Genomic DNA, 56462 nt, shown 5'->3' on the forward strand with positions numbered 1-56462 from the left:
CGACCGTGACCAATTTCACGACGCTTCGGCGAGCCAACCATACCGGTTTCACCTACGGAGTACGGAGGGAAGTTGTAGTGGAACAGGAAGCTGTCAGTGCGCTCGCCCATCAGTTCGTCGATGTTCTGTGCGTCACGGGCAGTACCCAGGGTCGCGGTAACCAGCGCCTGCGTTTCACCACGGGTGAACAGCGCGGAACCGTGAGTACGTGGCAGCACGCCAGTACGCACATCCAGACCACGGATCATATCTTTTTCACGGCCATCGATACGCGGCTCGCCTGCCAGAACGCGGCTACGAACAACGTTTTTCTCGATAGCGTGCAGGATTTCGCCCAGCTCGTTAGCGTCCAGGGACTCATCTTCTGCCACCAGCGTAGCGATGGTTTCAGATTTGATCGCGTCAACCTGGGTATAACGCTCTTGCTTGTCGGTGATGCGGTAAGCATCGCTCAGACGCGCTTCGGCCAGGGCTGCAACGCGTGCATTCAGCGCGTCGTTTGCCGCTTCTGGCTGCCAGTCCCAACGTGGTTTACCGGCTTCTTTCACCAGGTCGTTAATGTTCTGGATAACGATCTGCTGTTGGTCGTGGCCAAAGACCACCGCGCCCAGCATCTGGTCTTCGCTCAGCAGTTCTGCTTCGGATTCAACCATCAGTACCGCCGCTTCTGTACCGGCAACAACCAGGTCCAGCTTGCTTGACTTCAGCTCGTCCTGAGTTGGGTTCAGAACGTACTGGTCATTGATGTAACCCACGCGCGCAGCACCGATAGGACCGTTGAATGGAATACCAGACAGGGAGAGGGCTGCGGATGCGCCGATCATCGCAACGATGTCCGGGTTAACCTGTGGGTTAACGGAAACAACGGTTGCGATAACCTGAACTTCGTTAACGAAGCCTTCCGGGAAGAGCGGACGAACCGGGCGGTCAATCAGACGCGCGATCAGGGTTTCGCCTTCGCTTGGACGGCCTTCACGACGGAAGAAACCACCCGGGATTTTACCGGCAGCGTAAGTACGCTCCTGGTAGTTTACGGTCAGTGGGAAGAAGTCCTGACCTGGTTTAGCTTTTTTCTGGCCAACCACGGTCACGAATACCGCGGTGTCATCCATGCTTACCATAACAGCAGCAGTAGCCTGACGTGCCATCATGCCGGTTTCCAGCGTAACGGTATGTTGACCGTACTGGAATTTACGAACGATCGGATTCAGCAAGATTCTGTCCTTTCTTAAATGAATGACAGCACACCAAAGGCGTGCTGACTTTTACCGGACCTTCTTCGCATCCTCGCGACTAATGACAACCGACACCCCCATGGGTGAAGCCTCTCATTAGCCGCGCGAACCTCTGCAATGAAGATCATTTATAGCAACAATACATTAGTTTCCAGTGAATTGCTGCGGTCTGGTTGAAAAAAGGGGCCATAAGGCCCCCTTTTCTGAAACTCGCAAGACTTAGCGACGCAGGCCCAGACGCTCGATCAGCGCGGTGTAGCGTGCAACATCTTTACGTTTCAGGTAGTCGAGCAGTTTACGACGCTGAGAAACCATGCGCAGCAGACCACGACGGCTGTGGTGATCTTTTTTGTGCTCTGCAAAGTGACCCTGCAGGTGGTTAATCTGTGCAGTCAGCAGTGCAACCTGAACTTCGGTAGAACCGCTGTCGTTAGCATCACGACCAAACTCAGAAACGATTTTAGCTTTAGCTTCAACGCTTAGAGACATTTTAAAACTCCAAAATTTAAAGAATGAAAGGAAGCCGATCTCTAATTCAGCTTTCCCATGTATAACGTTTGCCAATTGTTAAACAATTTACCAGACGTTAAGCCGCAATATTCTACCCGCCTCCCCTGCTTATCGCAAGGCAAGGCGTCAGCTTATGCCGGATATTCAACCACCAGACGGCGTGGGGCAACACGACCTTCGTCGTCGATTTCACCCATCCCGATAAAGGTGTTGTCATCCCCTTCCGTAACGCGCACCAGCCCTTGCGCCGGGACATTCGTCGTGCGCACCGGGTTGCCGTTTTTAAAGTAAACGGAGGAGGTCAGCGGCAGATTGACAACCGGATAGTCCGAAGCAGGACTGTCCATTGGCATCAGTAATGGGTCAAGCAGGTCCGCAGCCTCTGTGCCCTGCTCCTGCGCCTGGTCCACCAGCGCCTGCAGCTGCTCCAGCGTCACCATACGTTCAGCCGGGTACTTGCTGACTGCCAGACGACGCAGATAAATAACGTGCGCGCCACAGCCCAGCTTCTCACCCAGATCGTCGATGATGGTGCGGATATAGGTGCCTTTTGAGCAATGCACTTCCAGCTCCAGCTCATCGCCTTCGTGACGAATGAACAGCAGCTCATAGACCGTAATCGGACGGGCCTCACGTGGCACCTCAATCCCCTGACGCGCATACTCATAGAGCTTTTTGCCCTGATACTTCAGCGCCGAGTACATGGACGGCACCTGTTGGGTGTCGCCACGGAAGCTCTCGAGCGCGGCATCAAGCTGTTCGCTGCTGAACGTCACCGGACGCTCTTCGACGACCTGACCATCGGCATCGGAGGTGTCCGTGCGCTGGCCAAGCTTTGCAATCACGCGGTAGCGTTTGTCTGAATCCAGCAGATACTGGGAAAACTTGGTCGCTTCACCCAGACAAATCGGCAGCATACCGGTCGCCAGCGGATCCAGCGCCCCGGTGTGCCCCGCGCGGTTGGCGTTATATATACGCTTAACTTTTTGCAGCACGTCGTTGCTGGATGCACCCTGCGGTTTATCCAGCAGCAGCACGCCGTGCACGTCGCGACCGCGACGACGAGGACGACTCATCAGTCCTCCTTTTTATCGTCCGGGTTCACACGACGCTCATCATCCTGCTTCACCACGCTAGTGACCAGGTTGGACATGCGCATCCCTTCGACCAGCGAGTTGTCGTAGAAGAAGGTCAGCTCTGGCACGATACGCAGGCGCATCGCTTTGCCAAGCAGAGAGCGGATGAAACCAGAGGCTTCCTGCAGCGCTTTAATACCGTTCTTAACCGCGTCTTCATCCTGGTCATTCAGGAAGGTTACGAACACTTTGCCATACGCCAGGTCGCGGGACATCTCCACGCCAGACACGGTGGTCATCATCCCCAGGCGCGGGTCTTTGATTTCGCGCTGAAGGATGATTGCGATCTCTTTTTGCATCTCCTGAGCCACGCGCTGCGGGCGACCAAATTCTTTCGCCATAATAAATTCTCCAGACAAAAAAGGGGCCAAAGCCCCTTTTGAAATTTAATGCCGGGTGGCGCGAGGCGATCCCGGCCTACAATCGGCAATCTTAGCGAAGATTACGCGATAGTGCGTTGGATCTCGATGATCTCGAACACTTCGATCATATCGCCAACGCGAACGTCGTTGTAGTTCTTAACGCCGATACCACATTCCATGCCGTTACGGACTTCGTTAACGTCATCTTTGAAGCGGCGCAGGGATTCCAGCTCGCCTTCGTAGATAACCACGTTGTCACGCAGTACGCGGATTGGGTTGTGACGTTTGATGTTACCCTCGGTAACCATACAGCCCGCGATCGCACCGAATTTAGGTGATTTGAACACGTCACGCACTTCAGCCAGACCGATGATCTGCTGTTTCAGTTCCGGAGACAGCATACCGCTCATCGCCGCTTTCACTTCGTCGATCAGGTTATAGATGACGGAGTAGTAACGCAGATCCAGGCTTTCCGCTTCGATCACGCGACGCGCAGAGGCATCGGCACGCACGTTGAAGCCAACCAGAATCGCGTTGGACGCTGCAGCCAGGGTTGCGTCGGTTTCGGTGATACCACCTACGCCGGAACCGATGATCTTCACTTTCACTTCGTCGGTAGAGAGTTTCAGTAAAGAGTCGGAGATCGCTTCCACAGAACCCTGAACGTCGGCCTTCAGAACCACGTTTACTTCGTGAACTTCGCCTTCGGTCATGTTGGCGAACATGTTCTCGAGTTTAGATTTCTGCTGACGAGCCAGTTTAACTTCACGGAATTTGCCCTGACGGTACAGCGCAACTTCACGCGCTTTCTTCTCGTCACGAACAACGGTCACTTCATCACCGGCAGCCGGAACACCGGAGAGACCCAGGATTTCCACAGGAATGGATGGACCTGCTTCCAGCACTTCGCGACCCAGTTCGTCACGCATTGCACGAACACGGCCATATTCGAAGCCACACAGCACGATGTCGCCTTTGTTCAGGGTACCTTCACGTACCAGAACGGTCGCAACCGGGCCACGGCCTTTATCCAGGAAGGATTCGATTACCGCACCGCTCGCCATACCATTGCGAACCGCTTTCAGCTCCAGAACTTCAGCCTGCAGCAGGATAGCGTTCAGCAGGTCATCGATACCGGTACCCACTTTTGCAGAAACCGGGATGAACTGAGACTCACCGCCCCACTCTTCCGGCATAACACCGTACTGGGACAGTTCGTTTTTAACGCGATCCATGTCCGCTTCTGGCTTATCGATTTTGTTCACTGCAACAACCAGAGGCACCTGCGCCGCTTTCGCGTGCTGGATAGCTTCGATGGTCTGTGGCATGACGCCATCGTCTGCTGCGACAACCAGAACAACGATATCCGTTGCCTGAGCACCACGTGCACGCATGGAGGTAAACGCGGCGTGCCCCGGGGTATCCAGGAAGGTGATCATCCCATTATCGGTTTCTACATGGTATGCACCGATGTGCTGGGTAATGCCGCCTGCTTCGCCGGAGGCAACCTTCGTAGAACGAATGTAGTCCAGCAGAGAGGTTTTACCGTGGTCAACGTGACCCATGATGGTCACAACTGGTGCACGCGGCTCAGCTGCTGCGCCAGTGTCACGGTCGCTCATTACCGCTTCTTCCAGCTCGTTTTCACGACGCAGGATAACTTTGTGGCCCATCTCTTCGGCAACCAGCTGTGCGGTTTCCTGGTCGATAACCTGGTTGATGGTCGCCATTGCGCCCAGCTTCATCATCGCTTTGATGACCTGAGAGCCTTTAACCGCCATCTTGTTAGCCAGATCGCCAACGGTGATGGTTTCGCCGATCACAACGTCACGGTTAACAGCCTGCGCTGGCTTCTGGAAGCCCTGCTGCAGAGCGGAACCTTTACGCTTGCCGCCTTTACCACCGCGAACGGCAGCACGTGCTTCTTCACGGTCAGCTTTAGATTCGGCGTGCTTGTTGCCTTTTTTGGCTGGACGCGCGGCTTTTGCACTACGCGTGCGGCCACGACCACCTTCAACTTCACGGTCGTTGTCATCTTCTGCCTGACGCGCGTGCTGGGAGGTAGTGACGTGATAGTCGCTGGTGTCTTCGGACGGTTCAGCGGTATTCACACCGTTTTTCTCGTTCTCTTCTGCCATACGGCGCGCTTCTTCAGCAACGCGACGGGCTTCTTCTTCGAGCTTGCGGCGGGCTTCTTCTTCCGCTTTACGCTTCAGCTCAGCTGCTTCATTTTCACGGCGGGCTTTTTCTGCCTGGGCGGTTTTGGTCATATCGTCAGTCTGTTGATTGCTCACTTTGTCTTTTTCCGCAGCGTCGCGCTTCGCTTTTTCAGCGGCGTCACGTTTCGCTTTTTCTGCGGCCTCACGTTCAGCTTTTAATACTGCCTCACGTTTGGCGTTTTCTTCCGCCTCACGCTGGGCTTGCTCTTCCGCTTCACGCTGTGCCTGCTCTTCCGCAGCGAGGCGCTCTGCCTCTTGCGGATCACGTTTTACAAAGGTGCGCGTCTTGCGGACTTCGATTTGTACCGATTTGCTTTTTCCACCGGTACCTGGAATGTTTAACGTGCTACGCGTTTTGCGCTGCAGCGTTAACTTGTCAGGCGTTGAACCATGTTCACGGTTCAGATGCGTTAACAAGGTTTGTTTTTCTTGCGCGGTCACCGAGTCATCAGCGGACTTCGGGATCCCTGCATCAGCAAATTGCTGTACCAGGCGATCCACGGAGGTCTGAATCTCAGCAGCCAGCGTTTTTACAGTTACATCAGTCATGCTGTTCCTTCCTGCTACAGTTTATTACGCTTCGTCGCCGAACCAGCAGATATTACGTGCGGCCATGATGAGTTCGCCGGCTTTCTCGTCGGTTAAACCTTCGATATCGGCCAGGTCATCAACGCCTTGCTCAGCGAGATCTTCCAGCGTACAAACACCACGGGCAGCCAGCTTGAACGCGATCGCACGATCAAGACCTTCCAGATTCAGCAGGTCATCAGCCGGCTTGTTATCACCAAGGCTTTCTTCCTGAGCCAGTGCCAGGGTGGTCAGTGCGTTTTTAGCGCGTTCACGCAGGGCTTCAACGGTGGCTTCATCCAGACCGTCAATTTCCAGCAGTTCTTTCATTGGCACATAGGCCAGTTCTTCCAGCGTAGAGAAGCCTTCTTCAACCAGAACGGTGGCGAACTCTTCGTCAATGTCCAGATGCTTAGTGAAGGTATCAATCGCTGCATGGGCTTCAGCCTGGTGCTTCGCCTGCAGGTCGTCAACGGTCATCACGTTGAGTTCCCAGCCGCTCAGCTGCGACGCCAGACGGACGTTCTGACCGTTACGGCCAATCGCCTGTGCCAGGTTACCGGCTTCAACGGCGATATCCATGGTGTGCTTATCTTCGTCGACGACGATAGAGGCAACATCAGCCGGGGCCATCGCGTTAATCACGAACTGCGCCGGGTTGTCGTCCCACAGAACGATATCAATACGCTCGCCGCCGAGTTCAGTCGAAACGGCCTGAACGCGCGCGCCACGCATACCAACGCAAGCACCGACCGGATCGATACGTTTGTCGTTGGTTTTCACCGCGATTTTCGCACGGGAACCCGGATCGCGGGCAGCTGCTTTAATCTCGATAACTTCTTCGCCGATTTCCGGCACTTCGATGCGGAACAGTTCGATCAGCATCTCAGGCTTAGAACGGGTCACGAACAGCTGAGCACCGCGGGCTTCTGGACGCACGGAATAGAGTACGCCGCGAATACGGTCGCCCGGACGGAAGTTTTCGCGTGGCAGCATATCCTCACGCAGGATAACCGCTTCCGCGTTGTTACCCAGATCCAGGGAGATGTTGTCGCGGTTAACTTTCTTCACCACGCCGGTGATGATCTCACCTTCGTGCTCGCGGAACTGGTCAACAACCATCGCACGCTCAGCTTCACGTACTTTCTGTACGATAACCTGTTTCGCGGTCTGCGTGGTGATACGGTCGAAGGTCACAGATTCGATCTGATCTTCAACGTAATCATCAATGTTCAGGCTTTCATCTTCGAAACGTGCCGCTTCGAGGGTGATTTCCTTCGTGGGTTGGGTCACTTCTTCAACGATAAGCCAACGACGGAAAGTATCGAAGTCACCGCTTTTGCGATCGATTTCAACGCGGACATCGATCTCTTGTTCATATTTTTTCTTGGTTGCCGTAGCCAGTGCACTTTCCAGCGCTTCGAAAATTTTCTCACGCGGCAGGGCTTTCTCGTTGGAAACGGCTTCAACAACAGCCAAAATTTCTTTGTTCATCGCGGGCTTTTCACCTCAATCCAGACTGTTAAAAGTGGGGAACCAGGTTCGCCTTCTGGATATTACTCAGCGCGAACACTTCATCTTTGCCTTCGACTGTAACCGTGATCATCTCACCATCAACGGCTTTAATAACGCCTTGCCATTTACGGCGGTTCTGTACGGCCATGCGCAGAACGAGAGCCACTTCTTCACCAGTAAAGCGCGTGTAGTGTTCAGCCGTGAACATTGGTCTGTCGAGACCAGGCGAGGAAACTTCCAGGTTGTAGGCAACAGTAATGGGATCTTCAACGTCAAGAACCGCACTCACCTGGTGGCTGACATCAGCACAATCATCAACATTGATGCCATCTTCACTATCAATATAGATGCGCAGCGTGGATGTACGACCCCGAACGAATTCGATGCCGACCAGTTCGTAGCCCAGTGCTTCGACCGGTGCTGTAATCATCTCTGTTAATTTTTGCTCTAATGTGGACAAGCCCACCCCCAAGACGTAAAAAAAGGGCATAAAGCCCAGTTATTCTGTAGTCAGATAACAAAAAACCCCGATAAATCGGGGCTTTAGATAACTGAACCCTATAGCCACAACTGTGGCCTGGAGCACTTTCAAAAAGAATTTTTTCAAATCCAGCTACGAAGGCGCTAAGTCTTCACAGTATATTTGAAAAAGGACTTTATAGGAAAGTGGTTGCGGGGGCCGGATTTGAACCGACGACCTTCGGGTTATGAGCCCGACGAGCTACCAGGCTGCTCCACCCCGCGCCTGAAACGTGGCAAATTCTACTCGCTGTGGGTAAAAAATGCAAATAATGCTGGGATTTGGTACCGAGGACGGGACGTAAAATCGGCATACAGTATATTGATAGCGTACCCCCGCTGTCAACCCTGTGAACAGCAGCGATTCAGGCGGGAAATTTTTACAAAAAATACATGAATCTCTTTCGGTACTTGCCAAAAGATGATTAAATGAAAACTCACTTATTCTGCATAAACATGCATTTTAGAGTGAAGCGTTCACTCATCAGTCAATCAAGCAGGGTTTTATTTTATGACGACGATTCTCAAGCATCTTCCGCAAGGACAACGTATTGGCATCGCTTTTTCCGGCGGTCTGGACACCAGCGCTGCACTGCTGTGGATGCGCCAGAAGGGAGCGGTTCCGTATGCATATACTGCGAACCTGGGTCAGCCGGATGAGGACGATTACGAAGCCATCCCGCGTCGCGCCATGGAGTACGGTGCCGAGAACGCACGCCTGATTGACTGCCGTAAGCAGCTGGTTGCCGAAGGTATCGCTGCTATTCAGTGCGGCGCTTTCCATAACACCACCGGCGGCCTGACCTATTTCAACACCACGCCGCTGGGCCGTGCCGTTACCGGCACCATGCTGGTTGCTGCCATGAAAGAGGATGGCGTCAACATCTGGGGCGACGGCAGTACCTATAAAGGCAACGATATCGAGCGCTTCTACCGTTACGGTCTGCTGACTAACGCCGAGCTGCAGATTTACAAGCCGTGGCTCGATACCGATTTCATCGATGAGCTGGGCGGCCGTCATGAAATGTCTGAATTTATGATCGCCTGCGGTTTCGATTACAAGATGTCGGTCGAGAAAGCCTATTCAACCGACTCCAACATGCTGGGTGCTACCCACGAAGCAAAAGACCTGGAATACCTGAACTCCAGCGTGAAGATCGTCAACCCGATCATGGGCGTGAAGTTCTGGGACGAAAACGTCAACATCCAGGCAGAAGAAGTGACCGTGCGTTTTGAACGCGGCCACCCGGTTGCCCTGAACGGTCAGACCTTCTCTGACGACGTGGAACTGATGCTGGAAGCTAACCGCATTGGTGGCCGTCACGGTCTGGGTATGAGCGATCAGATTGAAAACCGTATCATCGAAGCGAAGAGCCGTGGCATCTATGAAGCCCCGGGGATGGCGCTGCTGCACATCGCTTACGAGCGTCTGCTGACCGGCATTCATAACGAAGATACCATCGAGCAGTATCACTCCCACGGTCGCCAGTTAGGTAAACTGCTGTACCAGGGCCGCTGGTTCGATCCGCAGGCGCTGATGCTGCGTGATGCCCTGCAGCGTTGGGTGGCGAGCGCCATCACCGGTGAAGTGACCTTAGAACTGCGTCGCGGCAATGACTACTCGATTCTGAATACGGTCTCTGACAACCTGACCTACCAGCCAGAGCGTCTGACCATGGAAAAAGGTGATTCTGTCTTCTCGCCAGACGATCGTATCGGTCAGCTGACGATGCGCAATCTGGATATCACCGATACCCGCGCCAAGCTGTTCACCTATACCGAAAATGGCCTGCTCTCCGTCTCCACCGGCAATGGCCTGCCGCAGGTTGAGAATCTGGAAAACAGCGATAAGCAGTAATCGCGAATTAAGATGCAAAAGGCGCCTGAGGGCGCCTTTTTTATTGCCGAATTTCGTGACGTGAAGGGCGGGCAAGCGCAGTGCCCCCGCTGTCTTTCCGCCGCGGTGCAACGCTTGCCGGGCCTACGAAAAGACAACGTACAGACGAAAAAAAAGACGTCTTTCGACGTCTTTCTCTCGGAATATTGGTACTGAGGATGGGACTCGAACCCACAAGCCCGTTAGGGCACTACCACCTCAAGGTAGCGTGTCTACCAATTCCACCACCTCAGCACAGATACTACTCTTACTGCGGGATATCGCTGGTCGGCTTAGCCGGTGCAGCTGGCTGAGTCTGCTCAGATTTCGCTGGCGCGCTCAGATTATCCCACTCGCTTCCTTTGTTGATCTTGTTGCTATTGATATTGCCAAGCGCCAGACTGATGATGAAAAACAGCGTTGCCAGAATCGCCGTTGCGCGGGTCATGAAGTTACCAGAACCACTTGAACCGAACAGCGTACCAGAAGCGCCTGCTCCAAAAGAGGCCCCCATATCAGCGCCTTTACCTTGCTGCAGCATGATCAGCGCTACCAGAGCGATGGCTACAATAAGGAAAACAACCAAAAGAGCTTCGTACATAATCAACCTGTTCCTTGCGGATTTGCCGCATACCAATGCTTCAACCAATAAGCAGGAATTTTGCTTTCCCACTGAAGCGGGTGTGAATACTAACCAAAGCGAATGACCTTCGCAAGGGCAATTTCAGCTCATTGTATCAAGTGCGGAAAAAAACAGCAAAACCGCCATAACTGTACAAAACAAAGGCGGCATAAGCCGCCTTTTTAGACACTTACCAGAGGTTACGCAGCTTTTACCGCATCAGCGATGCGATGGGCAAACTCGGTGACCTGCGCTTCGTCTTCCCCTTCCACCATCACACGGATCAGCGGTTCGGTACCCGACTTACGCAGCAGAACGCGGCCACGGGAGCCCAACGCCGCTTCCACTTCAGCCATCACCGCTTTCACATTCTCGTTTTCCAGTGGATCGCCCTTACCTGCCGTAAAGCGAACATTGACCAGGATCTGCGGGAACATTTTCATCCCACTGCACAGATCGTGCAGGGACATATGGTTACGCACCATCGCTGCCACAACCTGCAGGCTCGCCACGATCCCGTCACCGGTAGTGGTTTTATCGAGCAGGATCACGTGACCGGAGTTCTCCGCACCGATGCGCCAGCCTTTCTCCTGCAGTTTTTCCAGTACGTAACGGTCGCCAACCTTGGCGCGCACAAACGGGATACCCAACTGCTTGAGCGCCAGCTCCAGGCCCATGTTGCTCATCAGCGTTCCAACGGCGCCACCGCGCAGCTGTCCCTGACGCAGCCCTTCGCGGGCGATGATATAGAGGATCTGGTCGCCATCGACTTTATTGCCTTCATGGTCAACCATGATGACGCGGTCACCATCGCCATCGTAAGCAATCCCGAGATCGGCCTTCTCCGCCAGTACGCGCGCCTGCAGAGCGCGAACATCCGTTGCACCTACCTCGGCATTGATATTCAGACCGTTTGGCTCGCAACCGATGGCAACAACCTGCGCGCCCAGTTCGCGGAATACGTTAGGGGCGATGTGGTAGGTTGCACCGTTAGCGCAGTCCACCACGATTTTCAGATGACCCAGGCTGAGTTCGTTCGGGAAGGTGCCTTTGCAAAATTCAATGTAGCGACCCGCAGCATCGACGATACGGCTGGCTTTACCCAGCTCAGCGGAGTCAACGCAGGTCAGCTCTTTTTCCATTTCCGCTTCAATCGCTTCTTCAACGTCATCCGGCAGTTTGGTGCCGTCAATGGAGAAGAATTTGATGCCGTTATCGTAGAACGGGTTATGCGAGGCAGAGATCACGATGCCCGCTTCGGCACGGAACGCGCGGGTCAGATAGGCCACTGCGGGGGTCGGCATAGGGCCCGTGAAAGAGGCGGAGAGCCCAGCGGCAGACAGACCCGCTTCCAGTGCGGATTCGAGCATGTAACCGGAAATACGCGTATCTTTACCGATAATGATTTTGCGCGACCCGTGGCTTGCCAGCACCTTGCCAGCCGCCCAGCCTAACTTCAGTACAAACTCAGGAGTGATTGGCGCATCGCCCACGCGTCCACGAATGCCGTCGGTACCAAAAAATTTACGATTACTCATAGCGGGAGTTTTCCTTAGTTGCCAGTGTGGCTTCCACCACTCGCATGGCTTCTGCTGTTTCTTTTACGTCATGGACGCGAATTATATGTGCTCCCTGCATCGCTGCAATCACCGCACGGGCCAGGCTGCCACTCAGACGTTCTGATGGCCCAACGTTAAGCAGTTGGCCTATCATGGATTTTCTCGACATTCCGACCAGCAGTGGCAGGCCAAAATGGTGAAACTCCGATAAGCGCGCAAGAAGTTCGTAGTTGTGAGAGAGATTTTTACCGAAACCGAAGCCCGGGTCGAGCAGCAATTTCGCTTTTGCGATACCGGCACGTTCACAGCGCGCAATATGCTCTTCAAAGTAGCGGTTCACATCGGCAAACACGTCGCTGTATTTCGGCGCATCCTGCATGGTTTTCGGCTGGCCCTGCATATGCATCAGGCATACCGGTAAACCGGTCTCGGCAGCCGCTTCAAGCGCACCGGGCTCGGTGAGGGAGCGAACGTCATTGATAATGTGAGCGCCCACTCTTGCCGATTCGCGAATCACCTCAGGTTTGGAGGTATCGACAGAGATCCAGACTTCGAAACGCTGGGCTATCGCCTCAACGACCGGGATAACGCGCGATAACTCTTCATCAACACTGACATCCGCAGCCCCAGGTCGCGTTGACTCTCCACCTACGTCGATGATCGTCGCGCCAGCGTTGATCATCAGATTCGCATGCCTGACCGCATCAATAAGCGAGTTATGCGTGCCGCCATCGGAAAAAGAGTCTGGCGTGACGTTCAGGATCCCCATCACATGGGGATGAGAAAGATCGAGATAAGAATCCTGGGCGAAGAGTTTCATAGCAAGTCCCTGATTTTTGGTTAAGCAGACAAGAAAAACCCCGGGGCAAGCCCCAGGGTTTCAGGTTAAGAGAAGATCATTGACAGCGGTGGCTTATTTATCGCCCAACTGTTCTGACATGGTGTTACCCGGGTTTGGCGTACGCGGTTCATCGACCGGACGCGGCGCACGTGGCGTACCGTTGTTGTCAGAGTTGTTAGAGGCACCTGGATCTTCCCAGCCCGCAGGCGGACGAACATCACGGCGAGCCATCAGGTCATCAATCTGCGGCGCATCGATGGTCTCATATTTCATGAGCGCATCTTTCATGGCGTGCAGGATATCCATATTGTCATTCAGGATCTGACGGGCGCGACCGTAGTTACGTTCAATCAGCGCTTTCACTTCCTGGTCGATGATACGAGCTGTCTCATCGGACATATGTTTCGCTTTCGCCACGCTGCGGCCAAGGAACACTTCGCCTTCTTCTTCCGCATAGAGCAGCGGACCAAGTTTGTCGGAGAAGCCCCACTGGGTCACCATGTTACGCGCCAGGTTGGTCGCGACTTTAATGTCGTTAGACGCACCGGTCGAAACATGTTCCACACCGTAGATAATCTCTTCTGCCAGACGACCACCGTAGAGGGTTGAAATCTGGCTTTCCAGTTTCTGGCGGCTGGCACTGATAGCATCGCCTTCCGGCAGGAAGAACGTTACGCCAAGCGCACGGCCACGTGGAATAATCGTCACTTTATGCACCGGATCGTGTTCCGGCACCAGGCGACCGATAATCGCGTGACCCGCTTCGTGGTAAGCCGTGGACTCTTTCTGCGCTTCCGTCATCACCATGGAGCGACGTTCCGCACCCATCATGATTTTGTCTTTCGCTTTCTCGAACTCCACCATGGAGACCACACGCTTGTTGCCACGGGCAGCAAACAGTGCAGCTTCGTTCACCAGGTTAGCCAGATCGGCACCGGAGAAGCCCGGCGTACCACGTGCAATAATTGCCGCATCGATGTCCGGAGAGAGCGGTACGCGACGCATATGCACTTTCAGGATCTGCTCACGGCCACGAACGTCTGGCAGACCAACCACAACCTGACGGTCAAAACGACCTGGACGCAGCAGCGCAGGGTCAAGAACGTCCGGACGGTTAGTTGCGGCGATAACGATAATGCCTTCGTTACCTTCAAAGCCATCCATCTCAACCAGCATCTGGTTCAGCGTCTGTTCACGTTCATCGTGACCACCGCCCAGGCCCGCGCCACGCTGGCGGCCTACGGCGTCGATTTCATCGATGAAGATGATGCACGGTGCGGCTTTCTTGGCCTGTTCGAACATGTCACGCACACGAGATGCACCCACACCCACGAACATTTCAACGAAGTCAGAACCGGAAATGGTAAAGAACGGCACCTTCGCTTCACCTGCGATGGCTTTCGCCAGCAGGGTTTTACCGGTACCAGGAGGACCTACCATCAGAACGCCTTTCGGGATCTTACCGCCCAGTTTCTGGAAACGGCTCGGCTCACGCAGGTATTCAACCAGTTCACCCACCTCTTCTTTCGCTTCGTCGCAACCTGCAACGTCAGCAAAAGTGGTTTTGATCTGGTCTTCCGTCAGCATACGCGCCTTGCTCTTGCCGAACGACATGGCGCCTTTGCCACCGCCGCCCTGCATCTGACGCATAAAGAAGATCCAGACGCCGATAAGCAGCAGCATCGGGAACCAGGAGATGAAGATAGAAGCCAGCAGGCTTGGCTCTTCCGGCGGCTCGCCGACAACCTTAACGTTTTTAGTCAGCAGGTTATCAAGCAGCTTAGGATCGTTCACCGGAATGTAAGTCGTGTAACGGTTACTATCTTTCTTGGTAACGTTGATCTCACGTCCGTTGATACGCGCTTCGCGAACCTGATCCTGGTTGACCTCTTGCAGGAAGGTAGAGTAGTCCACCTTACGGCCATTAGACTCGCTGGGCCCAAAGCTCTGGAATACTGACATCAGCACAACGGCAATGACCAGCCAGAGTATTAGGTTTTTCGCCATGTCACTCAAGGGATTAACCTCTTATTACAACTGTGTTAAAAACAGCGTCAGGATACTCTGTATCCGATTTATTTCAAACTTTCGCCTGAAATTCACCGGTTATCATTTTCGCCCGGTCGCTACAATATACACTTCACGTGAACGCGCACGCGAAGAGTCCGGTTTACGAACTTTGACCTTCGTAAACAGGGAGCGAATTTCCTTCAGATACTCCTCGAAACCTTCGCCCTGGAACACCTTTACTAAAAAACTACCACCCGGCGCTAATACATCACGACACATTTCTAACGCCAGTTCTACCAGATACATGGAGCGGGGGATATCCACCGCCGGTGTTCCACACATATTTGGCGCCATATCGGACATGACAACCTGAACTTTACTGTCACCTACCCGTTCAAGTAACGCTTTCAGTACTAATTCATCACGAAAATCGCCCTGAAGGAAGTCCACACCAACGATAGGATCCATAGGTAAAAGATCGCAGGCGATAATTCGGCCCGTTCCGCCGATTTGCGTTACCGCATATTGCGACCATCCACCGGGCGCTGCACCGAGGTCAACAACTGTCATCCCCGGTTTAAAGAGTTTGTCACTTTGCTGTATTTCATCAAGTTTAAACCAGGCACGGGAACGTAACCCCTTTTTCTGTGCCTGTTGAACATATTTATCGCTAAAGTGTTCCTGGAGCCAGCGGCTCGAGCTAGCAGAACGCTTTTTACCTGTCATTTAACTTTCCGTCCTGGTTCATCGTAGCCTGTGGTGTAAATTTCCACTCAGCAATTTGGCGATATTAGGGAGATGGCGGTAGAATGAACCGTTTTCAATCCCAACGTAAGCAAAAATATACGATGAATCTGAGTACTAAACAAAAACAGCACCTTAAAGGTCTGGCACATCCGCTCAAGCCTGTAGTTATGCTTGGCAACAATGGTTTGACCGAAGGGGTACTGGCCGAGATTGAACAAGCGCTGGAGCACCACGAATTAATCAAGGTGAAAATCGCCTCTGAAGACAGAGACACCAAGACCTTGATCGTGGAAGCAATCGTGCGCGAGACCGGCGCCTGTAATGTACAGGTCATCGGTAAAACGCTGGTGCTCTACCGCCCATCTAAAGAGCGTAAAATCTCGCTGCCACGCTAAGATTATCCTGAATTGAACACATTTACTGTGTAAAACGAGGGGTTTTTCTTTAGCAGGTGAGCAAAATGCCATGCTCCTTGAGTTGATAAAAGGCCGCTATGCGGCCTTTTTCCTATCTTTACAATCTATCAACATCTGTCCGGGGATGCGAATTACAGGTAATCAACCTTGGTAATTTCGAATTCCACTTCGCCGCCTGGCGTACGGATGGTGACGACATCGTCCTGCTCTTTCCCCACCAGACCGCGTGCGATTGGCGAGTTTACTGAGATCAGATTCTGCTTAAAATCAGCCTCGTCATCACCCACGATGCGGTAGGAGACCTCTTCGTCTGTATCCAGGTTGATCACGGTGACGGTAGAGCCAAAAATCACGCGTCCGTTATTTGGCATTTTTGTGATATCAATCACCTGCGCATTTGACAGCTTGGCTTCGATATCTTTGATACGCCCTTCGCAGAACCCCTGCTGCTCACGCGCGGCGTGATACTCAGCATTCTCTTTCAGATCGCCATGCTCACGTGCTTCCGCAATGGCGGCGATGATTTCAGGGCGGCGAACAGATTTCAAAAAATCCAGCTCTTCACGCAGTTTTTCAGCACCACGTAAGGTCATCGGAATAGCTTGCATTTGTTATACCTCTTTGACATTCCTGTTAGGTACGGTTAACCGACCCGACTACTGGCCCCGCAGGCATCACAGCCTGGCACAGGTCAGAAGCAAAAGAAAACTGACCCGGAAACAATGTTCCAGGTCAGCAGCAATTTTTCAGTTTGATACGTATTTTAACGCGAAGTTCAGTATGGGTCATCGTTTACTTTACAGGGCGTTGGGCCGTAGTATGACGGTTTGTTTCCGGGTTGTTAGCGCGAGATTATGCGATTTTCCAGATTTATCATCGGATTGACCACCACTATTGCGTTCACTGTCCAGGCAGCGAACGTTGATGAGTATATTAATCAGCTGCCCGATGGCGCCAATCTTGCCCTGGTCGTGCAAAAGGTGGGGGCTCAGGCGCCTGAGATTGATTATCACAGCCAGCAGATGGCACTGCCTGCCAGTACCCAAAAGGTGATCACGGCGCTGGCTGCCCTGCTGCAGCTTGGGCCCGACTTTCGTTTTACGACCACGCTTGAAAGCAAAGGCAACATTGAGAACGGCGTGCTGAAAGGCGATCTTATTGCCCGTTTTGGCGGCGATCCGACATTTAAGCGTCAGGATATCCGCAACATGGTCGCCGTGCTAAAGAAGTCTGGCGTACAGCGCATTGAAGGCAATGTGCTTATCGATACGTCCATTTTTGCCAGCCACGATAAAGCCCCCGGCTGGCCGTGGAATGATATGACTCAGTGCTTTAGCGCCCCGCCCGCGGCCGCGATCGTCGATCGCAACTGCTTCTCCATTTCGTTATATAGCGCGCCCAAACCGAACGATTTAGCCTTCATTCGGGTGGCCTCTTACTATCCGGTCAACATGTTCAGCCAGGTGCGTACCCTGGCGAAAGGTTCCCCGGAAGCGCAATACTGCGAACTGGATGTCGTCCCGGGCGATTTGAACCGCTTTACCCTGACCGGCTGCCTGACGCAGCGGGCCGATCCACTGCCGCTGGCCTTCGCCATTCAGGATGGCGCAAGCTATGCCGGGGCGATCCTCAAGAATGAACTGAAGCAGGCCAACATCACTTACAGCGGTACCCTGCTGCGTCAGACGCAGAGCAACGAGCCCGGCACCGTGATTGCCAGTAAGCAGTCGGCGCCGCTGCACGATCTGCTGAAGATCATGCTGAAAAAATCGGACAACATGATCGCCGATACCGTATTTCGCATGATTGGGCATGCCCGCTTTGGCGTACCTGGCACCTGGCGTGCCGGTTCAGATGCGGTTCGTCAGATCCTCCGCCAGCAGGCTGGCATCGATCTTGGCAACACCATCGCGGTCGATGGTTCGGGTCTGTCGCGCCATAACCTGATCTCTCCTGCCACCATGATGCAGGTCCTTCAGTACATTGCTCAGCACGACACTGAACTAAACTTTATCTCAATGCTGCCGCTTGCCGGTTATGACGGCTCCCTGCAGTACCGTGCGGGCCTGCACGCCGCGGGCGTCGATGGCAAAGTCTCCGCCAAAACGGGCTCCCTGCAGGGGGTGTATAACCTTGCCGGGTTTATTACCACCGCCAGCGGACAGCGGATGGCATTTGTGCAGTATCTTTCTGGCTACGCGGTGGAACCTGCCGACCAGCGTAACCGCCGTATCCCGCTGGTGCGCTTTGAAAGCCGGCTTTACAAGGACATTTATCAGAACAACTAGCGATGAAATTACTCATTGTTGAAGACGATCTGCTGTTACAGGAAGGACTGGCGCTGGCGCTCTCGGCTGAAGGTTACACGCTTGATTGCGCGGGTACCGCCGCCGAAGCTGATTGCCTTATCCAGAGCGGCGAATACAGCCTGGTGATCCTCGATCTTGGCCTGCCCGATAAAGACGGCGCCACCCTGCTAAGCCAGTGGCGCCGACGGGGTATCGATAATCCTGTGCTGATCCTGACCGCCCGCGACGCGCTGGAAGACCGGATTAACGGCCTGGACTCCGGTGCCGATGACTATCTGGTGAAGCCCTTTGCGCTGGCAGAACTTCAGGCGCGCGCCAGAGCGTTGATCCGGCGCTACCAGGGGCACAGCGATAACCTGCTCAGCGATGGCGATCTGACGTTAAATCTGCAAACCCAGCAGGTTTTACAGCAATCCCAGCCGGTCGAAGTGACCCCTAAAGAGTTTGCTCTGCTAACCCGGCTGATTATGCGCACCGGTCAGACCGTCCACCGGGAAACCTTGCAGCAGGATATTTACTCCTGGCAGGACGATCCCGGCTCTAATACGCTGGAGGTGCATATTCATAATCTGCGACGCAAGTTGGGCAAAGACCGAATCAAAACGGTACGCGGCGTGGGATATCGCCTTGAGAGTCAAAAATGAACAGCATGCGCCGTCGTCTGATGGTGCTGTTGGCAGTCATTCTGCTTTTCTTTCAACTGATCAGCGTCATCTGGCTCTGGCATGAGAGCCGGGAGCAAATTAGCTTTCTGGTGAGCGAGACGCTGTCGGCAAAATCCCGCAACCAGCATGTCGAGAAAGAGATCCGGGAGGCGATCGCCTCGTTGCTGGTCCCTTCGCTGGTGATGGTCGGGTTTACCCTGCTCTTCTCTTTCTGGGCCGTCAGCTGGATCACCCGTCCGCTGAATCAGCTACGCACCAGCCTTGCGAACCGTTCTGCCGATAATCTTACGCCGCTGCCGATGTACTCCGATATGGAGGAAATAGGCGCCGTCACCACCTCGCTGAATCAACTGCTCGCCCGGCTGGATCAAACCATTCAGCAGGAGCGCCTGTTCACCGCTGATGCCGCACATGAGCTGCGTACGCCGCTGGCGGGTATTCGCCTGCATCTGGAGCTGATGGCGCAGTCAGGCTCGCCTCAGGCGACGACGCTGATTACCCGAATCGATCAACTGATGCATACCGTAGAGCAGCTGCTAATGCTGGCCCGGGCGGGTCAAGCTATGGCCAGCGGCCACTACGACACGGTTAACTGGAGCGAAGCCATTATTGCGCCGCTGGCGCTGGAGAATGAGGTAAAAAGCCATACCCTCATCTGGCCGCAGGCGAGCCCACAGAACGTACAGGGCGATGCAATCCTGTTACGGCTAATGTTGCGCAATTTGCTGGAAAACGCAGTGCGTTACAGCCCGGCGGGAACCACTATTGAAGTCGCCATGCAGGAGGTCGACGGCGGTACGCAGGTGAGCGTCAGCGATCAGGGGCCTGGCATAGATGAAGCCCATCGCCAGTCGATTACCGAGCCGTTTCGCCGCATCGATCAACGCTATGGCGGAAGCGGGCTGGGGCTGAGCATCGTTCAGCGTATTGTACAGCTGCATCGCGGCAAGCTGACGCTGGAGAATCGCCCCGAAGGCGGCTTGATAGTCACCTGCTGGCTGCCAGAAACACTGAATTAAAAAGCCCCCTTGATAAGGGGGCTCTTGACGGTCTTAACGCTTATAGATGAATTCGACGCCTTCTTCGTCATCTTCATCCCAGTCGTCATCCCACTCTTCGTCGTCTTCTTCCACCTGCTCTTCAAGCTGCTGACGGTGGTAGTCATCCCACATGAATTCGACTTTCTCAGGCTGTTTCGCTTCTTCTGCCTGCGTTACCGGGTTCTCGATGATGAAGGTCATCACATCCCAGCACAGCTCTTTCACGCCCATCTGGCTTGCGGCGGAGATGAGATAGTACTTGTCTTCCCAGCCCATCGCTTCGGCAATGGCTTTCGCCTTCGCTTCGGCTTCCGCTTTATCCATCAGGTCGATCTTGTTGAAGACCAGCCAGCGCGGCTTGGCAGCCAGTTTGTCGCTGTATTTTTCCAGCTCGCCGATAATAATACGGGCGTTTTCCACCGGATCGGAACCGTCGATAGGATCGATATCGATGAGGTGCAGCAGAACGCGGCAACGCTCAAGGTGCTTCAGGAAGCGAATACCCAAGCCAGCCCCTTCGGCAGCGCCTTCGATCAGGCCCGGGATATCGGCCACGACGAAGCTCTTCTCGTTGTCCATACGCACTACGCCGAGGCTGGGGACCAGGGTGGTAAACGGATAGTCGGCCACTTTTGGTTTGGCCGCAGAGACAGCACGGATAAAGGTGGATTTACCTGCGTTTGGCATCCCCAGCATACCCACGTCCGCCAGCAGCATCAGTTCCAGCTGCAGATCGCGCTTATCACCCGGCGTACCCATCGTCTTCTGACGCGGGGTACGGTTAACGGAGGATTTGAAACGGGTGTTACCCAGACCATGCCAACCGCCTTTAGCGACCATCAGGCGCTGACCATGCTTGGTCATATCACCCATGGTTTCGCCAGTACCCTGATCGATAACGCGCGTTCCGACAGGGACTTTAACCGTGACGTCTTTTCCGCGTTTACCGGTACAGTCACGGCTCTGGCCATTCTGACCGCGCTCAGCACGGAATGATTTTTCGAAACGGTAATCGATCAGGGTGTTGAGGTTTTCGTCCGCCTCTAACCACACGTCACCGCCGTCGCCGCCGTCGCCGCCGTCAGGGCCGCCACGGGGAATGTATTTTTCGCGGCGGAAGCTTACGCAACCATTACCGCCATCACCTGCCACGACCAGGATCGTTGCTTCATCAACAAACTTCATTTTACTCTCCGTAAATCATTCGCCTGAGCGGGGGCCGCTTCATTTTTGCGCCAACGTCCCCAAAGACGATGACCAATGGCGGAATACATCGCGCCCGCAACCACGACAAACGCACCGAGATAAGCCAACAGGTTTAACATCGGTTTGACGAAGAAATCGGGCCAGGCCATTGATAATAAATCTGAAAATAACAGTGTAAACAGTGGCGTCAGCGTAATCAGCGCACTTACCTGCGCTGCCTGCCAGCGCGCCATCGCTTCTGCCAGCGCGCCATAACCCACTAATGTGTTCAGACCACAAAAGATCAGACACGCCAGCTGCCAGTCGCTTAACTGGGAAATGACTCCCGGCTTCGCCAGTGGCAACAGGGCAATAGTACATAAAGTGTACAGCAAAAACAGAATCTGCTGTGACGCCAGACGGCGTAATAACACCTTTTGCGCGACGCCATAACTTACCCATACCGCCGCCGCGCCCACCCCAAAAATCACACCCCAGGTGTAATCCGTCAGGCGGGTAAAAATCTCTATCAGACTGGTATTGAAGAACAACACCAGACCGCAAAGCAGCATCAGTGCCCCGATAATCTGCGTGCCGCGCATCTTCTCTTTCAGGATAAAGACGCTGGCAACCATCATGCCTACCGGCGAGAGCTGGCCAATAACCTGCGAGGCCGTGGGACTGAGGTATTGCAGGGAAGAACTGAACAGAATGAAGTTCCCGAACAGGCCGCCTGTCGCAATCGCCAGCAGCACCAGCCAGCGCGGTTTGCGAAAGATGCGCAGCGGAGGAAGCTTACCCTTTAGCGCAAGGATAATGCCCAATCCAATACCGGCCATCAGGAAGCGGTAGAAGACCACCGTTGGCGGCTCCATCACTTCTAGGACCTGCTTCATTGCAATTGGCAGCGCACCCCAGCACATTGCGGTAGTGAGCGCCAAAAGAATACCAATGCCGGCCTGCTGCTTCATGCCCGTTTTCCCTACCGAAAAAATTACCGGGTTTCCAATGTAAAAAGCCCCGCAACACGTTGCGGGGCTTTAATCCGTTACCGGACCGAGAAAACCTTACTCAGCAACAATGCTGATGTATTTACGGTTGTTCGGGCCTTTAACTTCAAATTTCACTTTACCGTCTGCTTTAGCAAACAGAGTGTGGTCACGACCGCAACCTACGTTGTTACCCGCGTGGAACTTAGTGCCACGCTGACGAACGATGATGCTACCCGCCAGAACGGTTTCGCCACCGAAACGCTTAACGCCGAGGCGTTTAGCTTCTGAATCGCGACCGTTACGTGTGGAGCCGCCAGCCTTTTTATGTGCCATTTAAATCTCTCCTCAGGTCTTAGGCGCTGATGCCAGTAATTTTCACATCAGTGAACCACTGACGGTGGCCCTGCTGCTTACGGTAGTGTTTACGACGACGAAACTTAACGATTTTAACTTTCTCGCCACGACCATGAGCAACAACTTCAGCTTTGATAACGCCGCCATCAACGAAAGGAACGCCGATTTTGACTTCTTCACCGTTTGCGATCATCAGAACTTCAGCGAATTCAATAGATTCGCCAGTTGCGATGTCCAGCTTTTCCAGGCGAACGGTCTGACCTTCGCTTACTCGGTGTTGTTTACCACCACTTTGGAAAACCGCGTACATATAAACTCCGCTTCCGCGCACATCCTCGTGTGATTCAGAGTGCGCTATAAATATTCACAATAGGGCGCGAATATTACGCAAAACGCGAGCCTTTGACAAGTGCTACAGTCAATACATGAAGAAAAAAAACACAACACGTACGGTAACGTTTATCTGCCGCGTTTTTTCAGTACAATCAGCGCTACTATTGATAAACCGAACCCTTCGTTAGCCCATTTGATATGTGGTAAACAGGACTTAAAGCCCGGCTTTTGCGATGAATTTAGAAAAAATCAATGAGTTAACCGCGCAAGATATGGCGGGTGTGAATGCAGCGATCCTGGAACAGCTCGATTCTGACGTTCAACTAATCAATCAGTTGGGTTATTACATCGTCAGCGGCGGGGGTAAACGCATCCGTCCGATGATCGCTGTGCTGGCCGCCCGCGCGGTCGGCTATCAGGAGAACGCGCACGTAACGATCGCAGCGCTGATCGAATTTATCCATACCGCCACGCTGCTGCATGATGACGTTGTCGATGAGTCCGATATGCGTCGTGGCAAAGCCACTGCCAACGCCGCGTTCGGCAATGCAGCCAGCGTACTGGTAGGCGATTTTATCTATACGCGCGCTTTCCAGATGATGACCAGCCTGGGATCGTTGAAGATCCTGGAAGTGATGTCCAAAGCGGTGAACGTCATCGCGGAAGGTGAAGTTCTGCAGCTGATGAACGTCAACGACCCGGACATCACCGAAGAGAGCTACATGCGGGTGATCTACAGCAAAACCGCCCGTCTGTTTGAGGCCGCTGCCCAGTGCTCCGGTATTCTGGCCGGCTGTACTGACGAGCAGGAGCGTGGGCTGCAGGATTACGGGCGCTACCTTGGCACCGCCTTCCAGCTGATTGACGATCTGCTCGACTATAGCGCCGACGGCGAAACGCTCGGCAAGAACGTCGGTGATGACCTGAACGAAGGTAAACCGACGCTGCCGCTGCTGCATGCTATGCGTAACGGCACCCCTGAGCAGGCTAAGCTTATCCGCGAAGCCATTGAGCAAGGAAACGGCCGACACCTTCTGGAACCAGTACTGGAAGCAATGGCAACCTGTGGTTCCCTGGAATGGACGCGCCAGCGTGCAGAGGAAGAGGCCGATAAAGCGATCGCCGCACTTCAGGTCATCCCGGACAGCCCATGGCGAGATGCCCTGATCGGGCTCGCGCATATTGCCGTTCAGCGCGATCGATAATCCTCAATGAACTCTCTTTTGCGTGAAAAGAGAGTTCCAATAAGCTCCAGTTTTTATCCATCAAATTGTTAAATAATCCGCTTACAGGCCGCATGATTAAAGCCCTGGCAAAATCCGAATATTGCCTCCTGTAATGCGAACTTTTTAGAACCGATGTTCGAAGAAGGTATAGTAACACTGTCATTTAAGAGGAAATGACGTACATGTACCCGAACAGAGGGATAGCTGAATGGATAAGAAATTTACCGACTGGCACTCGGCCGATATCATCGCCGCGCTGCGTAAAAAGGGAACATCGCTTGCTGCAGAATCCCGCCGTAATGGCCTGAGTTCATCCACCCTGGCAAATGCGCTGACTCGCCCCTGGCCAAAGGGAGAACTGATCATTGCTACGGCACTCGGCACTGACCCCTGGATTATCTGGCCATCGCGCTACCACGACCCGATCACGCACGAATTTGTCGACAGAACGCGCATGATGCGCCAGAAAAAACAAGAAAAAGAGCGCCAGGAATGACGCTCATCTAAACGGGACTAGCAACCCCCCGGTCAATGTGGCAGGGGGCTGCCGGGACGATTACTCGCCTTTTACACGCTCAATATTTGCACCCAGGGCGCGCAGTTTATCTTCAATGCGTTCATAGCCGCGATCGATGTGATAAATACGATCCACGAGCGTCGTACCTTCCGCAATACAACCTGCCAGCACCAGGCTCGCAGAAGCACGCAGATCGGTTGCCATCACCTGAGCACCAGACAGTTTCTCTACGCCATGACAGATCACGGTATTACTTTCGATCTCAGCGTGTGCGCCCATACGGATCAGTTCCGGTACGTGCATAAAACGGTTTTCAAAGATCGTTTCAGTGATCACACCCGTCCCTTCCGCCACCAGGTTCAGCAGAGTGAACTGGGCCTGCATATCGGTCGGGAATGCCGGATGCGGAGAGGTACGCACGTTAACGGCTTTCGGACGCTTACCGTGCATATCCAGGCTGATCCAGTCTTCGCCAGTTTCAACATCGGCACCCGCTTCGCGCAGTTTTGCCAGTACCGCGTCCAGCGTATCAGGCTGGGCGTTGCGGCAGACGATCTTACCGCCGGAGATGGCTGCAGCGACCAGGAAGGTCCCGGTTTCGATACGGTCAGGCAGGACGCGATATACACCACCACCCAGACGTGCAACGCCTTCAATGGTAATACGATCGGTGCCCTGACCGGTGATCTTCGCGCCCAGCGTATTCAGGAAGTTCGCGGTATCCACGATCTCCGGCTCGCGCGCGGCGTTCTCGATGATGGTGGTCCCTTCGGCCAGCGTCGCTGCGGACATGATGGTGACGGTAGCGCCAACGCTTACCTTGTCCATCACGATGTGGGCGCCTTTCAGACGGCCATTCACGGAGGCCTTCACGTAGCCCTCTTCCAGCTTAATTTCTGCGCCCAGCTTCTCAAGGCCAAAAATGTGCAGATCCACCGGACGCGCACCAATGGCGCACCCGCCTGGCAGAGAGACCTGGCCCTGCCCAAAACGGGCTACCAGCGGACCCAGCGCCCAGATGGATGCGCGCATGGTCTTCACCAGATCGTAAGGGGCAGAGAAGTTATTTACGTTGCTGGCATCGATCCATACGGATCCGTTACGCTCAACCTTGGTACCCAACTGGCCGAGCAGTTTCATGGTGGTATCAATGTCTTTCAGCTTCGGTACGTTCTGGATCTCTACCGGCTCTTCCGCAAGCAGTGCGGCGAAGAGGATCGGCAGCGCGGCATTTTTAGCGCCGGAAATTGTGACTTCGCCCTGGAGACGCGTCGGCCCCTGAACACGAAATTTGTCCATGTAATTACTCTCTGTATGAATTCAACCGTGCTGCGGGCAAATCACCCTCAGCTCAAAAACCGTTTAGTTTGCGATCGCGTGCCCACTCTGTAGGGGTAAACGCCTTGATCGACAGGGCATGGATACGATTATCCGCGATATATTCCATCAGCGGCGCATAGACAGCCTGCTGCTTCTTCACGCGGCTCATGCCGTCAAAAATCTCACCCACAGCAATAACCTGAAAGTGGCTGCCGTCGCCGGAGACGTGGACTTCCTGAAGGGCAAGTGCGTTCATCAGCACTGTCTGGATTTCATGATTTTCCATGGGTTCTATATCATCTGGTAGTGAAAACAAGCCCAACATCTTAGAGCAAAGTGGCGCGGTCTTAAATAAGCAAAAAGCCCCGACGATGAAACTGTCAGGGCTTTTGATAGTAACGTACTGAAAAAATTAGCGGGGCAATACGTCTTCCGGCAGATTATAGAGCTGGGCCAGGGTGACGACATTGTCGCTGACGCCCGAAAGCGTCACCGGGATGCCCTGCTGCTTGCCCGTTGAGACCAGATGAACCAGCAACGCTACACCCGCCGTATCCACGCGAGAGATACCGCTCAGGTCGATACGGGAAACCCCCTTCATGGCATCGTCCCGCGCATCCCACAGAGGATTCAGATAATCCTGATCCAGCTCGCCTGAGAGTAATAACGTCTCACCCTCACGGGTCCAGCTCAACTGCGACATAATTACTTGTTTCCTTCCAGGGTAATTTTCTGACGTGCGATGCTGTTCAGCTGCGCGGTCAGACCATCAATGCCCTTGGTACGCAGCAGATCGCTCCATTCGTTCTGCTTGGTGGTGATCATGCTGACGCCTTCCGCAATCATGTCGTAAGCCTGCCAGTTACCGCTCTGGGTGTTCTTACGCCACTGGAAATCCAGACGCACTGGCGGACGACCGTTCGGATCGACGATGGTCACGCGAATAGGCACGATGGTCGCAGAACCCAGCGGCTGTTCCGGTGCGATCTGATACGTCTGACCGTGGTACATGGCGAGAGCCTGACCGTAGGCCTGCTTCAGATATTCACGGAACGCAGCGAAATAGGCTTCGCGCTGCGCAGGCGTTGCGTCTTTGTAGTAACGGCCCAGCACCAGCGCGCCGGCATATTTCACCTGGACATAGGGCAGCAGTTCCTGGTCAACCACATCACGCAGGTAATCAGGATTGGAGCGGATCTTCGGCTGCTCATTTTTAAGGCGATCGAAGGTTTTCTTTGCTGCCTCATTCATCTGTTGATAAGGATTGCTCTGATCGGCTGCGTTAGCTGCAGTCAGAGGGGCAATCATCAGCATGGCAACCATTAACAGTCGTTTAATCATGAATTACTTCTCCTGAGATGAATTCGTCGTGCCAACAGGCGGCGTAATGTCACTCTGCGCAGGGGTCTGCGCAGCTTGATTCTCGTCACCCCCTTTACTGTTGCTGTTGTAAAGGAACTGACCAATCATATCTTCCAGCACCATGGCTGATTTCGTATCCTGAATCACGCCACCGTCTTTCAGGATAGTCGTTCCCAGCTCGGGATCCTCAAAACCGACGTTCAGCGCCAGATATTGTTCCCCTAACAGACCGGATGTACGGATAGAGAGGGAGCTGGTGTCCGGGATATGGTTGTAGCGCTCTTCGATATCCAGCGCCACGCGTGGCAGATAGGTTTTCTCATCGAGGGTGATATCGGCAACACGCCCTACTACCACCCCGCCAATACGTACCGGAGAACGGCTCTTCAGGCCACCGATGTTATCGAAGGTGGCATAAATACGGTATGTCGGCTCGGTGCGGATGGTCGTTACGTCCGCCACTTTAAAGCTTAAAAAGAGTGCTGCCAGCAGCGCCAGCAGGACAAATACGCCAACCCAAATTTCTACTTTTTTCGTTTGCATGAACTCATTTCCCAAACATCAGTGCGGTGAGCACAAAATCCAGAGCCAGTATGGCCAGCGACGAATGAACAACGGTACGGGTGGTTGCCCGGCTGATACCGGCAGAGGTCGGGATCGCATCGTAGCCATTGAACAGCGCAATCCAGGTGATCGTCACGGCAAATACCGCGCTTTTAATCAGGCAGTTAACCAGATCCAGACGCCAGTCAACGGCGCTTTGCATCGCTGACCAGAAGAAGCCGGCATCGATCCCTTTCCACTGCACGCCAACCATCGAACCGCCCCAGATGCCGACCGCGACAAAGAGGATCGTTAACAGCGGCAGCGAAATCATACCGGCCCAGAAGCGCGGCGAGATGACCCGACGCAGCGGATCCACGGCCATCATTTCCATACTGGAGAGCTGCTCCGTGGCGCGCATCAGGCCGATTTCAGCGGTCAGCGCTGAACCGGCACGCCCTGCGAATAACAGCGCGGCGACCACCGGCCCCAGCTCACGCAGCAGGGAGAGCGCCACCAGCATTCCGAGGCTGGTTTCTGCGCTGTAAGTGGTGAGAACCAGATACCCCTGCAGCCCCAGCACCATCCCGATAAAGACCCCGGAAACGATGATAATGAGCATCGACAGCACGCCGACATTATACAGCTGGCGTACCAGCAGAGGGGCATGTTTGCGGAATTCCGGTTTCCCGACCAGCGCATTGAATAACATCAACCCGGCACGCCCGAACGTCCTGATGGTTTTTATGCCACGGTGTCCGAGAGCGGCCAACGCATTTAACAGCATGAGTGGCTTAACTCCCTATTCCCAATAGATCTTTATGATAATCACCCGCAGGATAACGGAACGGCACGGGGCCATCTGCAATGCCGTCGAGGAACTGACGGACTCGCGCATCGCTGTTGGTCTGCAATGATTGGGCACTGCCATGCGCCACAATTTTTTTATCCGCTACGATATAGGCGTAGTCGGCAATGCTCAGCACTTCCGGTACGTCGTGAGATACCACAATACAGGTTACACCCAGCGCGCTGTTCAGCTCAGAGATCAGTTTGACCAGCACGCCCATGGTGATAGGGTCCTGCCCGACAAAAGGCTCATCGAACATGATCAAATCGGGTTCCAGCGCAATCGCGCGCGCCAGCGCCGCCCGGCGGGCCATACCACCAGAGAGTTCAGAAGGCATCAGCTTCGCCGCCCCACGCAGTCCCACAGCCTCGAGCTTCATCATCACGGTGCTTTTCAGCAGCGCCGGCGGCAGGCGCGTATGCTCGCGCAGCGGGTAGGCGACATTATCGAAGACATTCATGTCAGTAAATAGCGCCCCGGACTGGAACAGCATGCTCATGCGTTTACGCACGGTATAGAGGCGCGAACGTGACATCGCCGGAATATTTTCGCCATCAAAAAGGATCTCGCCCTCGCCTGGCGGAATTTGCCCCCCAATCAGGCGTAACAGCGTTGTTTTACCAATGCCGGAGGGGCCCATGATGGCGGTAATTTTACCGCGGGGCACGGTGAGAGAGATGTTGTCAAAAATGACCCGGCTGCTGCGCGTGAAGCTGACGCCACGGACATCGACTATATTCGCCTCATTCAGGCTCATGTACATTTCCTTTCTGTTGCCGGTTCAGGATCAGCTTGATGCCTGATTTCGCCGCAAACCCAACATTTTTACAGAATATTACCTCTGCAGGTAAGCGAAAGCTGGCATTTGTTTTACTTTTACAGCGCATAAAGTCAAAATTAGGATTCGTTACATCTACAGACAGTATGCAGCGGCAGAGATTTTTTCTCAGTGGACCGGCGAGTATACCTGAAGAAAGGACTTTTGATGCTTCTTGCAACGGCACTGTTAATAATTGGTTTACTTTTGGTGGTCTACAGTGCCGACCGTCTGGTGTTCTCCGCTTCTATCCTCTGCCGTTTGTTGGGTGTTCCCCCCCTGATTATTGGGATGACGGTGGTCAGCGTAGGCACTTCCCTGCCGGAGATCATCGTCTCTGCGGCCGCCTCGATGCACGATCAGGTTGATCTTGCGGTGGGAACGGCTATTGGCTCCAATATCGTCAATATCTTGCTCATCCTGGGCCTGGCTGCGCTACTGCATCCTTTTCGCGTGCATTCTGATGTTCTGCGGCGTGAATTACCGCTAATGTTAATTGTCAGCCTGCTGGCGGGTTATGTGTTATATGACGGGCAGTTAACCCTCAGTGATGGCATTTTTCTGCTGGCGCTGGCGGTCATCTGGCTGTTTTATATCGTGAAGCTTGCCCGGGCGGCAGAAAAGCAAGGCAGTGACACGTTAACCCGCGAACAGGTGGCAGAGCTGCCGCGTGAGGGGAACTTACCCGTCGCGCTGCTCTGGCTGGGCGTGGCGTTAATCATCATGCCCATGGCGACGCAGATGATTGTAGATAACGCTACGGTTCTGGCCAACTATTTCGCCATGAGCGAGTTAACCATCGGCCTGACGGTGATTGCCATTGGTACCAGTTTGCCTGAGCTCGCAACGGCTATCGCCGGGGCGCGTAAGGGTGAAGACGACATGGCGATTGGCAATATCATCGGCTCGAATATTTTTAATATTGCTATCGTGCTTGGCCTGCCTGCCCTGATTGCCCCTGGCGCGTTTAATCCGCTCGCGTTCAGCCGCGATTACGGGGTGATGGTCTTAGTCAGCGTAATTTTCGCCCTGCTCTGCTGGCGGCGAAAAAGGCAGATTGGTCAGGGCGCTGGTGCGCTGCTGACGGTGGGATTTGTCGTATGGATGGCGATGCTGTACTGGCTCTCGCCGCTTCTCTCTGGGTAAACGGAAACGCATTATGTCGCAAATAGAATTGCAGCCGGGTTTTGACTTTCAGAAAGCAGGAAAAGAGGTTCTGGAGATTGAACGTGAAGGTCTGGCGCAGTTAGATCAATACATTAATCAGGACTTTAGCCTGGCGTGCGAAAAACTTTTCCACTGTCCTGGCAAAGTCGTGGTGATGGGGATGGGTAAATCTGGCCATATTGGCCGTAAAATGGCAGCGACCTTCGCCAGTACCGGCACGAAAGCGTTTTTCGTCCATCCCGGCGAAGCGGCGCATGGCGATCTGGGTATGGTTTCGTCACAGGATATCGTCATTGCGTTATCCAACTCGGGCGAATCGAATGAGATCCTGGCGCTGCTCCCGGTCCTGAAACGCCTGCACGTTCCCCTGATCTGTATTACCAGCCGTCCGGAGAGCAGCATGGCGCGCGCCGCAGATATCCACCTGTGCGTTAAAGTGCCAAAAGAGGCCTGTCCATTGGGGCTGGCTCCGACCTCCAGCACCACTGCCGCGCTGGTTATGGGTGATGCGCTGGCCGTCGCCCTGCTGGAAGCGCGCGGCTTTACCGCCGAAGATTTCGCCCTCTCCCATCCGGGCGGTGCGCTGGGACGTAAACTGCTGCTGCGCGTGAATGATATTATGCATACGGGGGATGAAATTCCGCACGTCAGTAAAGAGGCCTCCCTGCGCGATGCGCTGCTGGAAATTACCCGTAAAAACCTGGGGATGACCGTCATCTGCAACGATCAGATGAAGATTGAGGGTATCTTTACCGATGGGGATCTCCGTCGCGTGTTCGATATGGGTGTAGATGTCCGTAAGCTGGGTATCGCCGATGTGATGACCTCAGGCGGCATTCGGGTGCGTCCCGGCACGCTGGCCGTTGAGGTACTGAACCTGATGCAGTCCCGCCATATCACCTCCGTTATGGTTGCCGATGGCGACCAGTTACTGGGTGTGGTACATATGCATGATCTTTTGCGCGCAGGCGTAGTGTAATGAAGGATAAGACAATGATTAATACGGGTGCATCCCTTGCAACCTGTTATGGCCCGGTAAGCGCGCAGATGATGTCGCAGGCCGAGAAAATTCGCCTGCTGATCCTGGATGTGGATGGCGTGCTGTCAGACGGCCTGATTTACATGGGCAATAATGGTGAAGAGCTGAAAGCGTTCAACGTGCGTGATGGCTATGGGATTCGCTGTGCCCTGACGTCTGGCATAGAAGTTGCCATCATCACCGGACGTAAGGCTAAACTGGTAGAAGATCGGTGCGAAACGCTGGGCATTACCCATCTCTATCAGGGGCAATCCGATAAGATGGTCGCTTTCAGGGACTTACTTGGTAAACTTGCGATTGCCCCGGAAAACGTTGCCTATGTCGGAGACGATCTTATTGACTGGCCAGTGATGGCAGAAGTTGGGCTTAGCATCGCCGTGGCCGATGCCCATCCGCTTTTGATCCCACGCGCTGACTATGTCACCCGGATTAACGGTGGCCGTGGCGCAGTACGAGAAGTCTGCGACCTGTTACTGCTGGCGCAAGGTAAGCTTGATGAGGCCAAAGGGCAATCGATATGAGTAAAACCAGACGTTGGGTTATTATTCTGCTAACGCTTGTCGCACTGGTACTGATTGGTGTGAATCTCGCTGACCGGGACGACGAACAAGCGCCGACGGTCAACACCAACGATCCAACGTATAAAAGCGATCACAGCGATACCGTCGTTTACAGCCCGGAAGGGGCGCTGAATTATCGCCTTATCGCTCAGCACGTTGAGTATTTTTCCGAACAGGGCGTCTCATGGTTTACTCAACCCGTGATGACCACGTTTGATACCGATAAAATTCCGACATGGTCGATTAAAGCAGATCGGGCAAAACTGACGAATGACCGTATGCTTTATCTGTATGGCCATGTTGAAGTGAATGCGCTGACCGCAGATGCGCAGTTGCGCAAAATCACGACCGATAACGCACAGATAAACCTTGTGACGCAGGATGTAACATCGCAGGATCTGGTCACGTTATACGGCACAACATTTAATTCCAGCGGTCTGAGAATGCGCGGGAACTTACGCAGCAAGAACGCAGAGCTGATTGAAAAGGTTAGAACCTCTTATGAAATTCAAAACAAACAAACTCAGCCTTAATTGTGTTATAGCCAGCGCCCTGCTGGCCCTTAGCCTGCCTGCGCTTGCTGTGACGGGTGATACCGAGCAGCCGATTCATATCGAATCCGATACGCAATCACTCGATATGCAAGGCAACGTGGTGACCTTTACCGGCAACGTGGTTGTGACTCAGGGCACCATCAAAATTAATGCCGACAAAGTGGTAGTGACGCGTCCTGGCGGTGAGGACGGGAAAGAGATTATCGATGGCTACGGCAACCCGGCCACCTTCTATCAGATGCAGGATAACGGCAAGCCGGTGAAAGGCCACGCCTCCCAGATGCACTACGAGCTGGCGAAAGATTTCGTTGTTCTTACCGGTAATGCGTACCTGGAGCAGCTCGACAGCAACATCAAGGGCGACAAGATCACCTACCTGGTCAAAGAGCAGAAAATGCAGGCCTTCAGCGAGAAAGGCAAACGCGTGACCACCGTACTGGTTCCATCGCAGCTGCAGGACAAAAATAGCAATCAGGCCCCGGCACAGAAAAAGAGTAACTAATTCGTTATGGCAACATTAACTGCAAAGAATCTCGCCAAAGCCTATAAGGGCCGCCGCGTCGTGGAAGATGTCAGTTTGACCGTCAACTCCGGCGAGATTGTCGGCCTGTTGGGTCCTAACGGTGCAGGTAAAACCACCACCTTTTATATGGTGGTGGGCATTGTTCCGCGCGACGCGGGTAACATCATTATTGATGAAGAAGATATCAGCCTGCTGCCCCTGCACGCCCGTGCGCGCCGCGGGATCGGTTATCTGCCGCAGGAAGCCTCAATTTTCCGTCGTCTGAGCGTTTTCGATAACCTGATGGCGGTGCTGCAGATCCGCGATGATCTGACCGCCGAACAGCGTCAGGATCGCGCCAACGAGCTGATGGAAGAGTTCCATATCGAACACCTGCGCGACAGCATGGGCCAGGCGCTCTCCGGCGGTGAACGCCGCCGTGTGGAAATTGCCCGCGCGCTGGCGGCTAATCCGAAATTTATTCTGCTCGATGAACCGTTTGCGGGGGTTGACCCCATTTCGGTTATCGATATCAAACGTATTATTGAGCATCTGCGCGACAGTGGCCTCGGGGTTCTCATCACCGACCACAACGTACGTGAGACGCTGGCGGTGTGTGAGCGTGCCTATATCGTTAGCCAGGGCCACCTCATCGCCCACGGTACCCCGCAGCAGATCCTCGAAGACGATCATGTTAAGCGCGTGTATCTTGGGGAAGACTTCAGACTCTGATAGGGTAGAAGTTAAGACTCGCGTAAACGGAGAAAAATGCTCTGAACATGAAGCAAGGTTTGCAATTAAGGCTCAGCCAACAGCTGGCAATGACGCCGCAGTTACAACAGGCTATTCGTCTGTTGCAACTGTCGACGCTGGAACTGCAGCAGGAGCTCCAGCAAGCGCTGGAAAGTAACCCTCTGCTTGAGCAAACCGATCTTCACGATGAGGTAGAAACGCAACAAACCCAGGATAACGAGACCCTCGACACGGTGGATGCTCTTGAGCAAAAAGAGATGCCTGACGAGCTCCCTCTCGATGCCAGCTGGGATGAGATCTACACCGCCGGCACGCCATCCGGTACGCGCGCAGACTACCAGGATGACGAGCTGCCGGTCTATCAGGGCGAGACCACCCAGTCACTGCAGGATTACCTGATGTGGCAGGTGGAACTGACGCCGTTCTCCGATACCGATCGCGCCATCGCCACCTCCATTGTGGATGCCGTGGATGAGACCGGCTATCTGACCGTGTCGCTGGACGATATTCTGGAGAGCATAGGCGATGACGAGATTGAGCTTGAAGAGGTCGAAGCGGTCCTGAAACGCGTTCAGCGCTTTGACCCGATTGGCGTTGCCGCGAGAGATCTCCGTGACTGCCTGCTCATTCAGCTTTCGCAGTTTGTTAAAGAGACCCCGTGGCTGGAAGAGGCCCGGCTTATCATCAGCGAACATCTGGATCTGCTTGCCAACCACGATTTCCGCTCACTGATGCGCGTCACGCGGCTGAAAGAGGAGATCCTGAAAGAGGCGGTCAACCTGATCCAGTCGCTGGATCCACGCCCGGGGCAATCTATCCAGACCAGCGAGCCGGAGTATGTTATTCCCGATGTGCTGGTGCGCAAACATAACGGTCTGTGGACCGTAGAGCTGAATTCCGACAGCATTCCCCGCCTGCAAATCAATCAGCAATACGCCTCAATGTGCACCAGCTCGCGCAACGACTCGGATAACCAGTTTATCCGCAGTAATCTGCAGGAAGCCCGCTGGCTGATCAAAAGCCTTGAGAGCCGTAATGATACACTACTGCGCGTCAGCCGCTGCATCGTGGAGCAGCAACAGGCGTTTTTTGAGCAGGGTGAAGAGTTTATGAAACCGATGGTGCTGGCGGATATCGCCCAGGCCGTCGAGATGCATGAGTCGACCATTTCTCGCGTGACGACGCAGAAGTATCTGCACAGTCCGCGTGGTATTTTTGAGCTTAAGTATTTTTTCTCCAGCCATGTCAACACCGAAGGCGGCGGCGAAGCCTCGTCGACGGCCATTCGGGCGCTGGTGAAAAAATTGATCGCCGCGGAAAACCCCGCGAAACCGCTGAGTGACAGTAAGTTGACCACCATGCTGTCCGAACAAGGTATCATGGTGGCACGCCGCACTGTTGCGAAGTATCGAGAGTCTTTATCCATTCCGCCGTCAAACCAGCGTAAACAACTGGTCTGACACAACCGATAAGGAAGACACTATGCAGCTCAACATCACAGGACACAATGTCGAAATCACTGAATCCCTGCGTGAATTTGTGAATACCAAATTCGCTAAGCTCGAGCAGTATTTCGAGAGGATCAACCAGGTCTATGTTGTGTTAAAAGTGGAAAAAGTGACTCATATCTCGGATGCTACCTTGCACGTCAACGGGGGCGAAATCCATGCCAGTGCGGAAGGGCAGGACATGTACGCGGCTATCGACGGCTTGATTGACAAGCTGGCACGACAGCTAAACAAACATAAAGACAAACTGAAACAACACTAATTGTCCGGGCAGTTAACGGGTGCAGGACGGCCTGTTGTGAAACACAACGGGCCCTTTGTACAGTTAGCGCTTAGGTGAAATTATGATGAATAACGATTCCACTCTACAACTGAGCAGTGTCCTTAATCAGGAATGTACCCGCAGTGCCGTTCACTGCCAGAGCAAAAAACGTGCGCTGGAGATCATCAGTGAACTGGCCGCAAAACAGCTGAGTCTGGCGCCACAAGTGGTCTTTGAAGCGATCCTCACCCGCGAAAAAATGGGCAGTACCGGCATCGGTAACGGCATCGCCATTCCACATGGCAAACTGGAAGAGGATACTCTGCGCGCTGTAGGGGTGTTTGTTCAACTGGAAACACCTATCGCCTTCGATGCCATTGATAACCAGCCGGTCGATCTGCTGTTTGCCCTGCTGGTGCCAGCCGATCAGACCAAAACGCATCTGCACACGCTCTCGCTGGTGGCTAAACGTCTGGCGGATAAAACCATCTGTCGTCGTTTACGCGCGGCGCAGAGCGACGAAGAGCTTTATCAAATTATTACAGAAACGGAAGGCAATCAGGATGAGGCGTAATCGGGTGATGGCTTTAACATCTGTGGTCCTGAGGAGAAACGGTACATGGTGCTGATGATCGTCAGCGGGCGTTCGGGCTCCGGGAAATCGGTCGCCCTGCGCGCGCTGGAAGATATGGGCTTTTACTGCGTGGATAACCTGCCGGTGGTGCTTCTGCCCGAGCTGGCCCGTTCACTGGCGGATCGGCAGATCTCTGCGGCAGTCAGCATCGACGTGCGTAACATGCCTGAATCGCCGGAGATCTTTGAGCAGGCGATGAGCAACCTGCCGGAGGCCTTTTCACCTCAGCTGCTGTTCCTTGATGCCGATCGCAACACGCTGATTCGCCGCTACAGTGACACCCGCCGGCTGCATCCGCTCTCCAGTAAAAACCTGTCGCTGGAAAGTGCCATTGACCAGGAGAGCGATCTGCTGGAGCCGCTGCGCTCGCGCGCCGATCTGATCGTCGATACCTCAGAGATGTCGGTCCATGAGCTAGCGGAGATGCTGCGCACCCGTCTGCTGGGTAAACGCGAACGCGAGCTGACGATGGTCTTTGAATCGTTCGGCTTTAAGCACGGGATCCCTATTGATGCGGACTACGTGTTTGACGTGCGCTTCTTACCGAACCCGCACTGGGATCCGAAGCTGCGCCCGATGACCGGCCTGGACAAGCCGGTTGCTGCCTTCCTTGACAGACATACGGAAGTGCATAACTTTATCTATCAGACGCGCAGCTATCTTGAACTCTGGTTGCCGATGCTGGAGACAAACAATCGCAGCTACCTGACGGTGGCGATTGGCTGTACTGGGGGCAAACACCGTTCGGTCTATATTGCTGAGCAACTGGCTGACTATTTCCGCTCGCGCGGTAAAAACGTGCAGTCCCGTCATCGTACGCTGGAAAAACGTAAAACATGACCGTAAAGCAGACCGTTGAAATCACCAACAAGCTGGGCATGCATGCCCGCCCGGCGATGAAGTTATTTGAACTGATGCAGGGATTTGACGCGGAAGTTCTGCTGCGTAACGACGAAGGCACCGAAGCCGAAGCCAACAGCGTAATCGCTCTGCTGATGCTGGATTCGGCAAAGGGCCGTCAGATTGAAATTGAAGCCACCGGCCCGCAGGAAGTGGAGGCGCTGGCAGCGGTTATTGCGCTGTTCAACGCCGGGTTTGATGAGGATTAATGCAGCTTATTGGCCTGCATAAATCCTTCCCCACCGAGCTGGCGCATCTGGCGCAGGATCCATGCCTGACGGCTACGTACATAGCTTGATGGCGCACTGGCCTTAAAGCGAATCGGGTTCGGTAACACAGCCGCCAGCAGCGCGGCCTCCGACGCCGTCAGACGGCTGGCTGGTTTGTTGAAATAGCGCTGCGCCGCAGCTTCGACACCAAATATCCCTTCGCCAAATTCCGCGATATTGAGATATACGGTCAGGATCCGTTTCTTACTCCACACCGTTTCGATCCCCAGCGTCAGCCCGGCTTCAAAGCCCTTTCTCACCCAGCTGCGACCGTCCCATAAAAACAGGTTTTTCGCCGTCTGCTGAGAAAGCGTGGATGCTCCGCGGATACGGCTCTCGTTACGATCGTTATGCGCTAGCGCCTTCTCGATCGCCCCGACGTCAAACCCCCAGTGCTGAGGGAATTTTTGATCTTCGGCGGCAATCACGGCCAGCCCCATCCAGGGGGAGATCTCATCCATACTCACCCAGTCAGAGTGCGCAACGTAGCTGAAATTACCGCTCAGCCAGTTGCTCATCTGACGTTCAACCATTACCGCTGAAAACGGCACCGGAAGAAAGCTGAACAGGGCGATGCCCCCACCCCAGAAGACCGCCATAACCAACAGAATGCGAATGACGATCCGTCTTAACCAACCCGCTTTCGGACGTCTTAACTTCATGCAGCGAGCACCAGTACGCGCGTAACCAGCTTCTCAATGCCCGTCGCCGCTTCCGCAATAGTTTGTGCCAGCATGTAAGCGGGTGTGGTGACGATCCTGTTCTCTTCGTCGACCACGATATCATCCACCGGACAGGGGATATGCTCACCGCCCATATCCTCGATAGCCTCAGCAGTATCAATATCCGTTCCGATGGTCAGGCGCAGCGGCATATCAAAAATGGCCGGCAACATCGCAGGGGCGATACAGATAAAGCCCAACGGTTTGCCGGCTTCATGCATCTGCAGCGCCAGCGCTTTTAAATCACCGTCTACCCGGCAACCACTCCCCTGGGCGGCAAAATCACTCAGGTTTTTTGCCGCGCCAAAACCGCCTGGCACAATCAGCGCGTCCAGCTCGGTAGCCCGCGCCTCGCTGAGCGGACGAACCTGTCCACGGGCGATTCGCGCAGCCTCAATCAGGACATTACGGCTCTCGGCCATCGTTTCGCCGGTCAGGTGGTTGATCACGTCTACCTGGGTTTTATCCGGTGCGAAGCAGACCGCTTCGGCGCCGTTACGCGCCAGAGCCAGTAGCGTCAAAACAGCTTCATGAATTTCAGAACCATCGTAAACACCACACCCGCTGAGTACCACGCCAACCTTTTTCATCCTGCGATCCCTCTCGAAAAATGTTAAATGCACATTAAAGATTCTGATTAAAACGGTATGCTTCACACATTTAACTGATTCATGTAACAACGTATTTAAGATTTGCTATCTTAACTGCGTGCGGCCTAAAGTTTCCGGCTACGCCATTTACGAAAAAACTATTCCTATTCAGGCGCAGCCAAGATTTCCCTGGTGTTGGCGCAGTATTCGCGCACCCCGGTCTACCGGGGTCATTTTTTTCTGCTTTCCACCCAGGCTTTTAGCACGGCGACATCGTTCTGCCACTCCTGCTTCATCTCCTCAACCCATTCACCCACGTTATCTTCCCAAGCGGGTAAATCCGGAGACTGAATCTGCTGTCCAAGCTGCTGCAGATGGCGCAAACCCACCGATCCGGCCGCGCCTTTGATCTTGTGGCCCTCTTCAACGATGCCTTTCTTGTCCCGCGCCGTCAGGTTTGACTCGAGCAAGTTTAAATAGCCCGGCATCATCTTCTCGAAGATGGCCAGGCCATCGGTGATCAACTTCGGACCAACCAGATCGATGTACTGCTCGAGCATGTCGATATCCAGCAAAGACTGTGCTTTCTCTATATCTACCTTCGTCATGGTGCTCTCCTCTTCGTCACAGGTGTCCCAGAACTTCTTGATCATGGCGGTTAAGGCGGGTACCGCCAGCGGTTTGCTCAGTACATCGTCCATACCGGCATCCAGGTACTCTTTTTTGTCTTTCAGCACGTTGGCGGTCAGCGCCACCAGCGGCGGCAGTTCGTCGCTGGCGTAACGGCTCGTCAGCTCGCGCGAGATATCCAGCCCGGTCATGTCCGGCAACTGAATATCCAGCAGCACCAGGTCAGATTCGCCCGGCGTGAACATCTCCAGCGCGGCTTTACCGGTCATAGCAACATCCACGCTGCTGCCCAGTTTCTCCAGCACCGATCGCGCGACAATCACGTTCAGCTCGATATCTTCCACCAGCAGCACATGCAGGGCAGGCAGCGGCATATCGTCATGGGCAAAGGTGTCCTCGACCTCTTCCGCCACTGCCGGGGCCCGAACGCTAAGTTTAAATACAGAGCCGTGCCCAGGGTTGCTGGTCACCGTGATATCACCGCCCATGCTCTTCGCCAGACGGCGCGATACCGCCAGACCGATGCCGGTCCCGGTAGCGGGTTTGCCCCCGTGGCTGTCTTTAACCTGGTAATACATGGCAAAGATTTTGTCCTGCTCCTCCTGTGGAATACCAATCCCGGAATCTTCCACCTCGAAGTGCAGCATCTCCCCCTCGCCGTAGCGCACGCGAACTGCCACCTGGCCACTCTGGGTAAATTTGACCGCGTTGCTGATCAGGTTCCACAGGATCTGGCGCAGGCGCGTGCCGTCGGTCACCACCTTATGCGGCAGCGGCAAGGTCGGCTCCAGCACAAAGCGTAGCCCTTTCTGCTGCGCCTGCAGACCGGAGAGGTTTTCCAGATCGGCCAGGAAGCTGGTGAAATCCACCGGCTGGTTATCCAGCTGGACTTTGCGCCGCTCCATCTTATCCATATCTATAATATCGTTGAAGATATTGCCGAGCGTAACCGCCGAGACATGGATGGTTTTAAGATATTTCTCCTGCTCGGCCGTCAGTTCGGTGTCGAGCAGAATGCGGCTTAACCCGACGATACCGTTAAGCGGAGTACGCAGTTCATGGCTGATAGTGGAGATAAAGGTCGTTTTATCCCGGCTGGCGCGCTCCAGCGCATCCTGGTAGCGCTTACGCTCGGTAATATCACGCCCGAAGCCCATCAGCCCGTGGCGTTTCCCGACGCGGTCGTAATAGGGCACTTTACGGATTTCGAAGCAGGCTTTGCGCCCGTCCGGGTAGTCGAGCCACTGCTCGTAGGTCAGGGAGACGTTGTGACGGAACACCTTCTCATCGGTTTCGATAACTTTGGCTGCCGCCTCCGGAGAGTAGACATCCTGCGGGCGCAGATTGATAAGCTGTTTTTCGCTCTTTCCGGTCAGTAACTCCATCGCCCGGTTACAGCCGGAAAACTCTTTATCTTCATTACGGTAGAAAACCAGGTCCGGGGAGGCATCAAGGAAAGAGCGCAGGAACGAAGACTGCTGCTCAAGCTGGATCTGCGTCTGCTCACGCTCTTTCATCTCGATTTTCAGCTGTTCCAGCGTAGTCTGGCGCTCAGCCTCCGCTTTTTCTCGATCTGAGATCTCCTGGTTCAGCTGAGCGATGTTGTCTTTTAGCTGCACGTTGAGCTTCAGATCGCGCTCGCGCATCTCTTCCAGCTTTTCCACCAGCCGGGTCAGCCGCTGGCGGGACTCCTCCAGCTGCTCAACCACTACCGAGAGGAAATAGACCGCCCAGGGCGTAATCAACAGGCCAAAGAAAATGGAACGTATAAGATCGATACTCTCAACCTGGCCGTGGAGCACCATGGTAATGGCCATCTGCACCACAATCGCCAGCACTACCAGCGCCAGCGCCAGCAACAGGGAGAAGCGCACCAGGCCAAGCTTCATCATCAGATCGACATAGTATTGCGCCAGTAACCGAATTTGCTTCATAAGGGATCTCTTCACGACGTCATCGCACAATAATACTCAAATTCCAGGCAAGACGTTGAAGGTTGTGCAAAAAAGTGAGGGGTAAAACAGGGGATGCGCCTCACTTCCCGGGCAGGGAAGCGAGGCGGGAGGGGGTCAGGAGCGCTTCAGCAGCAGCCAGAGGCTGATCACGAAGAAGGAGGCACTCGGCAACAGCGCGCCAATCACTGGCGGTATACCGTACACCAGCGTCAGCGGGCCGAAGATTTGGGCCAGAACGTAGAAGACAAAGCCGAAGCTGATACCTGTCACGACACGCACCCCCATCGGGACGCTACGCAGCGGGCCAAAGATAAACGACAGCGCCATCAGCATCATCACCGCCACCGAGAGCGGCTGGAAGACCTTGCTCCACATGTTGAGCTGATAACGTCCGGAATCCTGGCCACTCGATTTCAGGTACTTTACGTAGTTGTACAGGCCGCTGATGGAGAGTGCATCCGGATCCAGCGCAACCACACCGAGCTTATCCGGCGTCAGGTTGGTTTTCCAGGTGCCAGAGACCGTTTGCGACCCGGTGATCTGTTTTGGATCCTGCAGGTTTGATTCATCTACCTGCGACAGACGCCAGACCTTGTTATCAGTATCAAACGTGGCCGACGCGGCGTAACGCACCGCCTGCAGACGACGCTGGTCGTTAAAGCTGTAAATGCTCACACCGCCGAGGGAGTTATCGCCCGTGACGCGTTCGATGTAGACAAAGTTATTGCCATCTTTCGCCCACAGTCCCTGCTGGGTAGAGAGCAACGAGCCGCCATACATCATTTGCGCGCGGTAGTTACGCGCCATCTGTTCGCCCTGTGGCGCAACCCACTCGCCCATCGCCATGGTCAGCAATACCAGCGGGATGGCCGTTTTCATGACGGAGAGCGCCACCTGCATACGGGTAAAGCCGGAGGCCTGCATGACCACCAGCTCACTGCGCTGCGCCAGCATCCCCAGCCCCAGCAGCGCCCCTAACAGCGCCGCCATCGGGAAGAAGATTTGCACATCTTTTGGAATGCTGAGCAGGGTATACATGCCCGCCCCCATGGCATCGTAGCTCCCCTGCCCGGCCTTTTTCAGCTGGTCCACAAACTTGATGATGCCGGAGAGCGACACCAGCATGAATAAGGTCATCATGATGGTGGTGAAAATGGTTTTACCGATATAGCGGTCAAGAACGCCAAACGCCTGCATTACACCGCTCCTTTACGCATAAACCGGGCCCGCACGCGGCGCATCGGCACGGTGTCCCACAGGTTGAGGGCAACGGCCAACAGCAGATAGAGTCCGTTAATCACCCATGTCCAGATAACCGGGTCAATTTTTCCTTTGCCACCGTTCGATTTGATCGACGTCTGCAGCAGGAAGAAGACCAGATAAAGCAGCATGGCGGGCAACATGGAGAGCACCCGCCCCTGACGTGGGTTTACCACGCTAAGCGGCACCACCATCAACGCCATCATAAAGACGGTAAACACCAGCGTGATTCGCCAGTGCAGCTCCGCGCGGGCGCGATTGGTATCGGTGTTGATCAGCGTGCGCATATCCATCTGCTCGGTATCGCTGGGATCCAGCGCAACCGCCTGATGACCAATAATTGCCTGATAGTTCTGGAAGTCAGTGATACGGAAATCACGCAGCAGCGCCGTACCTTCAAAGCGGGTGCCTTTGTTCAGCGTCACAATCTGCGAACCGTCTTTCCCCTGCGCCAGCTGGCCGGAATCGGCCACCACGACAGAGGGACGGGCATTGCCCTTGGGACGGATTTGCGCAAGGAATACATCGTTAAAGCGGTTGCCATCCACGCTTTCGATAAACAGCACGGAGTTACCATCCGTTGCCTGCTGGAACTGCCCCTGGGCCAGTGCGGCCATACCAGGGTTGGCTTTCGCCTCGGCCAGCACTTCATCCTGATGACGAGAAGAGACAGGACCGGCCCACATAACGTTCACGGCGGCCACGATGCCGGTGAATAACGCCAGGAGCATAGCGGCTTTAACCAGAACCGCTTTGCTCAGACCGCACGCATGCATGACGGTGATTTCACTTTCGGTATAGAGTTTACCGAGCGTCATCAGCAGTCCGAGGAAAAGGCTAAGTGGCAGGATAAGCTGCGCCATTTCCGGCACGCCCAGCCCAAGCAGAGAAAGCACCAGATTTGTGGGAATTTCGCCATCAACAGCCGCGCCGAGGATCCTTACCAGTTTCTGACAGAAAAAGATCAGAAGCAGGATGAAGAGTATCGCCAGCTGGCTTTTGAGCGTCTCCCGCACCAGATATCTTATGATTATCACATTAAATACGCCCGTAAAAACCCGTCTCTTTGCAGGAAAATCGCTTGTTTCATGGCTTAAACGTCATTTATTCTCTTGAGTCGTCGAAATCATCGCTAAGATTAGAACACCCGACGGATTCGCGCTTCAGGAGTTATTATGACGTGCCGAAACCGTAATAACGTAAGATTAACACGAAGTCACCGCAACAGCGGGTACGAGTTACGAAAGGTTTCAATTCTATCCGTAGCTGTCGCTGTTGTCTTTAAGATTCAGGAGCGTAGTTCATGGAGTTCAGTGTAAAAAGCGGTAGCCCGGAGAAACAGCGGAGTGCCTGCATCGTTGTCGGCGTGTTTGAACCCCGCAGACTCTCTCCAATCGCCGAACAACTCGATAAAATCAGTGACGGCTACATCAGCGCCCTGCTGCGCCGCGGCGAGCTGGAAGGCAAACCGGGCCAGACATTGCTGCTGCATCATGTGCCAAACGTCCTCTCCGAGCGTATCCTGCTGATTGGCTGCGGCAAGGAGCGTGAGCTGGACGAGCGCCAGTACAAACAGGTCATTCAGAAAACGATCAATACGTTGAATGATACTGGCTCAATGGAGGCCGTCTGCTTCCTGACCGAACTGCACGTTAAAGGCCGCAACACCTACTGGAAAGTACGCCAGGCGGTTGAAACGGCCAAAGAGACCCTTTATAGCTTCGATCAGCTGAAAACCACCAAAAGCGAACCGCGTCGTCCGCTGCGTAAGATGGTCTTTAACGTCCCGACCCGTCGCGAGCTGACCAGCGGTGAACGCGCCATTCAGCATGGCCTGGCTATCGCAGCCGGTATCAAGGCCGCGAAAGATCTGGGCAATATGCCGCCAAACATCTGTAACGCGGGCTACCTTGCGTCGCAGGCGCGTCAGCTGGCTGACTCCTACAGCAAAAATGTCGTCACCCGCGTGATTGGCGAACAGCAGATGAAAGAGCTGGGGATGCACTCCTACCTCGCTGTCGGCAACGGTTCACAAAATGAATCCCTGATGTCGGTCATTGAGTACAAAGGCAACCCGGCGGAAGATGCACGCCCGATTGTGCTGGTGGGTAAAGGCCTGACCTTCGACTCCGGCGGTATCTCCATCAAGCCTGCCGAAGGCATGGACGAGATGAAGTACGACATGTGCGGCGCGGCGGCGGTTTACGGCGTAATGCGCATGGTGGCCGAGCTGCAGCTGCCAATTAACGTCACTGGCGTGCTGGCGGGCTGCGAAAACATGCCGGGCGGGCGCGCCTATCGTCCAGGCGACGTCCTCACCACCATGTCCGGGCAGACCGTTGAAGTCCTGAACACTGACGCCGAAGGCCGTCTGGTGCTGTGCGACGTGCTGACCTACGTTGAGCGCTTCGATCCGGAAGCGGTTATCGATGTTGCCACCCTGACTGGCGCCTGCGTGATTGCCCTGGGTCACCACATTACCGGCCTGATGTCGAACCACAACCCGCTGGCGCATGAGCTGATTGGTGCCTCTGAGCAGGCGGGCGATCGCGCATGGCGTCTGCCGCTGGGTGACGAGTATCAGGAGCAGCTTGAGTCTAACTTTGCGGATATGGCAAATATCGGCGGTCGTCCTGGCGGTGCAATTACCGCGGGCTGCTTCCTGTCGCGCTTTACCCGCAAGTATAACTGGGCACACCTGGATATCGCGGGCACCGCATGGCGCTCCGGTAAAGCCAAAGGCGCAACCGGCCGTCCAGTGGCTCTGCTGTCGCAGTTCCTGCTCAATCGCGCCGGTTTTAACGGCGACGAGTAAGGGTAAATGCCGGGTGGCGACTTCGCCTTACCCGGCCTACAAACGGCAGTAAACCGTAGGCCCGGTAAGCGTAGCGCCACCGGGCTTAAGCATTTAAAGTCACCACAAGAAACCCCATATATGAAAAACGCAACGTTCTATCTTCTGGACAATGACACCCAACAGGATGGCTTAAGCGCCGTTGAACAACTGGTGTGTGACATTGCCGCAGAACGTTGGCGCGCGGGTCTTCGCGTGCTGATTGCCTGCGAAGATGAGCAGCAGGCCATCCGTCTGGATGAAGCGCTATGGGCACGACCGCCGGAAAGTTTTGTTCCGCATAATCTGGCGGGAGAAGGACCGCGCGGCGGCGCGCCGGTGGAGATCGCCTGGCCGCAAAAGCGTAACAGCAGCCCGCGCGATATTCTGATTAGCCTGCGCAGCGGCTTTGCAGATTTTGCCACCGCTTTCACAGAAGTGATAGACTTTGTCCCTCACGAAGATTCCCTGAAACAACTGGCGCGCGAACGCTATAAAGCGTACCGCCTGGCTGGTTTTAACCTGAATACGGCAACCTGGAAATAATGGAAAAGACATATAACCCACGCGATATCGAACAGCCGCTTTACGAGCACTGGGAACAGCAGGGCTATTTCAAGCCTAACGGCGATGAAAGCAAAGAGTCCTTCTGCATCATGATCCCGCCGCCGAACGTCACCGGCAGTTTGCATATGGGGCATGCCTTCCAGCAGACCATCATGGATACCATGATCCGTTACCAGCGCATGCAGGGCAAAAACACCCTGTGGCAGGCCGGTACTGACCACGCGGGTATCGCTACCCAGATGGTGGTTGAGCGTAAGATTGCCGCTGAAGAAGGTAAAACCCGTCACGACTATGGCCGCGACGCCTTTATCGACAAAATCTGGCAGTGGAAAGCGGAATCTGGCGGCACCATTACCCGTCAGATGCGCCGTCTCGGCAACTCCGTGGACTGGGAGCGCGAGCGCTTCACCATGGACGAAGGTCTTTCCAATGCCGTTAAAGAAGTGTTCGTCCGTCTGTATAAAGAAGACCTGATTTACCGTGGCAAGCGCCTGGTAAACTGGGACCCGAAACTGCGCACCGCCATCTCTGACCTGGAAGTGGAAAACCGCGAGTCGAAAGGCTCCATGTGGCATATCCGCTATCCGCTGGCCGACGGCGCAAAAACTGCAGACGGTAAAGATTACCTGATTGTCGCGACCACCCGACCGGAAACCCTGCTGGGCGATACCGGCGTGGCCGTTAACCCCGAAGATCCGCGTTACAAAGATCTGATTGGTAAATTTGTGGTGCTGCCGCTGGTAAACCGCCGTATTCCGATTGTGGGCGACGAACACGCCGACATGGAAAAAGGTACCGGCTGCGTGAAGATCACCCCGGCACACGACTTTAACGACTACGAAGTGGGTCGTCGTCACGCCCTGCCAATGATCAACATCCTGACCTTTGACGGCGATATCCGTGAAAGCGCAGAGGTGTATGACACCAAAGGTAACGAATCCGACGTCTACTCAAGCGACATTCCGGCTGAGTTCCAGAAGCTGGAGCGCTTCGCCGCGCGTAAAGCGATCGTTGCCGCTGTCGACGCCCTGGGCCTGCTGGACGAAATCAAGCCACACGACCTGACCGTCCCTTATGGCGACCGTGGCGGCGTGGTGATCGAGCCGATGCTGACCGACCAGTGGTACGTCCGTGCTGACGTACTGGCGAAACCCGCGGTTGAAGCGGTCGAAAACGGCGACATCCAGTTCGTGCCAAAACAGTACGAAAACATGTACTTCTCCTGGATGCGCGATATTCAGGACTGGTGTATCTCCCGTCAGCTGTGGTGGGGTCACCGTATCCCGGCATGGTATGACAACGAAGGCAATGTCTACGTTGGCCGTACTGAAGACGAAGTGCGTCAGGAAAACAACCTGAGCGCTGACGTGGCCCTGCGTCAGGACGAAGACGTACTGGACACCTGGTTCTCCTCCGCGCTGTGGACCTTCTCCACCCTCGGCTGGCCAGAGAACACCGATGCGCTGCGTCAGTTCCACCCAACCAGCGTGATGGTCTCCGGCTTCGATATCATCTTCTTCTGGATCGCCCGCATGATCATGATGACCATGCACTTCATCAAAGATGAAAACGGCAAGCCGCAGGTTCCGTTCCATACCGTCTATATGACCGGTCTGATTCGTGACGACGAAGGCCAGAAGATGTCCAAGTCGAAGGGTAACGTTATTGACCCTCTGGATATGGTTGACGGTATCTCTCTGGAAGAGCTGCTGGAGAAACGTACCGGCAACATGATGCAGCCGCAGCTGGCTGAGAAGATCCGCAAGCGCACCGAGAAGCAGTTCCCGAACGGCATTGAGCCGCACGGTACTGATGCCCTGCGTTTCACCCTGGCGGCGCTGGCCTCTACCGGCCGTGATATCAACTGGGACATGAAGCGCCTGGAAGGTTACCGTAACTTCTGTAACAAGCTGTGGAACGCCAGCCGCTTTGTGCTGATGAACACCGAGGATCAGGATTGCGGCTTTAACGGCGGCGAAATGACCCTGTCCCTGGCAGACCGCTGGATCCTGGCTGAATTCAACCAGACCATTAAAGCGTTCCGCGAAGCGCTGGATAACTATCGCTTCGATATCGCGGCAGGCATTCTGTACGAATTCACCTGGAACCAGTTCTGCGACTGGTACCTGGAGCTGACCAAGCCGGTCATGAACGGCGGCACTGAAGCGGAACTGCGCGGCACGCGCCATACGCTGATTACCGTTCTGGAAGGTCTGCTGCGCCTGGCGCACCCGATCATCCCGTTCATCACCGAAACCATCTGGCAGCGTGTGAAGGTCATTGCGGGCATCAATGCTGATACCATCATGCTGCAGCCGTTCCCGTCCTTCGATGCCACGCAGATTGATGAAGCCGCCGCATCCGATACCGAATGGCTGAAGCAGGCAATCATTGCGGTGCGTAATATCCGTGCCGAAATGAACATCGCCCCGGGCAAACCACTGGCGCTGTTGCTGCGCGGTTGCAGCGAAGCGGCACAGCGTCGCGTGACCGAGAACAGCACCTTCCTGCAGACCATGGCACGTCTGGAGAGCATCACCGTGCTGCCAGCCGATGATAAAGGTCCGGTCTCCGTGACCAAAATCATCGACGGCGCCGAGCTGCTGATCCCGATGGCAGGCCTGATTGACAAAGATGCTGAGCTGGCACGTCTGGCGAAAGAAGTGGCTAAAGTCGACGATGAAATTGGCCGTATCGAAAGCAAACTGTCCAATGAAGGCTTCGTTGCCCGTGCCCCGGAAGCGGTGATCGCCAAAGAGCGTGAAAAGCTGAACGGTTATGCACAAGCAAAAGCGAAGCTGATTGAACAGCAGGCGATCATTAGTGCGTTGTAATGAGTGAAGCAATGCGTGTAAATGCTCCAGTAACGGCGCACCTGCGCCGTATCACCGCCACGGATAACCCGGCCATTGCCGGCGTTATCCGCCGGGTATCTGCCGAATACGGCCTGACGGCCGATAAAGGTTATACCGTTGCGGATCCCAATCTCGACGAACTGTACGCCCTGTACAGCCAGCCGGGACATGCCTATTGGGTTGTCGAGCAGAACGGGCAGGTTGTGGGCGGCGGTGGTATTGCACCGCTCGCCTGCAGCGAACCCGATATCTGCGAGCTGCAAAAAATGTATTTCCTGCCCGTCGTCCGTGGACAAGGCCTGGCGAAAAAACTGGCGTTACAGGCGCTCGATCATGCCCGCGCGCAAGGGTTTAAGCGCTGCTACCTTGAAACCACCGCCTTTCTGACCGAAGCCATCAGGCTGTACGAGCATCTCGGCTTTGAGCATATTGACCAGCCGCTGGGCTGTACCGGCCATGTTGATTGCGAAGTGCGGATGCTGAAAACGCTGTAACCTCTCTCCTGCCCCCTTCTGTTAAGCGGTTGTAAACTGAATGCTCTACACTCTCAGTTCAACACCACGAAGGGGAAAACTGATGTCAAAGATAAAAAGCTACGCCGCACCGCAGGCGGGTGCAGAGCTTGAGCTGTACGAATACGATGCAGGCGAGCTGAAAGCAGAAGACGTCGAAGTGCAGGTGGATTACTGCGGCATTTGCCATTCCGACCTGTCGATGATCGATAACGAGTGGGGCTTCTCACAATACCCGCTGATTGCCGGTCATGAAGTGATCGGTCGCGTTGTTGCCCTGGGCGATGCCGCACAGGATAAGGGGCTGAAAATTGGTCAGCGCGTGGGCATTGGCTGGACCGCCCGTAGCTGTGGTCATTGTGATGCCTGTATCAGCGGCAACCAGATCAACTGTCTGCAAGGGGCCACACCCACCATCCTGAACAACGGCGGCTTCGCCGACAAACTGCGTGCCGACTGGCAGTGGGTCATTCCTCTCCCTGAGCAGATGGATATTGAATCTGCCGGTCCGCTGCTGTGCGGCGGGATCACGGTCTTTAAACCGCTGCTGATGCACCACATCACCGCCACCAGCCGCGTGGGGGTGATTGGCATCGGTGGTCTGGGCCATATTGCCATTAAGCTGCTGCATGCCATGGGCTGTGAAGTGACCGCCTTCAGCTCAAACCCGGCCAAAGAGCAGGAAGTGCTGGCGATGGGGGCTGACAAAGTGGTCAACAGCCGCGATCCCGAGGCGCTGACCGCTCTGGCGGGGCAGTTCGATCTGATCATCAACACCGTAAATGTCGATCTCGACTGGCAGCCCTACTTTGAAGCGCTGGCCTATGGCGGAAACTTCCATACCGTCGGTGCCGTGCTGAAGCCGCTCCCGGTTCCCGCCTTTACGCTGATCGGTGGCGACCGCAGCATCTCCGGTTCCGCAACGGGCACGCCGTACGAGCTGCGCAAACTGATGAAGTTTGCCGGCCGCACCGGTGTCGCGCCGACTATCGAGATGTATCCGATGTCGAAAATCAACGAAGCGATCCAGCATGTTCGTGACGGAAAAGCCCGTTACCGTGTGGTATTGAAAGCGGATTTTTGACGTCAATGTGCCGGGTGGCGGCCACGCCTTACCCGGCCTACATGTGCTTTGTAGGCCCGGTAAACGTAGCGCCACCGGGCGTTTCTCTACAACCGCACCAGCGCCGCAAACACCTCCGCCACCGCAACCGCGCCAGGATCGGCAACGCCCTGCAGATTCTCCTTATTCACATAGGATGAGCGCCCCGCTCCGGCTTTGCCCATGCTCGTCGTGGCATCTGCCCCCTCTTTTGCCGCCCTGACGGCAGCCTGAAGCCCCTCTTTCTGCCACGCTTCCAGCGCGGGCTGCAGCGCATCGATCAAGGTGCGATCGCCCAGATCGGCGCCGCCATAGTGCTTCATTTGCGCAAGCCCGGTCAGCAAAGCATCCGGCAGAGGCTTGCCGCTACGCAGCGCCTGCCCGGCGGCGGTAAAGAAGATCGACATCAACACCCCGCTCGACCCGCCCATCACCGTTGCCAGCCGCTCCCCCACCACCAGCAGCAGCTGCGGCAGATCGTTCAGCGGCAGGCGATCCTCCTCCAGCCATTGCGCAATGTCCCGCGCACCTTGCGCAAAGGTCGAACCGGTATCGCCATCGCCCACTTTCGCGTCCAGGGCGTTAAGGCGGTTTTCCAGGGCAATTAACCGCTCCGCCACCGCAGCGACGTGCTGCGCCACCTGCGCATTTGCCGACGGGGTAAATTCTACGCTGTCGTGCAGCGGGGTATGGGTCAGCGTACGCAGCGGCGCAAAGGCGACGGGCTTTTGCCAGCCCAGCGTCTCCACCGGGGCGTTCAGCGCCTGCTCAAATGCCGCGTTCAGCTTCAGCAGCGATAACGAAAAGCCTTTCATGTCCAGCGAGCTCACCAGCGGCGCCGGGCCAATCAAATACGCAATCTGATCCTTCAGGGCGGAATGGGCCAGCTCTTTGGTCAGCAGCGCCATCTCCAGGGCCGACACGCCGCCGAGGTTATTGATCAGGATCGCCAGTCGCCCCTGCCCCGCCTGCGCCAGCAGGGGTTGCACCAGCGTATCGATAATGGCTTGGCTGTTTTGTGTCTCTACCACCGAGGCCCCGGGCTCGCCGTGGATCCCCAGCCCCAGCTCGACATGGCCTTTTTTGATGCGCCCCTCTTCGTCATCGCTGCCCGGCAGATTGCAGGTCTGCATAGCCACACCCAGGCTCCAGAGATTATCGCAGGCCTGGCGGGCCATATCGCGCACCTCGTTTAGCGACTTGCCCTGTTCGGCAGCATACCCGGCTACCTTATGCACCAGCGCGGTTCCGGCGATGCCGCGCGGCTGCTTGTTATCCGGCAGGGCAATGTCATCGGCCACGATCACCATCTCCACTTTGAGCCCGTAGCGTTTGGCCTTTTCTGCCGCGAGGCCAAAGTTGAGACGATCCCCGGTGTAGTTTTTAACGATCAGCAGACAGCCCCGATCGCCCGTGACGGCCACAATGGCGCTGAGCACCGCCTCGACGCTGGGGGACGCAAACAGATCGCCGCAGACGGCCGCGGTCAGCATCCCTTTACCAACAAAGCCCGCGTGCGCCGGTTCATGGCCGGAGCCCCCGCCGGATATCACCGCCACGCGACTTTTATCCCAGTCGGCACGCACCACCACGCGGATAGCCGGATCGATATCCAGCCTGGCGAGATTGCCGTGCGGGGCGGAGATCAGCATCCCTTCAATGGCATCATTCACCAGCTGTTTGCGGTCGTTAAAGAAGAATCTGGACATAGCTTTCCAATATGTTGTTAACCGTATGCAAAAGCATAGTCCGCGCTGCGTAATGCGCTGCAAACTAAGAAATTGACACATTCATTTTGCCGTCAGGTTGCCTATACTCCACCCAGGATTCCACGAGGATGCGCATCATGAGTACACCCCTGCTGATTGCCCGGACGCCGGACACAGAACTGTTTTTGCTGCCCGCGATGGCAAACCGTCATGGTCTGATCACCGGCGCAACGGGCACGGGGAAAACGGTAACGTTGCAAAAGCTGGCCGAGTCATTTTCCACTATTGGCGTGCCGGTGTTTATGGCTGACGTGAAAGGCGATCTCAGCGGCGTTTCCCGGGAGGGGGCCGCATCGGATAAGTTACTCGAACGGCTGAAGAATATTGGCGTGACCGACTGGCAGCCGCAGGGCAACCCGGTGGTGGCGTGGGATATTTTTGGCGAGCATGGACACCCAGTACGGGCGACCGTTTCCGATCTCGGCCCGCTGCTGCTGGCACGTCTGCTCGATCTGAACGAGGTGCAGACCGGCGTGCTGAACATTATCTTCCGCATTGCCGATGACCAGGGGCTGTTGCTGCTCGATTTCAAAGATCTGCGGGCCATTACGCACTATATCGGCGATAACGCCAAAGCCTTCCAGACGCAGTACGGCAATATCAGTCCCGCCTCCATCGGCGCCATCCAGCGTGGCTTACTCTCTCTTGAGCAGCAGGGAGCTGAACACTTCTTTGGCGAGCCGATGCTCGACATCCGGGACTGGATGCGAACCGACAGCAACGGCAAAGGTATTATCAACATCCTGAGCGCGGAAAAGCTCTACCAGATGCCGAAGCTCTACGCGGCCAGCCTGCTCTGGATGCTCTCAGAGCTCTATGAACAGCTACCGGAAGCGGGCGATCTGGACAAACCGAAGCTGGTCTTCTTCTTCGACGAAGCCCATCTGCTGTTCAGCGATGCGCCGCAGGTGCTGCTGGATAAGATCGAACAGGTGATCCGCCTGATCCGCTCTAAAGGCGTGGGCGTCTGGTTCGTTTCGCAAAACCCGGCCGATATTCCTGATAACGTCCTGGGCCAGCTGGGTAACCGCGTCCAGCATGCCCTGCGCGCCTTTACGCCGAAAGATCAGAAAGCGGTCAAAGCCGCGGCGCAGACCATGCGCGCCAATCCCGCCTTTGATACCGAGTCCGCTATTCAGGCGCTCGGCACCGGCGAAGCGCTGATCTCTTTCCTGGATGCCAAAGGCAGCCCATCTATGGTGGAGCGCGCGATGGTCATTGCGCCCTACTCCAGAATGGGGCCGATTAGCGACGACGAGCGTAACGGGCTGATCAACCATTCCCCGCTCTACGGAAAATATGAAGATCAGGTGGACCGGGAGTCCGCGTTTGAGATGCTGCAAAAAGGGGTGCAGGCCACCACAGAGCAGCAGCAGGCGCCAGCCGCTAAAGGCCAGTCCGTGGCGGTCGATGAGGGCATTCTCGGCGGGTTAAAAGAGATTCTGTTTGGCAGCACCGGGCCGCGCGGCGGTAAACGCGACGGGGTGGTGCAAACCATGGCGAAAAGCGCGGCACGTCAGGTGACGAATCAGATTGTCCGCGGTGTGCTGGGCAGTTTACTGGGCGGACGCCGGAGATAGCGTGGGTACCCAGGGTGTGCCCAGCGCCGAGCCCTGCACGCCCTGCTCGTTCAGATAGCGGTCCAGCTCTACCATCCCCGTCCAGCGATTCTCACACCACAGCGGTGCCAGTAGCGTTGGGCGACGGGCGCTGGCGGAGATGCGGTGATAGACCACTTCCGGTGGTGTGTGGCGAATCATCTCCCCGGCGGTGAGAACATACTCGTCCAGCTCAATCCCGTTCAGCCGCCCGGCTTCCCACGCTTTCGCCATAATGCTGCCACTGACGATATGCAGCGGGTGCAGCTTGATGCCATCCACACCGGTCTCTACCACACTGTGCAGGGTTTCCAGTGCGTGATGTCGCCCTTCTCCCGGCAGGCCAACAATAAGGTGGGTACAGACCTTCAGCCCGCGCTCGCGCGCCAGCCGGGTGGTGCGCTGATAGCAGGCAAAATCGTGACCACGGTTGATGCGGTGCAAAGTTTTATCGTGGGCGGTCTGCAATCCCAGCTCCAGCCAGATCTCGTACCCCTGCGCTTTATATTCGCTGAGCAGATCCAGTACCGCTTCCGGTACACAGTCGGGGCGGGTGCCGACGCAGAGCCCGACGATATTCGCCTGGCTCACCGCCTGTTGATACATCGACCGCAGCACCTGTACTTCAGCCCAGGTACTGGTATAAGCCTGGAAATAGGCCAGATACTGCTTCGCCCGGTTAACCCGCGTGGACTGATGGGCGAGCTGGGCAGCGATAGACTGGTACTGCTGCGCTTCGTCAGCAAAAGAGGCCACATTACAGAAGGTACAGCCGCCGCGTCCGATAGTGCCGTCGCGGTTCGGGCAGCTAAATCCCCCGTGGAGCGACAGCTTATGAACCTTTTGCCCGTACCGGCGCGAAAGATCCCCACCAAACATATTGACTAATTTCTGTAACTGCATAATCTGTTAGACCGCCCCGTTGAAAGGGGACAAGCCTGCCATTTTTAACCGCCGTCGGCGATGACCTGGATCAATCGCCCCGGCGCGCTTTTATCTTTTGAATAATTAACCAGGATAATTGCAATTTCATTCACCGCCTGCTTAATTACTTTTCCTTATGTTCTGATGGTTTTTTTCATTTATATCGTCTTTGCTGAAAAACAGTGACATCATGCGGGCTTTAGTAGCATGACAGCATTTAATCCTGCTTAAATCGCACTATTTAGCATGCTACAGCGATAATACCGCTTTCATATAGTGAGTCAGATCACACTCCCCAAAAGCCCACAGCAAGGTTACAGTGATGTGAAAGCAGCTAAATATATATTTAAATCAACAAGATAACCTATTAGTAGCACATATCTGGATAAATAAGATTGCCATTTGACCTGTGTACAGATTCCCGATAAGTTGGAAATCCGCTGGAAGCTTTCTGGATGAGCAGCCTGCTCATCATATTTATGCAGTAATTGAGATTCCCTCTGAAGCAAGTCCTCAAACTTGTTTACCTGCGCGAAAAGGATATTAAGAGGGCGAATGCGAGGTACGCGTATGAAGCGCAAACCCCGTCGCCATGCTCTTTCTGTGCCTGTGCGCCACGGTTCAGTGGGAAGCCCGACGAGCCTGGGGAGGTTCACTGATATGTTGTACGATAAATCCCTTGAGAAGGATAACTGTGGTTTCGGCCTGATCGCCCACATAGAAGGCGAACCTAGCCACAAGGTAGTGCGTACCGCTATACACGCACTGGCCCGTATGCAGCACCGTGGCGCTATCCTTGCGGATGGTAAAACCGGCGACGGTTGCGGTCTGCTGCTGCAAAAACCGGATCGTTTCTTCCGTATCGTGGCGGAAGAGCGCGGCTGGCGTTTAGCCAAAAACTACGCTGTCGGCATGCTGTTCCTGAATCAGGACGCTGAAAAAGCGGCCGTATCACGCCGCATCGTCGAAGAAGAACTTCAACGTGAAACCCTCTCTATTGTCGGCTGGCGCGATGTGCCAACCAACGAAGGGGTGCTCGGTGAAATCGCCCTCTCCTCGCTGCCTCGTATCGAGCAAATCTTTGTCAACGCGCCTGCGGGCTGGCGTCCGCGTGATATGGAACGCCGCCTGTTTATCGCCCGCCGCCGCATTGAAAAACGTCTCCAGGACGATAAAGAGTTCTACGTTTGTAGCCTCTCGAACCTGGTGAACATCTATAAAGGTCTCTGTATGCCGGCTGACCTGCCGCGCTTCTACCTGGACCTGGCGGACCTGCGTCTGGAATCGGCCATTTGCCTGTTCCACCAGCGCTTCTCCACCAACACCGTACCTCGCTGGCCGCTGGCTCAG

The 56462-nt window shown here is 55.0% G+C and carries 56 protein-coding genes, 2 tRNA genes and 1 pseudogene (1 of these 59 running past the window's edge); 26 read left to right on the forward strand and 33 right to left on the reverse strand.

The features are described from left to right. The 8 genes from pnp to WFM46_RS03625 all read right to left on the reverse strand — a co-directional run. A partial coding sequence (pnp, locus tag WFM46_RS03590) for a polyribonucleotide nucleotidyltransferase (RefSeq protein WP_336997075.1) occupies nt 1-1214 on the reverse strand: 1214 nt, incomplete at its 3' end. A 240-nt stretch (nt 1215-1454) separates the two neighbouring features. Next, nucleotides 1455-1724 (reverse strand): 30S ribosomal protein S15, encoded by a 270-nt coding sequence (gene rpsO / locus WFM46_RS03595; RefSeq protein WP_032614416.1) that lies wholly within the window; start codon nt 1722-1724, stop codon nt 1455-1457. A 152-nt stretch (nt 1725-1876) separates the two neighbouring features. After that, a complete protein-coding gene (gene truB, locus WFM46_RS03600; RefSeq protein WP_103177164.1) occupies nt 1877-2821 on the reverse strand; it encodes a tRNA pseudouridine(55) synthase TruB in 945 nt (314 codons plus the stop codon). Next, nucleotides 2821-3222 carry a 30S ribosome-binding factor RbfA gene (rbfA, locus tag WFM46_RS03605; protein WP_336997076.1) on the reverse strand — a complete coding sequence of 134 codons (402 nt, stop codon included), beginning with the start codon at nt 3220-3222 and terminating at the stop codon, nt 2821-2823. The genes truB and rbfA overlap by 1 nt, the downstream gene beginning before the upstream one ends. Before the next feature lie 101 nt (nt 3223-3323). Further along, nucleotides 3324-6011: a translation initiation factor IF-2 gene (gene infB, locus WFM46_RS03610; RefSeq protein ID WP_103177166.1), complete on the reverse strand. Its 2688-nt coding sequence runs from the start codon at nt 6009-6011 to the stop codon at nt 3324-3326. 24 nt (nt 6012-6035) lie between these two features. After that, nucleotides 6036-7523 (reverse strand): transcription termination factor NusA, encoded by a 1488-nt coding sequence (gene nusA / locus WFM46_RS03615; RefSeq protein ID WP_103177167.1) that lies wholly within the window; start codon nt 7521-7523, stop codon nt 6036-6038. A gap of 28 nt (nt 7524-7551) precedes the next feature. After that, nucleotides 7552-8004: a ribosome maturation factor RimP gene (gene rimP / locus WFM46_RS03620; RefSeq protein ID WP_139156304.1), complete on the reverse strand. Its 453-nt coding sequence runs from the start codon at nt 8002-8004 to the stop codon at nt 7552-7554. 207 nt (nt 8005-8211) lie between these two features. After that, nucleotides 8212-8288: transfer RNA gene (locus WFM46_RS03625), tRNA-Met, on the reverse strand. A 286-nt stretch (nt 8289-8574) separates the two neighbouring features. On the opposite strand from WFM46_RS03625, the gene argG reads away from it, so the two are divergent. Beyond that, nucleotides 8575-9921: an argininosuccinate synthase gene (argG, locus tag WFM46_RS03630; RefSeq protein WP_336997077.1), complete on the forward strand. Its 1347-nt coding sequence runs from the start codon at nt 8575-8577 to the stop codon at nt 9919-9921. A gap of 186 nt (nt 9922-10107) precedes the next feature. Here the strand turns inward: argG and WFM46_RS03635 are convergent. The 6 genes from WFM46_RS03635 to rlmE form a co-directional block, all read right to left on the reverse strand. After that, nucleotides 10108-10194, reverse strand: a tRNA-Leu gene (locus WFM46_RS03635). A 13-nt stretch (nt 10195-10207) separates the two neighbouring features. Next, nucleotides 10208-10540, reverse strand: coding sequence for a preprotein translocase subunit SecG (gene secG / locus WFM46_RS03640; protein ID WP_039031650.1), 333 nt, complete (start codon nt 10538-10540; stop codon nt 10208-10210). Between the two features lie 221 nt (nt 10541-10761). Then, nucleotides 10762-12099, reverse strand: coding sequence for a phosphoglucosamine mutase (glmM, locus tag WFM46_RS03645; RefSeq protein WP_114385673.1), 1338 nt, complete (start codon nt 12097-12099; stop codon nt 10762-10764). Next, nucleotides 12092-12940, reverse strand: coding sequence for a dihydropteroate synthase (folP, locus tag WFM46_RS03650; RefSeq protein ID WP_336997078.1), 849 nt, complete (start codon nt 12938-12940; stop codon nt 12092-12094). The genes glmM and folP overlap by 8 nt, the downstream gene beginning before the upstream one ends. A 93-nt stretch (nt 12941-13033) precedes the next feature. Next, nucleotides 13034-14968 (reverse strand): ATP-dependent zinc metalloprotease FtsH, encoded by a 1935-nt coding sequence (gene ftsH / locus WFM46_RS03655; RefSeq protein WP_039031647.1) that lies wholly within the window; start codon nt 14966-14968, stop codon nt 13034-13036. 102 nt (nt 14969-15070) lie between these two features. Beyond that, on the reverse strand, nt 15071-15697 hold the full coding sequence (rlmE, locus tag WFM46_RS03660; protein ID WP_103177173.1) for a 23S rRNA (uridine(2552)-2'-O)-methyltransferase RlmE: 627 nt from the start codon (nt 15695-15697) through the stop codon (nt 15071-15073). Nucleotides 15698-15819: 122 nt separating this feature from the next. On the opposite strand from rlmE, the gene yhbY reads away from it, so the two are divergent. After that, complete coding sequence (yhbY, locus tag WFM46_RS03665; protein WP_032614629.1) at nt 15820-16113, forward strand: ribosome assembly RNA-binding protein YhbY; 294 nt, start codon at nt 15820-15822, stop codon at nt 16111-16113. 152 nt (nt 16114-16265) lie between these two features. On the opposite strand, the gene greA is transcribed toward yhbY, so the two are convergent. Beyond that, nucleotides 16266-16742: a transcription elongation factor GreA gene (gene greA / locus WFM46_RS03670; RefSeq protein ID WP_103177174.1), complete on the reverse strand. Its 477-nt coding sequence runs from the start codon at nt 16740-16742 to the stop codon at nt 16266-16268. Nucleotides 16743-16988: 246 nt separating this feature from the next. Between greA and dacB the strand changes: the two genes are divergently transcribed. From dacB to pmrB, 3 genes are read left to right on the forward strand one after another with little or no spacing between them, the layout of a single operon-like run. Then, the gene (dacB, locus tag WFM46_RS03675) at nt 16989-18422 is read left to right on the forward strand and encodes a serine-type D-Ala-D-Ala carboxypeptidase (protein WP_156655273.1); all 1434 of its coding nucleotides are present in this window, start codon (nt 16989-16991) and stop codon (nt 18420-18422) included. A gap of 2 nt (nt 18423-18424) precedes the next feature. After that, nucleotides 18425-19087, forward strand: a complete 663-nt coding sequence (gene pmrA / locus WFM46_RS03680; RefSeq protein ID WP_336997079.1) for a two-component system response regulator PmrA — start codon at nt 18425-18427, stop codon at nt 19085-19087. Beyond that, nucleotides 19084-20127, forward strand: coding sequence for a two-component system sensor histidine kinase PmrB (gene pmrB / locus WFM46_RS03685; protein ID WP_103177177.1), 1044 nt, complete (start codon nt 19084-19086; stop codon nt 20125-20127). Before pmrA ends, pmrB begins: the two co-directional genes overlap by 4 nt. A gap of 33 nt (nt 20128-20160) precedes the next feature. Here pmrB and cgtA read toward each other — a convergent pair whose 3' ends face one another. The 4 genes from cgtA to rplU all read right to left on the reverse strand — a co-directional run bounded on the left by cgtA (nt 20161) and on the right by rplU (nt 22989). Next, entirely contained in the window at nt 20161-21333 is a 1173-nt protein-coding gene (gene cgtA, locus WFM46_RS03690; RefSeq protein WP_103177178.1) for an Obg family GTPase CgtA, read from the reverse strand. Further along, the gene (locus WFM46_RS03695; RefSeq protein ID WP_103177179.1) at nt 21330-22304 is read right to left on the reverse strand and encodes a DMT family transporter; all 975 of its coding nucleotides are present in this window, start codon (nt 22302-22304) and stop codon (nt 21330-21332) included. Before WFM46_RS03695 ends, cgtA begins: the two co-directional genes overlap by 4 nt. A gap of 96 nt (nt 22305-22400) precedes the next feature. Further along, nucleotides 22401-22658: a 50S ribosomal protein L27 gene (gene rpmA / locus WFM46_RS03700; protein ID WP_007673187.1), complete on the reverse strand. Its 258-nt coding sequence runs from the start codon at nt 22656-22658 to the stop codon at nt 22401-22403. 19 nt (nt 22659-22677) lie between these two features. Beyond that, nucleotides 22678-22989: a 50S ribosomal protein L21 gene (gene rplU, locus WFM46_RS03705; protein WP_042325074.1), complete on the reverse strand. Its 312-nt coding sequence runs from the start codon at nt 22987-22989 to the stop codon at nt 22678-22680. 256 nt (nt 22990-23245) lie between these two features. Between rplU and ispB the strand changes: the two genes are divergently transcribed. Continuing rightward, nucleotides 23246-24217, forward strand: coding sequence for an octaprenyl diphosphate synthase (ispB, locus tag WFM46_RS03710; protein WP_103177180.1), 972 nt, complete (start codon nt 23246-23248; stop codon nt 24215-24217). Nucleotides 24218-24446: 229 nt separating this feature from the next. Next, entirely contained in the window at nt 24447-24734 is a 288-nt protein-coding gene (sfsB, locus tag WFM46_RS03715; protein ID WP_156655274.1) for a DNA-binding transcriptional regulator SfsB, read from the forward strand. Between the two features lie 60 nt (nt 24735-24794). On the opposite strand, the gene murA is transcribed toward sfsB, so the two are convergent. The 7 genes from murA to mlaF all read right to left on the reverse strand — a co-directional run bounded on the left by murA (nt 24795) and on the right by mlaF (nt 29587). Next, nucleotides 24795-26054 (reverse strand): UDP-N-acetylglucosamine 1-carboxyvinyltransferase, encoded by a 1260-nt coding sequence (murA, locus tag WFM46_RS03720; RefSeq protein ID WP_039031637.1) that lies wholly within the window; start codon nt 26052-26054, stop codon nt 24795-24797. A gap of 52 nt (nt 26055-26106) precedes the next feature. Then, entirely contained in the window at nt 26107-26361 is a 255-nt protein-coding gene (gene ibaG / locus WFM46_RS03725) for a BolA family iron metabolism protein IbaG (RefSeq protein WP_103177182.1), read from the reverse strand. Between the two features lie 126 nt (nt 26362-26487). Then, on the reverse strand, nt 26488-26781 hold the full coding sequence (gene mlaB / locus WFM46_RS03730; RefSeq protein WP_103177183.1) for a lipid asymmetry maintenance protein MlaB: 294 nt from the start codon (nt 26779-26781) through the stop codon (nt 26488-26490). After that, nucleotides 26781-27416 (reverse strand): phospholipid-binding protein MlaC, encoded by a 636-nt coding sequence (mlaC, locus tag WFM46_RS03735; RefSeq protein ID WP_103177184.1) that lies wholly within the window; start codon nt 27414-27416, stop codon nt 26781-26783. Before mlaC ends, mlaB begins: the two co-directional genes overlap by 1 nt. A gap of 3 nt (nt 27417-27419) precedes the next feature. After that, nucleotides 27420-27980 carry an outer membrane lipid asymmetry maintenance protein MlaD gene (gene mlaD / locus WFM46_RS03740; protein ID WP_103177185.1) on the reverse strand — a complete coding sequence of 187 codons (561 nt, stop codon included), beginning with the start codon at nt 27978-27980 and terminating at the stop codon, nt 27420-27422. A gap of 4 nt (nt 27981-27984) precedes the next feature. Next, nucleotides 27985-28767, reverse strand: coding sequence for a lipid asymmetry maintenance ABC transporter permease subunit MlaE (gene mlaE / locus WFM46_RS03745; RefSeq protein ID WP_032614466.1), 783 nt, complete (start codon nt 28765-28767; stop codon nt 27985-27987). A gap of 7 nt (nt 28768-28774) precedes the next feature. Next, the gene (gene mlaF / locus WFM46_RS03750; protein ID WP_103177186.1) at nt 28775-29587 is read right to left on the reverse strand and encodes a phospholipid ABC transporter ATP-binding protein MlaF; all 813 of its coding nucleotides are present in this window, start codon (nt 29585-29587) and stop codon (nt 28775-28777) included. A gap of 228 nt (nt 29588-29815) precedes the next feature. Between mlaF and WFM46_RS03755 the strand changes: the two are divergent. The 12 genes and pseudogenes from WFM46_RS03755 to npr all read left to right on the forward strand — a co-directional run. Beyond that, nucleotides 29816-30724: pseudogene (locus WFM46_RS03755) on the forward strand (calcium/sodium antiporter); the annotation flags it as partial. After that, nucleotides 30685-30819 carry a hypothetical protein gene (locus WFM46_RS23800; protein ID WP_442913441.1) on the forward strand — a complete coding sequence of 45 codons (135 nt, stop codon included), beginning with the start codon at nt 30685-30687 and terminating at the stop codon, nt 30817-30819. The pseudogene WFM46_RS03755 and the gene WFM46_RS23800, both read left to right, overlap by 40 nt. Then, entirely contained in the window at nt 30807-31793 is a 987-nt protein-coding gene (gene kdsD, locus WFM46_RS03760) for an arabinose-5-phosphate isomerase KdsD (RefSeq protein WP_336997080.1), read from the forward strand. Before WFM46_RS23800 ends, kdsD begins: the two co-directional genes overlap by 13 nt. Nucleotides 31794-31807: 14 nt before the next feature. Further along, a complete protein-coding gene (gene kdsC, locus WFM46_RS03765) occupies nt 31808-32374 on the forward strand; it encodes a 3-deoxy-manno-octulosonate-8-phosphatase KdsC (protein ID WP_103824984.1) in 567 nt (188 codons plus the stop codon). Beyond that, nucleotides 32371-32946 (forward strand): LPS export ABC transporter periplasmic protein LptC, encoded by a 576-nt coding sequence (gene lptC / locus WFM46_RS03770; protein WP_103177189.1) that lies wholly within the window; start codon nt 32371-32373, stop codon nt 32944-32946. Before kdsC ends, lptC begins: the two co-directional genes overlap by 4 nt. Continuing rightward, nucleotides 32915-33469 carry a lipopolysaccharide ABC transporter substrate-binding protein LptA gene (lptA, locus tag WFM46_RS03775; RefSeq protein WP_103177190.1) on the forward strand — a complete coding sequence of 185 codons (555 nt, stop codon included), beginning with the start codon at nt 32915-32917 and terminating at the stop codon, nt 33467-33469. Before lptC ends, lptA begins: the two co-directional genes overlap by 32 nt. A gap of 6 nt (nt 33470-33475) precedes the next feature. After that, on the forward strand, nt 33476-34201 hold the full coding sequence (lptB, locus tag WFM46_RS03780) for an LPS export ABC transporter ATP-binding protein (RefSeq protein WP_103177191.1): 726 nt from the start codon (nt 33476-33478) through the stop codon (nt 34199-34201). A 47-nt stretch (nt 34202-34248) separates the two neighbouring features. Further along, nucleotides 34249-35682 carry an RNA polymerase factor sigma-54 gene (rpoN, locus tag WFM46_RS03785; RefSeq protein ID WP_180209652.1) on the forward strand — a complete coding sequence of 478 codons (1434 nt, stop codon included), beginning with the start codon at nt 34249-34251 and terminating at the stop codon, nt 35680-35682. Nucleotides 35683-35704: 22 nt separating this feature from the next. After that, a complete protein-coding gene (hpf, locus tag WFM46_RS03790; protein ID WP_103177193.1) occupies nt 35705-35992 on the forward strand; it encodes a ribosome hibernation promoting factor in 288 nt (95 codons plus the stop codon). A gap of 82 nt (nt 35993-36074) precedes the next feature. Continuing rightward, a complete protein-coding gene (gene ptsN, locus WFM46_RS03795) occupies nt 36075-36566 on the forward strand; it encodes a PTS IIA-like nitrogen regulatory protein PtsN (RefSeq protein WP_103177194.1) in 492 nt (163 codons plus the stop codon). A gap of 45 nt (nt 36567-36611) precedes the next feature. Continuing rightward, nucleotides 36612-37466, forward strand: a complete 855-nt coding sequence (gene rapZ, locus WFM46_RS03800) for an RNase adapter RapZ (RefSeq protein ID WP_032614487.1) — start codon at nt 36612-36614, stop codon at nt 37464-37466. Next, nucleotides 37463-37735, forward strand: a complete 273-nt coding sequence (gene npr / locus WFM46_RS03805) for a PTS phosphocarrier protein NPr (RefSeq protein WP_032614489.1) — start codon at nt 37463-37465, stop codon at nt 37733-37735. The genes rapZ and npr overlap by 4 nt, the downstream gene beginning before the upstream one ends. Here npr and mtgA read toward each other — a convergent pair. The 5 genes from mtgA to lptF form a co-directional block, all read right to left on the reverse strand. Then, nucleotides 37732-38457: a monofunctional biosynthetic peptidoglycan transglycosylase gene (gene mtgA, locus WFM46_RS03810; RefSeq protein ID WP_336997081.1), complete on the reverse strand. Its 726-nt coding sequence runs from the start codon at nt 38455-38457 to the stop codon at nt 37732-37734. The two genes, npr and mtgA, sit on opposite strands and share 4 nt — an antisense overlap. After that, entirely contained in the window at nt 38454-39107 is a 654-nt protein-coding gene (gene elbB, locus WFM46_RS03815; protein ID WP_159339887.1) for an isoprenoid biosynthesis glyoxalase ElbB, read from the reverse strand. The genes mtgA and elbB overlap by 4 nt, the downstream gene beginning before the upstream one ends. Nucleotides 39108-39337: 230 nt before the next feature. Continuing rightward, nucleotides 39338-41671, reverse strand: coding sequence for an aerobic respiration two-component sensor histidine kinase ArcB (gene arcB, locus WFM46_RS03820; protein WP_336997082.1), 2334 nt, complete (start codon nt 41669-41671; stop codon nt 39338-39340). 135 nt (nt 41672-41806) lie between these two features. Next, nucleotides 41807-42889, reverse strand: a complete 1083-nt coding sequence (gene lptG / locus WFM46_RS03825; protein ID WP_336997083.1) for an LPS export ABC transporter permease LptG — start codon at nt 42887-42889, stop codon at nt 41807-41809. Then, nucleotides 42889-43989: an LPS export ABC transporter permease LptF gene (gene lptF, locus WFM46_RS03830; protein WP_103177199.1), complete on the reverse strand. Its 1101-nt coding sequence runs from the start codon at nt 43987-43989 to the stop codon at nt 42889-42891. Before lptF ends, lptG begins: the two co-directional genes overlap by 1 nt. Nucleotides 43990-44255: 266 nt before the next feature. Between lptF and pepA the strand changes: the two genes are divergently transcribed. The 5 genes from pepA to ahr all read left to right on the forward strand — a co-directional run bounded on the left by pepA (nt 44256) and on the right by ahr (nt 50803). Beyond that, nucleotides 44256-45767 carry a leucyl aminopeptidase gene (pepA, locus tag WFM46_RS03835; RefSeq protein ID WP_103177200.1) on the forward strand — a complete coding sequence of 504 codons (1512 nt, stop codon included), beginning with the start codon at nt 44256-44258 and terminating at the stop codon, nt 45765-45767. Nucleotides 45768-45887: 120 nt separating this feature from the next. Further along, on the forward strand, nt 45888-46331 hold the full coding sequence (gene holC / locus WFM46_RS03840; RefSeq protein ID WP_103177201.1) for a DNA polymerase III subunit chi: 444 nt from the start codon (nt 45888-45890) through the stop codon (nt 46329-46331). Then, complete coding sequence (locus WFM46_RS03845; protein ID WP_156655280.1) at nt 46331-49186, forward strand: valine--tRNA ligase; 2856 nt, start codon at nt 46331-46333, stop codon at nt 49184-49186. Before holC ends, WFM46_RS03845 begins: the two co-directional genes overlap by 1 nt. 11 nt (nt 49187-49197) lie before the next feature. Continuing rightward, nucleotides 49198-49701: a GNAT family N-acetyltransferase gene (locus WFM46_RS03850; protein WP_103177203.1), complete on the forward strand. Its 504-nt coding sequence runs from the start codon at nt 49198-49200 to the stop codon at nt 49699-49701. Between the two features lie 82 nt (nt 49702-49783). Next, nucleotides 49784-50803: an NADPH-dependent aldehyde reductase Ahr gene (ahr, locus tag WFM46_RS03855; RefSeq protein ID WP_336997084.1), complete on the forward strand. Its 1020-nt coding sequence runs from the start codon at nt 49784-49786 to the stop codon at nt 50801-50803. An 86-nt stretch (nt 50804-50889) separates the two neighbouring features. Here ahr and WFM46_RS03860 read toward each other — a convergent pair whose 3' ends face one another. Beyond that, complete coding sequence (locus WFM46_RS03860; protein ID WP_336997085.1) at nt 50890-52530, reverse strand: dihydroxyacetone kinase subunit DhaK; 1641 nt, start codon at nt 52528-52530, stop codon at nt 50890-50892. Between the two features lie 137 nt (nt 52531-52667). Between WFM46_RS03860 and WFM46_RS03865 the strand changes: the two genes are divergently transcribed. Next, complete coding sequence (locus WFM46_RS03865) at nt 52668-54170, forward strand: helicase HerA-like C-terminal domain-containing protein (RefSeq protein ID WP_336997086.1); 1503 nt, start codon at nt 52668-52670, stop codon at nt 54168-54170. On the opposite strand, the gene WFM46_RS03870 is transcribed toward WFM46_RS03865, so the two are convergent. After that, complete coding sequence (locus tag WFM46_RS03870) at nt 54147-55091, reverse strand: TIGR01212 family radical SAM protein (protein WP_159339883.1); 945 nt, start codon at nt 55089-55091, stop codon at nt 54147-54149. The two genes, WFM46_RS03865 and WFM46_RS03870, sit on opposite strands and share 24 nt — an antisense overlap. 681 nt (nt 55092-55772) lie before the next feature. Here WFM46_RS03870 and gltB point away from each other — a divergent pair. Further along, nucleotides 55773-56462: the 5' end (the start) of a glutamate synthase large subunit gene (gltB, locus tag WFM46_RS03875; RefSeq protein WP_336997087.1), read on the forward strand. The gene runs 3771 nt beyond the window's last position; only the first 690 of its 4461 coding nucleotides appear in the window; it begins with the start codon at nt 55773-55775; its stop codon lies off the right edge, out of view.

This window comes from Leclercia sp. M50 (genome assembly GCF_037150775.1).
Lineage (GTDB): Bacteria > Pseudomonadota > Gammaproteobacteria > Enterobacterales > Enterobacteriaceae > Enterobacter.

What these genes read in the sequence shown, in the direction of transcription:
- rpsO (WP_032614416.1), bottom strand. Translation starts at nt 1,724, where the DNA reads ATGTCTCTAAGCGTTGAAGCTAAAGCTAAAATCGTTTCTGAGTTTGGT.
- truB (WP_103177164.1), bottom strand. Translation starts at nt 2,821, where the DNA reads ATGAGTCGTCCTCGTCGTCGCGGTCGCGACGTGCACGGCGTGCTGCTG.
- rbfA (WP_336997076.1), bottom strand. Translation starts at nt 3,222, where the DNA reads ATGGCGAAAGAATTTGGTCGCCCGCAGCGCGTGGCTCAGGAGATGCAA.
- infB (WP_103177166.1), bottom strand. Translation starts at nt 6,011, where the DNA reads ATGACTGATGTAACTGTAAAAACGCTGGCTGCTGAGATTCAGACCTCC.
- nusA (WP_103177167.1), bottom strand. Translation starts at nt 7,523, where the DNA reads ATGAACAAAGAAATTTTGGCTGTTGTTGAAGCCGTTTCCAACGAGAAA.
- argG (WP_336997077.1), top strand. Translation starts at nt 8,575, where the DNA reads ATGACGACGATTCTCAAGCATCTTCCGCAAGGACAACGTATTGGCATC.
- secG (WP_039031650.1), bottom strand. Translation starts at nt 10,540, where the DNA reads ATGTACGAAGCTCTTTTGGTTGTTTTCCTTATTGTAGCCATCGCTCTG.
- glmM (WP_114385673.1), bottom strand. Translation starts at nt 12,099, where the DNA reads ATGAGTAATCGTAAATTTTTTGGTACCGACGGCATTCGTGGACGCGTG.
- folP (WP_336997078.1), bottom strand. Translation starts at nt 12,940, where the DNA reads ATGAAACTCTTCGCCCAGGATTCTTATCTCGATCTTTCTCATCCCCAT.
- ftsH (WP_039031647.1), bottom strand. Translation starts at nt 14,968, where the DNA reads ATGGCGAAAAACCTAATACTCTGGCTGGTCATTGCCGTTGTGCTGATG.
- rlmE (WP_103177173.1), bottom strand. Translation starts at nt 15,697, where the DNA reads ATGACAGGTAAAAAGCGTTCTGCTAGCTCGAGCCGCTGGCTCCAGGAA.
- yhbY (WP_032614629.1), top strand. Translation starts at nt 15,820, where the DNA reads ATGAATCTGAGTACTAAACAAAAACAGCACCTTAAAGGTCTGGCACAT.
- greA (WP_103177174.1), bottom strand. Translation starts at nt 16,742, where the DNA reads ATGCAAGCTATTCCGATGACCTTACGTGGTGCTGAAAAACTGCGTGAA.
- dacB (WP_156655273.1), top strand. Translation starts at nt 16,989, where the DNA reads ATGCGATTTTCCAGATTTATCATCGGATTGACCACCACTATTGCGTTC.
- pmrA (WP_336997079.1), top strand. Translation starts at nt 18,425, where the DNA reads ATGAAATTACTCATTGTTGAAGACGATCTGCTGTTACAGGAAGGACTG.
- pmrB (WP_103177177.1), top strand. Translation starts at nt 19,084, where the DNA reads ATGAACAGCATGCGCCGTCGTCTGATGGTGCTGTTGGCAGTCATTCTG.
- cgtA (WP_103177178.1), bottom strand. Translation starts at nt 21,333, where the DNA reads ATGAAGTTTGTTGATGAAGCAACGATCCTGGTCGTGGCAGGTGATGGC.
- WFM46_RS03695 (WP_103177179.1), bottom strand. Translation starts at nt 22,304, where the DNA reads ATGAAGCAGCAGGCCGGCATTGGTATTCTTTTGGCGCTCACTACCGCA.
- rpmA (WP_007673187.1), bottom strand. Translation starts at nt 22,658, where the DNA reads ATGGCACATAAAAAGGCTGGCGGCTCCACACGTAACGGTCGCGATTCA.
- rplU (WP_042325074.1), bottom strand. Translation starts at nt 22,989, where the DNA reads ATGTACGCGGTTTTCCAAAGTGGTGGTAAACAACACCGAGTAAGCGAA.
- ispB (WP_103177180.1), top strand. Translation starts at nt 23,246, where the DNA reads ATGAATTTAGAAAAAATCAATGAGTTAACCGCGCAAGATATGGCGGGT.
- sfsB (WP_156655274.1), top strand. Translation starts at nt 24,447, where the DNA reads ATGGATAAGAAATTTACCGACTGGCACTCGGCCGATATCATCGCCGCG.
- murA (WP_039031637.1), bottom strand. Translation starts at nt 26,054, where the DNA reads ATGGACAAATTTCGTGTTCAGGGGCCGACGCGTCTCCAGGGCGAAGTC.
- ibaG (WP_103177182.1), bottom strand. Translation starts at nt 26,361, where the DNA reads ATGGAAAATCATGAAATCCAGACAGTGCTGATGAACGCACTTGCCCTT.
- mlaC (WP_103177184.1), bottom strand. Translation starts at nt 27,416, where the DNA reads ATGATTAAACGACTGTTAATGGTTGCCATGCTGATGATTGCCCCTCTG.
- mlaD (WP_103177185.1), bottom strand. Translation starts at nt 27,980, where the DNA reads ATGCAAACGAAAAAAGTAGAAATTTGGGTTGGCGTATTTGTCCTGCTG.
- mlaE (WP_032614466.1), bottom strand. Translation starts at nt 28,767, where the DNA reads ATGCTGTTAAATGCGTTGGCCGCTCTCGGACACCGTGGCATAAAAACC.
- mlaF (WP_103177186.1), bottom strand. Translation starts at nt 29,587, where the DNA reads ATGAGCCTGAATGAGGCGAATATAGTCGATGTCCGTGGCGTCAGCTTC.
- kdsD (WP_336997080.1), top strand. Translation starts at nt 30,807, where the DNA reads ATGTCGCAAATAGAATTGCAGCCGGGTTTTGACTTTCAGAAAGCAGGA.
- kdsC (WP_103824984.1), top strand. Translation starts at nt 31,808, where the DNA reads ATGATTAATACGGGTGCATCCCTTGCAACCTGTTATGGCCCGGTAAGC.
- lptC (WP_103177189.1), top strand. Translation starts at nt 32,371, where the DNA reads ATGAGTAAAACCAGACGTTGGGTTATTATTCTGCTAACGCTTGTCGCA.
- lptA (WP_103177190.1), top strand. Translation starts at nt 32,915, where the DNA reads ATGAAATTCAAAACAAACAAACTCAGCCTTAATTGTGTTATAGCCAGC.
- lptB (WP_103177191.1), top strand. Translation starts at nt 33,476, where the DNA reads ATGGCAACATTAACTGCAAAGAATCTCGCCAAAGCCTATAAGGGCCGC.
- rpoN (WP_180209652.1), top strand. Translation starts at nt 34,249, where the DNA reads ATGAAGCAAGGTTTGCAATTAAGGCTCAGCCAACAGCTGGCAATGACG.
- hpf (WP_103177193.1), top strand. Translation starts at nt 35,705, where the DNA reads ATGCAGCTCAACATCACAGGACACAATGTCGAAATCACTGAATCCCTG.
- ptsN (WP_103177194.1), top strand. Translation starts at nt 36,075, where the DNA reads ATGATGAATAACGATTCCACTCTACAACTGAGCAGTGTCCTTAATCAG.
- rapZ (WP_032614487.1), top strand. Translation starts at nt 36,612, where the DNA reads ATGGTGCTGATGATCGTCAGCGGGCGTTCGGGCTCCGGGAAATCGGTC.
- npr (WP_032614489.1), top strand. Translation starts at nt 37,463, where the DNA reads ATGACCGTAAAGCAGACCGTTGAAATCACCAACAAGCTGGGCATGCAT.
- mtgA (WP_336997081.1), bottom strand. Translation starts at nt 38,457, where the DNA reads ATGAAGTTAAGACGTCCGAAAGCGGGTTGGTTAAGACGGATCGTCATT.
- elbB (WP_159339887.1), bottom strand. Translation starts at nt 39,107, where the DNA reads ATGAAAAAGGTTGGCGTGGTACTCAGCGGGTGTGGTGTTTACGATGGT.
- arcB (WP_336997082.1), bottom strand. Translation starts at nt 41,671, where the DNA reads ATGAAGCAAATTCGGTTACTGGCGCAATACTATGTCGATCTGATGATG.
- lptG (WP_336997083.1), bottom strand. Translation starts at nt 42,889, where the DNA reads ATGCAGGCGTTTGGCGTTCTTGACCGCTATATCGGTAAAACCATTTTC.
- pepA (WP_103177200.1), top strand. Translation starts at nt 44,256, where the DNA reads ATGGAGTTCAGTGTAAAAAGCGGTAGCCCGGAGAAACAGCGGAGTGCC.
- holC (WP_103177201.1), top strand. Translation starts at nt 45,888, where the DNA reads ATGAAAAACGCAACGTTCTATCTTCTGGACAATGACACCCAACAGGAT.
- WFM46_RS03845 (WP_156655280.1), top strand. Translation starts at nt 46,331, where the DNA reads ATGGAAAAGACATATAACCCACGCGATATCGAACAGCCGCTTTACGAG.
- WFM46_RS03850 (WP_103177203.1), top strand. Translation starts at nt 49,198, where the DNA reads ATGCGTGTAAATGCTCCAGTAACGGCGCACCTGCGCCGTATCACCGCC.
- ahr (WP_336997084.1), top strand. Translation starts at nt 49,784, where the DNA reads ATGTCAAAGATAAAAAGCTACGCCGCACCGCAGGCGGGTGCAGAGCTT.
- WFM46_RS03860 (WP_336997085.1), bottom strand. Translation starts at nt 52,530, where the DNA reads ATGTCCAGATTCTTCTTTAACGACCGCAAACAGCTGGTGAATGATGCC.
- WFM46_RS03865 (WP_336997086.1), top strand. Translation starts at nt 52,668, where the DNA reads ATGAGTACACCCCTGCTGATTGCCCGGACGCCGGACACAGAACTGTTT.
- WFM46_RS03870 (WP_159339883.1), bottom strand. Translation starts at nt 55,091, where the DNA reads ATGCAGTTACAGAAATTAGTCAATATGTTTGGTGGGGATCTTTCGCGC.